At 32.0% G+C, this 57,671-nt stretch carries 57 protein-coding genes and 3 pseudogenes (2 of these 60 only partly in view); 3 read left to right on the top strand and 57 right to left on the bottom strand.

Annotation, left to right across the window (positions count from 1 at the left end; genetic code table 11):
- The 4 genes from rpoD to EL082_RS05955 all read right to left on the bottom strand — a co-directional run.
- A protein-coding gene (rpoD, locus tag EL082_RS05970) for an RNA polymerase sigma factor RpoD (protein WP_002451872.1) crosses the window boundary here: on the bottom strand, positions 1–869 show its 5' portion. 235 nt of this gene lie to the left of the window's left edge; the window shows 869 of its 1,104 coding nt (coding positions 1–869); its start codon is at positions 867–869; its stop codon lies off the left edge, out of view.
- A 328-nt stretch (positions 870–1,197) separates the two neighbouring features.
- The gene (gene dnaG, locus EL082_RS05965; RefSeq protein WP_103286294.1) at positions 1,198–3,006 is read right to left on the bottom strand and encodes a DNA primase; all 1,809 of its coding nucleotides are present in this window, start codon (positions 3,004–3,006) and stop codon (positions 1,198–1,200) included.
- Between the two features lie 60 nt (positions 3,007–3,066).
- Entirely contained in the window at positions 3,067–3,885 is an 819-nt protein-coding gene (locus EL082_RS05960; protein WP_002465670.1) for a pyruvate, water dikinase regulatory protein, read from the bottom strand.
- An 11-nt stretch (positions 3,886–3,896) separates the two neighbouring features.
- Complete coding sequence (locus EL082_RS05955; RefSeq protein ID WP_071561241.1) at positions 3,897–4,520, bottom strand: transcriptional regulator CcpN; 624 nt, start codon at positions 4,518–4,520, stop codon at positions 3,897–3,899.
- Positions 4,521–4,858: 338 nt separating this feature from the next.
- Between EL082_RS05955 and EL082_RS05950 the strand changes: the two genes are divergently transcribed.
- Positions 4,859–6,250, top strand: a complete 1,392-nt coding sequence (locus EL082_RS05950; protein WP_002465672.1) for a glycine--tRNA ligase — start codon at positions 4,859–4,861, stop codon at positions 6,248–6,250.
- Between the two features lie 78 nt (positions 6,251–6,328).
- On the opposite strand, the gene recO is transcribed toward EL082_RS05950, so the two are convergent.
- From recO to lepA, 19 genes and pseudogenes are all read right to left on the bottom strand, one after another.
- Positions 6,329–7,081: a DNA repair protein RecO gene (gene recO, locus EL082_RS05945; RefSeq protein ID WP_171001913.1), complete on the bottom strand. Its 753-nt coding sequence runs from the start codon at positions 7,079–7,081 to the stop codon at positions 6,329–6,331.
- Positions 7,082–7,109: 28 nt separating this feature from the next.
- Positions 7,110–8,009, bottom strand: a complete 900-nt coding sequence (gene era, locus EL082_RS05940) for a GTPase Era (RefSeq protein ID WP_015364958.1) — start codon at positions 8,007–8,009, stop codon at positions 7,110–7,112.
- Positions 8,006–8,413: a cytidine deaminase gene (gene cdd, locus EL082_RS05935; protein WP_002465666.1), complete on the bottom strand. Its 408-nt coding sequence runs from the start codon at positions 8,411–8,413 to the stop codon at positions 8,006–8,008. Before cdd ends, era begins: the two co-directional genes overlap by 4 nt.
- A gap of 12 nt (positions 8,414–8,425) precedes the next feature.
- On the bottom strand, positions 8,426–8,770 hold the full coding sequence (locus EL082_RS05930) for a diacylglycerol kinase family protein (protein WP_002465669.1): 345 nt from the start codon (positions 8,768–8,770) through the stop codon (positions 8,426–8,428).
- Positions 8,771–8,772: 2 nt separating this feature from the next.
- Positions 8,773–9,240 carry an rRNA maturation RNase YbeY gene (ybeY, locus tag EL082_RS05925; protein ID WP_002465659.1) on the bottom strand — a complete coding sequence of 156 codons (468 nt, stop codon included), beginning with the start codon at positions 9,238–9,240 and terminating at the stop codon, positions 8,773–8,775.
- The gene (locus EL082_RS05920) at positions 9,241–10,188 is read right to left on the bottom strand and encodes a PhoH family protein (protein WP_103286293.1); all 948 of its coding nucleotides are present in this window, start codon (positions 10,186–10,188) and stop codon (positions 9,241–9,243) included.
- A gap of 279 nt (positions 10,189–10,467) precedes the next feature.
- Positions 10,468–11,163 carry a hypothetical protein gene (locus EL082_RS05915; protein ID WP_002465664.1) on the bottom strand — a complete coding sequence of 232 codons (696 nt, stop codon included), beginning with the start codon at positions 11,161–11,163 and terminating at the stop codon, positions 10,468–10,470.
- A 15-nt stretch (positions 11,164–11,178) separates the two neighbouring features.
- On the bottom strand, positions 11,179–12,168 hold the full coding sequence (gene floA, locus EL082_RS05910; RefSeq protein WP_002465685.1) for a flotillin-like protein FloA: 990 nt from the start codon (positions 12,166–12,168) through the stop codon (positions 11,179–11,181).
- 18 nt (positions 12,169–12,186) lie between these two features.
- The gene (locus EL082_RS05905; protein ID WP_002465671.1) at positions 12,187–12,894 is read right to left on the bottom strand and encodes an NfeD family protein; all 708 of its coding nucleotides are present in this window, start codon (positions 12,892–12,894) and stop codon (positions 12,187–12,189) included.
- A gap of 233 nt (positions 12,895–13,127) precedes the next feature.
- Complete coding sequence (gene rpsU / locus EL082_RS05900; protein WP_000048060.1) at positions 13,128–13,304, bottom strand: 30S ribosomal protein S21; 177 nt, start codon at positions 13,302–13,304, stop codon at positions 13,128–13,130.
- Between the two features lie 129 nt (positions 13,305–13,433).
- Positions 13,434–14,780, bottom strand: coding sequence for a tRNA (N(6)-L-threonylcarbamoyladenosine(37)-C(2))-methylthiotransferase MtaB (gene mtaB, locus EL082_RS05895; RefSeq protein WP_002465658.1), 1,347 nt, complete (start codon positions 14,778–14,780; stop codon positions 13,434–13,436).
- Positions 14,781–14,785: 5 nt separating this feature from the next.
- A complete protein-coding gene (locus tag EL082_RS05890) occupies positions 14,786–15,538 on the bottom strand; it encodes a 16S rRNA (uracil(1498)-N(3))-methyltransferase (RefSeq protein ID WP_002465678.1) in 753 nt (250 codons plus the stop codon).
- A gap of 1 nt (position 15,539) precedes the next feature.
- Positions 15,540–16,478, bottom strand: coding sequence for a 50S ribosomal protein L11 methyltransferase (gene prmA / locus EL082_RS05885; protein ID WP_049415812.1), 939 nt, complete (start codon positions 16,476–16,478; stop codon positions 15,540–15,542).
- A gap of 5 nt (positions 16,479–16,483) precedes the next feature.
- Positions 16,484–17,619, bottom strand: a pseudogene (gene dnaJ / locus EL082_RS05880) (molecular chaperone DnaJ).
- Positions 17,620–17,759: 140 nt separating this feature from the next.
- Positions 17,760–19,595, bottom strand: a complete 1,836-nt coding sequence (gene dnaK, locus EL082_RS05875; protein ID WP_049415809.1) for a molecular chaperone DnaK — start codon at positions 19,593–19,595, stop codon at positions 17,760–17,762.
- Between the two features lie 55 nt (positions 19,596–19,650).
- A complete protein-coding gene (grpE, locus tag EL082_RS05870; RefSeq protein WP_015364954.1) occupies positions 19,651–20,292 on the bottom strand; it encodes a nucleotide exchange factor GrpE in 642 nt (213 codons plus the stop codon).
- Positions 20,293–20,322: 30 nt separating this feature from the next.
- The gene (gene hrcA, locus EL082_RS05865; protein ID WP_002465661.1) at positions 20,323–21,300 is read right to left on the bottom strand and encodes a heat-inducible transcriptional repressor HrcA; all 978 of its coding nucleotides are present in this window, start codon (positions 21,298–21,300) and stop codon (positions 20,323–20,325) included.
- 101 nt (positions 21,301–21,401) lie between these two features.
- On the bottom strand, positions 21,402–22,535 hold the full coding sequence (gene hemW, locus EL082_RS05860) for a radical SAM family heme chaperone HemW (RefSeq protein ID WP_002465684.1): 1,134 nt from the start codon (positions 22,533–22,535) through the stop codon (positions 21,402–21,404).
- A 151-nt stretch (positions 22,536–22,686) separates the two neighbouring features.
- Entirely contained in the window at positions 22,687–24,510 is a 1,824-nt protein-coding gene (lepA, locus tag EL082_RS05855; RefSeq protein ID WP_002465655.1) for a translation elongation factor 4, read from the bottom strand.
- A gap of 332 nt (positions 24,511–24,842) precedes the next feature.
- On the opposite strand from lepA, the gene rpsT reads away from it, so the two are divergent.
- Entirely contained in the window at positions 24,843–25,094 is a 252-nt protein-coding gene (rpsT, locus tag EL082_RS05850) for a 30S ribosomal protein S20 (RefSeq protein ID WP_002451849.1), read from the top strand.
- Positions 25,095–25,166: 72 nt separating this feature from the next.
- On the opposite strand, the gene holA is transcribed toward rpsT, so the two are convergent.
- The 32 genes and pseudogenes from holA to EL082_RS05690 form a co-directional block, all read right to left on the bottom strand.
- Complete coding sequence (gene holA / locus EL082_RS05845) at positions 25,167–26,141, bottom strand: DNA polymerase III subunit delta (protein ID WP_002465668.1); 975 nt, start codon at positions 26,139–26,141, stop codon at positions 25,167–25,169.
- Positions 26,142–26,211: 70 nt separating this feature from the next.
- Positions 26,212–28,398, bottom strand: a complete 2,187-nt coding sequence (locus tag EL082_RS05840) for a DNA internalization-related competence protein ComEC/Rec2 (RefSeq protein WP_103286292.1) — start codon at positions 28,396–28,398, stop codon at positions 26,212–26,214.
- A gap of 4 nt (positions 28,399–28,402) precedes the next feature.
- Positions 28,403–28,864 carry a ComE operon protein 2 gene (locus tag EL082_RS05835; protein ID WP_002465657.1) on the bottom strand — a complete coding sequence of 154 codons (462 nt, stop codon included), beginning with the start codon at positions 28,862–28,864 and terminating at the stop codon, positions 28,403–28,405.
- 84 nt (positions 28,865–28,948) lie between these two features.
- Positions 28,949–29,620, bottom strand: coding sequence for a helix-hairpin-helix domain-containing protein (locus tag EL082_RS05830; protein ID WP_002465682.1), 672 nt, complete (start codon positions 29,618–29,620; stop codon positions 28,949–28,951).
- A gap of 57 nt (positions 29,621–29,677) precedes the next feature.
- Positions 29,678–30,394 (bottom strand): class I SAM-dependent DNA methyltransferase, encoded by a 717-nt coding sequence (locus tag EL082_RS05825; protein WP_002465681.1) that lies wholly within the window; start codon positions 30,392–30,394, stop codon positions 29,678–29,680.
- Positions 30,395–30,396: 2 nt separating this feature from the next.
- A complete protein-coding gene (rsfS, locus tag EL082_RS05820) occupies positions 30,397–30,750 on the bottom strand; it encodes a ribosome silencing factor (protein ID WP_002465663.1) in 354 nt (117 codons plus the stop codon).
- On the bottom strand, positions 30,751–31,335 hold the full coding sequence (yqeK, locus tag EL082_RS05815; protein WP_049415802.1) for a bis(5'-nucleosyl)-tetraphosphatase (symmetrical) YqeK: 585 nt from the start codon (positions 31,333–31,335) through the stop codon (positions 30,751–30,753).
- Entirely contained in the window at positions 31,325–31,900 is a 576-nt protein-coding gene (locus EL082_RS05810) for a nicotinate-nucleotide adenylyltransferase (RefSeq protein WP_171001914.1), read from the bottom strand. The genes yqeK and EL082_RS05810 overlap by 11 nt, the downstream gene beginning before the upstream one ends.
- Positions 31,897–32,187 carry a ribosome assembly RNA-binding protein YhbY gene (gene yhbY / locus EL082_RS05805; RefSeq protein WP_015364951.1) on the bottom strand — a complete coding sequence of 97 codons (291 nt, stop codon included), beginning with the start codon at positions 32,185–32,187 and terminating at the stop codon, positions 31,897–31,899. Before yhbY ends, EL082_RS05810 begins: the two co-directional genes overlap by 4 nt.
- Complete coding sequence (aroE, locus tag EL082_RS05800) at positions 32,187–32,996, bottom strand: shikimate dehydrogenase (protein ID WP_015364950.1); 810 nt, start codon at positions 32,994–32,996, stop codon at positions 32,187–32,189. The genes yhbY and aroE overlap by 1 nt, the downstream gene beginning before the upstream one ends.
- 11 nt (positions 32,997–33,007) lie before the next feature.
- Positions 33,008–34,108: a ribosome biogenesis GTPase YqeH gene (yqeH, locus tag EL082_RS05795; protein ID WP_002466210.1), complete on the bottom strand. Its 1,101-nt coding sequence runs from the start codon at positions 34,106–34,108 to the stop codon at positions 33,008–33,010.
- Positions 34,109–34,636: a YqeG family HAD IIIA-type phosphatase gene (locus tag EL082_RS05790; RefSeq protein ID WP_002466212.1), complete on the bottom strand. Its 528-nt coding sequence runs from the start codon at positions 34,634–34,636 to the stop codon at positions 34,109–34,111. It lies immediately after the preceding gene.
- A 24-nt stretch (positions 34,637–34,660) separates the two neighbouring features.
- Positions 34,661–35,347 carry a 5'-methylthioadenosine/S-adenosylhomocysteine nucleosidase gene (gene mtnN / locus EL082_RS05785; protein WP_002466220.1) on the bottom strand — a complete coding sequence of 229 codons (687 nt, stop codon included), beginning with the start codon at positions 35,345–35,347 and terminating at the stop codon, positions 34,661–34,663.
- Positions 35,348–35,671: 324 nt separating this feature from the next.
- Complete coding sequence (locus EL082_RS05780; protein WP_002466218.1) at positions 35,672–36,907, bottom strand: NRAMP family divalent metal transporter; 1,236 nt, start codon at positions 36,905–36,907, stop codon at positions 35,672–35,674.
- Positions 36,908–36,918: 11 nt separating this feature from the next.
- A complete protein-coding gene (gene pxpA / locus EL082_RS05775) occupies positions 36,919–37,671 on the bottom strand; it encodes a 5-oxoprolinase subunit PxpA (protein ID WP_049415796.1) in 753 nt (250 codons plus the stop codon).
- Positions 37,671–39,032, bottom strand: a complete 1,362-nt coding sequence (locus EL082_RS05770; RefSeq protein ID WP_026088916.1) for an acetyl-CoA carboxylase biotin carboxylase subunit — start codon at positions 39,030–39,032, stop codon at positions 37,671–37,673. Before EL082_RS05770 ends, pxpA begins: the two co-directional genes overlap by 1 nt.
- A gap of 13 nt (positions 39,033–39,045) precedes the next feature.
- Positions 39,046–39,492, bottom strand: a complete 447-nt coding sequence (locus EL082_RS05765; protein ID WP_015364948.1) for an acetyl-CoA carboxylase biotin carboxyl carrier protein — start codon at positions 39,490–39,492, stop codon at positions 39,046–39,048.
- A gap of 4 nt (positions 39,493–39,496) precedes the next feature.
- Entirely contained in the window at positions 39,497–40,501 is a 1,005-nt protein-coding gene (locus tag EL082_RS05760) for a 5-oxoprolinase subunit C family protein (RefSeq protein WP_015364947.1), read from the bottom strand.
- Positions 40,491–41,222: a 5-oxoprolinase subunit PxpB gene (gene pxpB / locus EL082_RS05755; RefSeq protein WP_002466221.1), complete on the bottom strand. Its 732-nt coding sequence runs from the start codon at positions 41,220–41,222 to the stop codon at positions 40,491–40,493. Before pxpB ends, EL082_RS05760 begins: the two co-directional genes overlap by 11 nt.
- Before the next feature lie 327 nt (positions 41,223–41,549).
- Positions 41,550–42,026 (bottom strand): transcription elongation factor GreA, encoded by a 477-nt coding sequence (greA, locus tag EL082_RS05750; protein WP_002451829.1) that lies wholly within the window; start codon positions 42,024–42,026, stop codon positions 41,550–41,552.
- Between the two features lie 26 nt (positions 42,027–42,052).
- Positions 42,053–42,676 carry a uridine kinase gene (gene udk / locus EL082_RS05745; protein ID WP_002466211.1) on the bottom strand — a complete coding sequence of 208 codons (624 nt, stop codon included), beginning with the start codon at positions 42,674–42,676 and terminating at the stop codon, positions 42,053–42,055.
- Positions 42,676–43,944, bottom strand: coding sequence for a peptidase U32 family protein (locus EL082_RS05740; RefSeq protein ID WP_015364946.1), 1,269 nt, complete (start codon positions 43,942–43,944; stop codon positions 42,676–42,678). The genes udk and EL082_RS05740 overlap by 1 nt, the downstream gene beginning before the upstream one ends.
- An 11-nt stretch (positions 43,945–43,955) precedes the next feature.
- Positions 43,956–44,879 (bottom strand): peptidase U32 family protein, encoded by a 924-nt coding sequence (locus EL082_RS05735; RefSeq protein ID WP_019235934.1) that lies wholly within the window; start codon positions 44,877–44,879, stop codon positions 43,956–43,958.
- Between the two features lie 2 nt (positions 44,880–44,881).
- The gene (locus EL082_RS05730) at positions 44,882–45,520 is read right to left on the bottom strand and encodes an O-methyltransferase (RefSeq protein WP_373364741.1); all 639 of its coding nucleotides are present in this window, start codon (positions 45,518–45,520) and stop codon (positions 44,882–44,884) included.
- 324 nt (positions 45,521–45,844) lie between these two features.
- Entirely contained in the window at positions 45,845–46,153 is a 309-nt protein-coding gene (locus EL082_RS05725; protein ID WP_002466733.1) for a DUF1292 domain-containing protein, read from the bottom strand.
- Positions 46,154–46,165: 12 nt separating this feature from the next.
- Positions 46,166–46,594 (bottom strand): Holliday junction resolvase RuvX, encoded by a 429-nt coding sequence (gene ruvX / locus EL082_RS05720; protein ID WP_002466731.1) that lies wholly within the window; start codon positions 46,592–46,594, stop codon positions 46,166–46,168.
- A gap of 6 nt (positions 46,595–46,600) precedes the next feature.
- Complete coding sequence (locus EL082_RS05715; RefSeq protein WP_002451822.1) at positions 46,601–46,861, bottom strand: IreB family regulatory phosphoprotein; 261 nt, start codon at positions 46,859–46,861, stop codon at positions 46,601–46,603.
- Positions 46,862–46,922: 61 nt separating this feature from the next.
- Positions 46,923–49,554: pseudogene (alaS, locus tag EL082_RS05710) on the bottom strand (alanine--tRNA ligase).
- Between the two features lie 374 nt (positions 49,555–49,928).
- A pseudogene (gene recD2 / locus EL082_RS05705) lies at positions 49,929–52,399 on the bottom strand (SF1B family DNA helicase RecD2).
- A gap of 4 nt (positions 52,400–52,403) precedes the next feature.
- A complete protein-coding gene (locus EL082_RS05700; RefSeq protein ID WP_019235936.1) occupies positions 52,404–53,072 on the bottom strand; it encodes a tetratricopeptide repeat protein in 669 nt (222 codons plus the stop codon).
- Between the two features lie 216 nt (positions 53,073–53,288).
- Positions 53,289–54,407, bottom strand: coding sequence for a tRNA 2-thiouridine(34) synthase MnmA (mnmA, locus tag EL082_RS05695; RefSeq protein ID WP_015364942.1), 1,119 nt, complete (start codon positions 54,405–54,407; stop codon positions 53,289–53,291).
- A 2-nt stretch (positions 54,408–54,409) separates the two neighbouring features.
- Positions 54,410–55,549: a cysteine desulfurase family protein gene (locus EL082_RS05690; RefSeq protein ID WP_015364941.1), complete on the bottom strand. Its 1,140-nt coding sequence runs from the start codon at positions 55,547–55,549 to the stop codon at positions 54,410–54,412.
- 278 nt (positions 55,550–55,827) lie between these two features.
- Between EL082_RS05690 and EL082_RS05685 the strand changes: the two genes are divergently transcribed.
- Positions 55,828–56,826: an LLM class flavin-dependent oxidoreductase gene (locus EL082_RS05685; protein ID WP_015364940.1), complete on the top strand. Its 999-nt coding sequence runs from the start codon at positions 55,828–55,830 to the stop codon at positions 56,824–56,826.
- A gap of 109 nt (positions 56,827–56,935) precedes the next feature.
- On the opposite strand, the gene EL082_RS05680 is transcribed toward EL082_RS05685, so the two are convergent.
- On the bottom strand, positions 56,936–57,085 hold the full coding sequence (locus EL082_RS05680; RefSeq protein WP_002451815.1) for an SAS049 family protein: 150 nt from the start codon (positions 57,083–57,085) through the stop codon (positions 56,936–56,938).
- 457 nt (positions 57,086–57,542) lie between these two features.
- A protein-coding gene (gene cymR / locus EL082_RS05670) for a cysteine metabolism transcriptional regulator CymR (RefSeq protein WP_002467514.1) crosses the window boundary here: on the bottom strand, positions 57,543–57,671 show its 3' end. The gene runs 294 nt beyond the window's last position; only the last 129 of its 423 coding nucleotides appear in the window; its start codon lies beyond the right edge, outside the window — the gene reads right to left on this strand; it ends in the stop codon at positions 57,543–57,545.

The raw sequence follows: 57,671 nt of genomic DNA, 5'->3' as shown, positions 1-57,671 counted from the left end.
GCATGATCTGAAGGACTTTGTGCTTCTTGGTCTTCAATGAAGTCTCCTAAGTGACTGTCATCTTCTTCACCTATTGGAGTTTCTAATGACACAGGTTCTTGTGCAATTTTAAGAATTTCTCTTACCTTTTCAGGTGGTAAGTCCATTTCTTCCCCAATTTCTTCAGGTGCTGGATCACGACCCAAATCCTGTAATAACTGACGTTGAACACGAATTAATTTGTTAATAGTTTCAACCATGTGTACAGGTATACGAATTGTACGTGCTTGGTCAGCAATTGCACGTGTGATTGCTTGTCGTATCCACCACGTTGCATAAGTAGAAAACTTAAATCCTTTATTGAAATCGAATTTTTCAACGGCTTTAATAAGGCCCATATTACCTTCTTGAATTAAATCAAGGAATAACATACCTCTTCCGACATATCTTTTAGCGATACTTACTACTAAACGTAAATTGGCCTCTGCTAGTCTTGATTTAGCGATTTCATCACCTTGCTCAATTCTTTTAGCAAGTTCAATTTCTTCTTGGGCACTTAATAAGTCAACTCGACCTATTTCTTTTAAATACATACGCACAGGGTCATTAATTTTAACTCCTGGAGGTGCACTTAAATCATTAGGATTTAATTTAGCATCTGTATCTGAATGGTCTTTTTCATTTACTAATGTGATATCATTATCATTTAATTGATCAAAGAAATCATCCATCATATCAGAATCCATTTCGAAATTCTGTAATTTTTCTGCAATTTCTTCGTGACTTAAGTGACCTTCCTTTTTCCCTTTTTCAATTAATTGTTTTTTAACATCTTCCAATGTTAAAGTCGGATCAATTGTTTGTTTTTTAATTTTAACTTTATCAGACATGAAAAGGCCTCCTGGTATTAATATAAACTTTCAATTTATTCATATAATTATTTGTAATTACTTCATTTTATTTGATGATGCGTCTAATTATCGAAACTCAATATATTACTTTTTTAATAACGCATTCATCATAACTTATTGTATGAGATGTGGCCTAATTAATTTTTAATTCAACACCAATCAAATAAGTTTCTATTCTAAACTCCCTAATAATTTAATGGTTAGGTCATATTGTGCAATATTCGATATTACATATTTACCCAATGTATGAGTGTAATAACCATTATTCAATGCCTAAAGTATAACAATACCATAAATTTTTATAATATTACATTCTACTTTTGTTTTTATTTACTATTAATTGCAAGTAATACTTTTGAAGTTCAATATCCCCTATTCTCGTTGCTTCACGCAGTTTATGGTTCAAGACTTCTAATGAATCTTCATTTTTATTCTCATTTAATATGTTGATGTAATCTTCTAATTCATGTTCAAATGGTTCTTCATTTAAAACATGTGAGTCTAAAGAAATTAGCGCTTCTCTTAAATCATCAGAATCTATATATTGAATCATAGAACTGAGTTGATACGTATCATTATTTGAATAATAATCATGCAAAATATTAAATATACGCTTGAAATAAGCATTTGTAAAGTCATCTACTTCTATCTGTTGATGATAGTTTAGGAACGTATCTTTATCTTGCAAGAAATGTTTTAAGAGTGCTCGTTCAGCTTTTTCATGACGAGTGAGTTGGTTAAATTGAATAACTTGCTGAGTTTGTCCTTCGTATGCGTATGCATAGTCTGGATACGAAGGTACGTTTCCTTGAGATTGCTGACGTAATCCCACTTCATAGTCTAGAGTCTCAAAACTTACTTTAAACAATTCTGCAACGTCTTGCAATACTTTTTTCTGAAGTATAGGTGAAGTCATAGCCGCAATATCTTGAGTTACTTCTTTTAAATATTTTTCATATGCTAAATCATTATTTTGAATTTCATCTTTGTGTGTATTGACTTTAAACATTACAAATGATTTTTTATCTTTTTGAACAAATTCTATAAATGCATCATTTCCATATTTTCTAATATATTCATCTGGATCCATATCTGACGGTAATTGTACAACGAACACATTTAATCCTTGTTCTAATAATGCTTGACCAGTTTTTAAGGTTGCCTCTCTACCTGCAAAGTCACCATCAAACATTAATGTAATATTAGAAGTTAACTTTTTTATAAAGGTAACATGTTCGTTTGAAAGTTGGGTACCCATACTCGCAACGACTGTTTTTAAACCTGCATGATCTGATTTTATAACATCCATAAAACCTTCAAGTAATATGATTTCATCATTTTTTCTAATGCTTTTACGTGCTTTATCGAGGTTATATAACAATTTTCTTTTTTGGAATATTGGTGTTTCCGGGCTATTTAAATACTTAGGTTCTTGATTAGTATACGTCCTTGCAGAATATCCAACAATTCGGCCTTGAGCATTTTTTAATGGGAACATAATTCTATCTCTAAAGCGATCGTAATAACTAAAATTCTCTTCATTTCTTGATAAAAGTCCAGCTTCATAAGCTAATTCAATATCATACCCTTTTTTTTCTAAGAAATCATGACAGAAATGTGATGAATTAGGTGCATAACCTATACCTCTTTCTTTGATCAACTGTTCTGGAAAATCTCTTTCTTTTAAATAGGTAAGAGCTTTTTCACCTTCCACTGTTTTCATAAGTGCATAGTGATAATATTCTTGCATTAGCTCATGCATTTCTATCATTTGTAAATCATCTGAAGCAATTTGAGTATTAGTATTCTGATATTCGTTATTTCCAACATCAACCGTAATATTAACACGTTCACCAAGTTCTTTTACTGCTTCTGTAAACGAAATATCTTTTATTTCTTGAGTAAATTGAAATACATTACCACCTTTTTTACATCCGAAGCAATGACAAATTTGTTTGTCTTCAGAAACTGTGAACGAAGGTGTTTTTTCATCATGAAAAGGACACAAACCTATATAATTGCGCCCTCTCTTTTCTAACTTTACATATTCACTTACCAAGTCGAGTATATCTGTCTTATCTTTAATTTCATTTATAACTGATTGTTCTATACGCAAATTAAATCACCTATGACATATTAGTCTTAATATTATACCTTTTTTATGCATTAATTGAAATTATTTTGTTTTATTGTTTTCGATAAAATAAATGATATCATTTGCTGTTTCTTCTATTGCTTTATCAGTTACATCGATAACTGGACACCCTACTTTTTCTACTAATGATTCAAAGTATTCTAATTCCTCTTTAATTCTAGTTTCTGTAGCATATCTAGCAGAGTCACCTAATCCAAGTTGTTTGAGTCTTTCTTTACGAATACGATTTAATTTTTCTTCGCTAATTTTTAAAGCAATACATTTTGAAGGATCAATATCAAACAATGCATCTGGAGGTGTCACTTCTGGAACAATCGGTATATTCATCACTTTATAACTTTTATGTGCCAAGTATTGTGATAAAGGTGTTTTAGACGTTCTTGAAATACCTAATAGAACAATATCAGCTTTGGGTAAACCTTTAGGGTCTTTACCATCATCATATTTAACGGCAAACTCTATAGCATCTATTTTTTTAAAATAAGCGTCATCTAATCTATGTACAATACCTGGTTCATAGTAAGGTGTTTCTTCTATTGAACCAGATAATAAGTCCATAAGTGGTCCCATAATATCAACTGACTTTAATTGATGCTCTTTAACTTTAGCAACCATGTATTTTTTGATTTCTGGTTTGACTAAAGTATATACAATAATTGCGTCTGTATCTTCAGCAACTTGAATCACTTCATCGACATTTTCAAAGGATTCTATGTATGGGTAACGTAAAAATTCATGTTTACATTGCTTAGGATTAAATTGAGAAACACCAGCCCTCGCTACTAATTCTGCTGTTTCCCCGATTGAATCAGAAGCAACAATAATATTTATATTATCCATCTATTAACCACCTATTCTTTAAATAATGATACAAATAATTTTGTAATTGTCGTTTTAGATATTCTACCAACTACTTCAAATTTTTGGTTATCTTTAGATCTAACGATGGGGATTGCATCTATTTCCTTATCTATCATTTGATTTGCCGCATAAATAATTAGTTCACTTTCTTCAAGATATGTTAAATTTGGCATACGAGTCATATTGACGCTTATAGGCATTGTATGAATATCATTTCCAATCATTGATGCTCTTAAAAGGTCTTTACGAGAACAAACACCGATAAAGTCATTATCGTCATTTGTAATAAATAATGTTCCAGCATCTTCTAAAAATATCGTACAAATTGCGTCATACACTGACATATCTTCTTTAACCACAACAGGTTGAGACATGTAATCTTTTACAACATATTGTCGTAACTGTTCATGTATAATTTTATTTTTTGATTTACCTGAATAGTAATAACCCACTCTTGGTCGTGCTTCTAAAAAGCCAGACATAGTTAAAATAGCTAAGTCAGGTCGTAATGTAGCACGTGTTAAATTTAATTGATCAGCAATATGCTCACCAGTTATTGGTCCATGTTGCTTAACGATTTCAATAATTTGTTCTTGTCTTTGATTTAATTCTATAGGTCCTCACCCCTCTTATATACATTACATATTATAACTGTTATTTTTATTTGCCACAAACACATATAAACGCTTGCTATTAAATATTTAATCAATTAGAATAATTATAAAGCGAGCTAAGGGTGGTGTGAGCTTAGCATAAAAATTTTGGCATAAAAAATTTAATTAATTTTAAAGTGAGTGGCTACACTAATTTGGGTGGAACCGCGGGTTAAATGATATTTTAATGTATATGATTTATACTAAATAAAAAATGATTAACTCGTCCCAAGATAATAAAGTATATTTATGATGCTTTGTTGTCTTGGGGCGTTTTTATGTGTAAGGAGAGAAAAATTATGGCAAATGATATGGAACAAATTGTACAATTAGCAAAACACAGAGGTTTTGTATTCCCAGGTAGTGACATTTATGGTGGTTTATCTAATACATGGGATTATGGTCCACTTGGTGTTGAATTAAAAAATAATGTCAAAAAAGCATGGTGGCAAAAATTTATTACGCAATCACCTTATAACGTAGGTCTAGATGCTGCGATTTTAATGAACCCGAAAACTTGGGAAGCTTCTGGACACTTAGGTAACTTTAATGATCCTATGATCGATAACAAAGATAGTAAAATTCGTTATCGTGCTGACAAATTAATTGAAGATTACATGCAACATGAAAAAGGCGACGAAAACTTCATTGCTGATGGTTTAAGCTTTGATGAAATGAAAAAAATTATTGATGATGAAGGTATTGTTTGTCCTGTAAGTGGTACTGCTAATTGGACTGATATTCGTCAATTCAATTTAATGTTCAAAACATTCCAAGGTGTAACTGAAGATTCAACAAATGAACTTTTCTTACGTCCAGAAACAGCCCAAGGTATTTTTGTAAACTACAAAAATGTTCAACGATCAATGCGTAAAAAATTACCATTTGGTATTGGACAAGTTGGTAAATCATTCCGTAACGAGATTACGCCAGGCAACTTCATCTTCAGAACACGTGAATTCGAACAAATGGAACTTGAATTCTTCTGTAAACCAGGTGAAGAAATTGAATGGCAAAACTACTGGAAGACATTTGCTAGCCAATGGTTAAAAGACTTAAATATCAGTGAAGAAAACATGCGTTTAAGAGACCATGATGCTGATGAATTATCTCATTATTCAAATGCTACAACTGATATCGAATATAAATTCCCATTTGGTTGGGGCGAACTATGGGGTATCGCAAGTCGTACTGACTTTGACTTGAAAAAACATAGTGAACATTCTGGTGAAGATTTCAAATATCACGATCCTGAAACAAATGAAAAATATATCCCGTATTGTATTGAACCTTCATTAGGTGCCGATCGTGTGACATTAGCATTCTTATGTGATGCGTATTCACAAGAAGGTGTTGAAGGAAGTAAGGATGAACGTACTGTACTTAAATTCCACCCTGCTTTAGCACCATATAAAGCGGCTATCTTACCATTAAGTAAGAAATTATCAAGTGAAGCAATTAAAATCTTTGAACAATTAAGTCAAAGCTTCTCAATAGATTTTGATGAATCACAATCTATCGGTAAACGTTATCGTAGACAAGATGAAATTGGTACGCCTTATTGCATTACATTCGACTTTGATTCTTTAGAAGATAATCAAGTTACTGTACGTGACAGAGATTCAATGGAACAAGTTCGTATGCCAATATCAGAATTAGAAGCATTCTTAGCTGAAAAAGTTAAATTCTAATTCATCTATGATATATAATCTATAAAAAGACCGAATCACATGTGAATGTGGTTCGGTCTTTTTTGAGCAAGTTAAAGCTTAGTCTTTCATTTCTAACCTCTTCAACTGGTTGATTAACTTTTGACTTTTAAAGAACATACCTGCGTATTCTCTATATAGCATCATCATCAATTCTGACATTTCGTCTAAAATATCTTGATGAATATTTAATTCATTCATTTTGTCTATGGGGAGTTTATAAAGAACATCTAATAAATACAATGTTTTATTGGATAATTGTAATGCATGTGGATCTTGGTAAGCTACAGATTGAGAAATTGCACCATCAAATTTGAAACTATATCCAACTAATTTTGACTGATCAGTGTTCCCGCTTATGACACATTTATTAAATAAAGCAGAAAAACCGAATTTATTCATACATTTGAGTAATACAATAATAGACATTAATTGTGCGGACTGACCAGATGATATCTTGGTTAAAACAAAGTTTAATAAATCGTAATTATATTTCGATATTTCATTTTCTTCCATCGAACGATCAATCGTTTCAGCGCATAAAGTAGCAAAACTACTTTCATACAAATCTAGTTGTAATTCATAATGTTGGTTAATCACATCTACAGAATTAAGCGTACCCATACCTCGCCATTTATTATAAATAAATAAGCCATACACAAACATTTGTGTATGCGCTTGTAAACCTGATTTTATTTTCTTGGCTCTTCTAGCCATCAATGGCACTTTGCTACCATATTCATTTAAAATTGTAATAATTTTATCTGATTCGCCATACTCCACTGATTTAATTATGATACCTTTTTGCTTCATTAGCATACTAACTCACCATCTCTCTGAGTTAATCTTGGTCTTCGATATAACCGATTTGACGAATAAAGTTAACTTTATTTCTCCAATCCTTTTGCACTTTGACCCATAGTTCAAGATATACTTTTGAACCTAGGAGCATCTCTATATCATGTCTTGCCCTTTTACCCACTTCTTTAAGTTTCTTACCACCCTTACCAATGACGATTCCTTTTTGAGAATCACGTTCTACATATATCGTAGCTTCGATTCGAACTCTATCCTCATCTTCTTTAATCATACGGTCAACGTTAACTCCAATAGCATGAGGAATTTCTTCACTTGTTAAATGTAATATTTTTTCACGAATAATTTCACCAACCACAAACTGTTCAGGATGGTCCGAAATTTGATCGTCTGGATAATATTTAGGTCCCTCAGGTAAGTATGACTTTAATACATCGATAAAGTGGTCGACATTCAAACCTTCAAGTGCAGAAATAGGTACGATTTCAGTGAAGTTCATATATTCTTGATACTTTTCTATTTTAGGCATTAATGCATCAGGATGTACTAAATCGATTTTATTTAATACTAAAAATACTGGCGTTTTTAAATCTTTTAACATATCCATAATATATTCATCGCCACGACCTATATCTTCATTAACATTTACCATAAACATAATCGCATCTATTTCAGAAAGTGTATTTGTGGCTACTTTCATCATATAGTCTCCAAGCTTATGTTTAGGTTTATGGATACCAGGAGTATCAATAAATATAATTTGAGCATCATCTCTAGTCATAACGCCTTGTATTTTATTACGCGTTGTTTGTGCTTTATCAGACATAATCGCAATTTTATGCCCAATAACTCTATTCACAAATGTAGATTTACCTACATTTGGTCTTCCTATAATTGAAACAAATCCTGATTTATGTTCTGTCATTTATTTAAATCCTTTCCAGAAAATCCGTATGGTAGTAATTCTTTCACTGTTGATTCGATCATATCCCCTTTATGATTAGTCATATAAACAGGCATATCATCGTCACATAATTCTTTTAATACTTGTCGACATTCACCACATGGTGATGATGGTACTTCTGAATCTACTGTAACTGTAATAGACTCAAAATCTCCAGGTTGATATCCAGCTGATATCGCAGCTACTAAACTTGCGCGTTCAGCACATATACACATTGAATAAGCAGCATTTTCTACATTGGTTCCATAAAATGTTCGTCCATCTTTAGCTTTCAAATAGGCGCCAACTTTAAAGTTACTATATGGTGAATATGATCGTCGTTGTGCTTCTCTAACTTCTTTAAAATAATGAGATTGATAACTCATTTATTCGCCCTCCTATATTAAATTAATTAAATGTGGTATGAAGACGATTAAGCCAATGATTAATGCTAAGATGGAAACAATCATCACACTAAAAGCAGCAATATCTTTCGCATATTTAGCGTAATCATGATACTCAGTAGTAACTAAGTCAACCACATATTCAACTGCTGTATTTATTGCTTCAAATGCTAAAACTAAACTAATTGCTAATAAAATAAATATCCACTCAGAACGATTAATATGAAGTAAAAACCCAAAAACAATTGCTATAATACTAGCATAAATATGAAGTGAGAATTTTTGGTCTTTTATTAAAAGTGTTTTCAAACCATCTAGTGCATATTTAAAACGACTCATCACTAGTCTCTCGTCAATCCATATGCATTTAAAATAGCATCCTGACGACCAAACATTTCTTTCTCATCTTCCTCATTCATATGATCATAGCCTAGTAAGTGAAGAAAGCCATGTAATGCTAAAAATCCAAGCTCTCTTTCAAAAGAATGACCATATGATTCTGATTGTTCTTGAGCGACATCAGTACAAATAATGATGTCTCCTAATACTCTAGGTATATTAAATTCACTCATATCAATGTCTGGCTCATCTTCTTCAAGTGCAAAAGATATGACATCCGTAACTTTGTCTTTGTCTCTATACATCTTATTAATCTCTTGAATTTCAGATTTATCTACGAAGGTAATAGATAATTCAGCATCTTCGTTTATTTGTTCTTCCTGCTTAGCAAAATTAAGTAGCTTTTCAATTTGTTCATACCATTCGTCTTTAACTAACTCAGTATGATCACTAAAATCTATAGTAAACATTTAGTCCTCTCCCTCGTATCTATCTATAATTTTACTTACAAGTGGATGTCTCACTACATCATCTTGATCAAGTTTCATAATATTAATCCCTTTAACACCATGTAACTTTTTAACTGCTTCTTTCAATCCACTTTTAACACCTTTTGGTAAGTCGATTTGTGTTTGATCACCTGTAACTACCATCTTAGAACCAAATCCTAAACGAGTTAAAAACATTTTCATTTGAGCATGAGTTGTATTTTGTGCTTCATCTAAAATAACAAAAGCATCGTCTAACGTACGTCCACGCATGTATGCTAATGGTGCAATTTCTATAATACCACGTTCTATAAATCGTGCGGTTTGTTCTCTACCTAGCACGGTATTTAATCCATCATATAATGGTCTTAAATATGGATCGACTTTCTCTTTTAAATCACCAGGTAAAAATCCCAATGATTCACCCGCTTCAACTGCTGGACGTGTTAATACGATACGTTTAACATTTCCTTTACGTAATTGTTTAGCAGCATAGACCACTGCTAAAAATGTTTTACCTGTTCCTGCAAGACCTATACCAAAGACTAAATCATTTCGATACATAGCATTTACGTACATTCGCTGACCCATAGTTTTAGCGCGGATGGTTTTGCCAAAAGCATCTTTAGTAATTTCTTCATCATATAAGTCTAAAAGTTGTTGAATTGTTCCATTTTCCGCCATTTTAATAGCAGCTTCTACATCTTTTAGCGTTATATTATTTCCCAATTCAATCACTTTCAATAAATTGGTAAGCACTAATTCGGCTTTTTCTACATGCTCAATTTTTTCACCTTTAACCGCAATTTCTTGACCACGAGCATGTATTACGACATCAAAACTATCTTCTATAGCTTTTAAATGTTCATCATTGTTACCTATTAAAGCTTGGGATTGATTAATGTCGTCGATTTGAATTATACCAGGCATAAACGCGCTCCTTTTCAAAAAACATATTTATAATTCACTATACCCATATATGGGTTAATATACTTATATTATACCATTGTTAGACTTACATTGATTCTATTTCGTTTTATTTTAAATAATTCAATCAAGTCGGTTAATTCGGTAGATTTAATTGATTCAATCATTCTTAATTAAATATTACTAAATTCTTTAAAGTGACTCAAATTATATTTTAATCAGTATTACATTCGAAATTAAAAAATAAAAAAACCTATTGGATAGAATCCAATAGGTAGATCATTAAAGTTGTTTAGGTTTGGCCAAAATTTCCGACCAGATGATACCATTAACGACTTCATCATTGTCGAATTGAAATGCTGATTTAGACATATTACGTTCTATATTTTGAGAATTAAGTAATTGTTTTAATCTTATTCGTTTAGTGCGTTCAGATAAATATTTATCATTGATAATATCCTGCGCTTTTTGTTCGATAAGAGCAAGTTGTTTTTCTTTCTCTCTATCAATTTCACTTCTAACATTTTTAAGATCTTGATGAAGATTTTTCTCTAATGCTTTACGTAAGTTCTCAGAATTTTCATCTCTTGTTGATGATTGTTTAACTGGCTCACGTATATCTTTTTCATTATGATATGGTGTCGGATCTGGTTTAGGAATTGAATCATCATAATCTGTTGGCCTTCTATGCTTCTCTTCTGTTGTCTGTTCGGTTTTATCTAATTCTTGATTAATGGGTGGCAATGTATCTTCGTATTTCTTTTTCTTTTCAGTAGTTGTATCTCCATTAATCTCATCATTTATTTCTTTGAATGTTTTTTCAATTTCTTCAAAGAAACCACCTGTCTTGGGTTGTTGATTATCTTTAGGTGATTGTGGTGGCTTTTGATTCTGTCTTTCTTTATGACTATTATCACGTATGGTACTAATGATTGTCGCTATCACAGATATGACAAAAATAATTACCCCAATACTCATTTAATCACCCCACAGTTATTGTTCTGGTGATTCATCATCATTTTGATCAGTACGCTTATTAATAGCATTTCTCATACCAGTATCGGCTTCTATATTTTTAAGATTATAGTAATCTTTAACGCCAATATTTCCTGATCTTAGAGCTTCTGCCATTGCTAGAGGTACTTCTGATTCAGCTTCTACAACTTTAGCACGCATTTCTTGTACTCGTGCTTTCATTTCTTGTTCAGAAGCTACAGCCATAGCACGACGTTCTTCAGCTTTAGCTTGCGCAATATTTTTATCGGCAAGTGCTTGTTCAGTTTGTAAATCTGCACCAATATTTTTACTAATATCTACATCGGCAATATCAATTGAAAGTATTTCAAAAGCAGTCCCTGAGTCTAATCCTTTACTTAAAACTGTTTTAGAAATATTGTCAGGATTTTCAAGTACTTCTGTATGATGTTTACTAGAACCAATTGTTGAAACAATACCTTCACCTACACGAGCGATGATAGTTTCTTCACCAGCACCACCTACTAAACGAGCAATATTAGCGCGAACAGTAATGCGGGCTTTCGCTTTAACTTCGATACCGTTCATAGCTACACCGGCAATAAATGGTGTTTCAATAACTTTAGGGTTAACTGACATTTGAACTGCTTCTAATACATCTCTACCTGCTAAATCTATTGCTGCACCTCGTTCAAATGGCAAATCTATATCAGCACGTTGCGCGGCGATATTAGCGTCTACAACTCTATCTACATTACCTCCAGCAAGATAATGTGATTCAAGTTGATTTGTTTTTAAATTCAATCCAGCTTTGTGCGCTTTAATTAATGGTCCAATTACTTTTCTAGGTGATACTCTTCTTAAACGCATACCTACTAATGTACCAATACCAACATGTACACCAGCAGCTAAAGCAGAAATCCAAAGACCTACCGGTACAAATGAGAAAAGTATTAATAAGGCTACAATAATTACAACTGCAATTATAATAAATCCTATACTAAACATTGTATCTCTCCTTTTATATTATTCTATTTCTCTTACAACAACTCGTGTACCTTCAACCTCTAGTATTTTGACTTGTCTATTTCTTAATATAAACGTACCATCAGAAACTGCATCGATACGATCATCATCGCAAGTTATGATACCAGCTGGTCTTAAATCAGTAATAGTTCGAGCTGTTTTACCAACTAAATGAGAGCGATCATCATGAGACGTATATCCAGATTCAGTATTTGTTGAATCTTTTAAAATGACCTTTTCCAAAAATGGAATCTTTCTTTTGAATAATTTAACTAAAATCACCCATTCAATGATTGATAATATTAAGGCTACGATGACATTACCTAGCATGAGTAATAAGTTATTACCTAACATGACTATGCTTATTGTTATTAAAATCATGCCAATCATACCAATGACTGCTCCCACGACAAATAATTCAATAATGACGAAAATAACACCCACTGCAAATAATATGACTGATAAAATATTGACATCACCTTGCATTAGAAAGCCTAAAAACATGATTAATAAGGCTAACGAAGCGATAATACCAATAAAATTAATCCTTTTAGAATACAATTGATATAAAAAGCCTAAAAATATAATACATGTAAGAATAAGTGATACCAATGGATGAACAATAATATTAGCAATGTCATTAACCCAATTATTCTCTGATGAAAAATGAGTTAAGAGTAACGTATGTATTTCATTTAGATATCCCATTCTTTCACCTCGCTCTCAAAATAATTATACATGAAAACGCAGTCATATTATAGTGATTCACTAATATATAAAAAAATAATTTGTATAAATTAATAGTAATTACAGAGGGATTTGTTATAAACAATGAATTTAATTTACTGTAAAAAGCAAACAAAAAACACCTCAGATTACAAACTGAGGTGTTTCATATTTATAATTAACATTCTTGTTGAGGGAGTCAACAGAGTTATTAATTATTTGAATTTACGTTTACGTGCAGCTTCTGATTTCTTTTTACGTTTAACACTAGGTTTTTCGTAAAATTCACGTTTACGTACTTCTTGGATAGTACCACTTTTTGAAACTGAACGCTTAAATCGACGTAAAGCATCTTCAAGTGATTCATTTTTACGTACTACTGTTTTAGACATCTGTATTTCCCTCCCTCCAAATATCAACGGAAATTTATATATTCAAGTGCATAGGTAAAACTATGCTTTAATTAGTATAATATATCTCCAATATCCGGTCAATTACTAAAATTTATATTTTTAAAATAATTAAACTAGTACTTCATGTTCTGATTTATTTGTTGCATGTTCTACGATACGGATAGCTTTCCCGTAGTTTAAAGGATAATCAGCTTTTTGAATTTTTACTTTAATAATTTGACCAATTAAATCTTCAGAACCTTCAAATTCTACTTTCATGTAATTATCAGCATATCCTACTAATGTATTTGGTTTTTCGCCTTTTTCTTCAGGAATAACTTCTAGTACTTCGTCTTCAAATTTTGAAGCATACTCTTTTGCAAGTTGATCACTTAATGCAATTAATTTGTGAACACGTTCATTTTTGATTTCTTCATCAATTTGATCGTCCATTCTTGCTGCTGGTGTTCCAATTCTAGATGAATATGGGAAAACGTGTAATTCAGAAAATTTATGTTTAACAATAAAGTCATACGTTTCTTGAAATTCTTCTTCAGTTTCACCAGGGAAACCTACGATAACATCACTCGTTATTGCAACATCTGGTAATGCTTCATGTAGTTTAGTAATTCTTTCAGAGAAATGTTCCATAGTGTATTTACGTCTCATACGTTTAAGAACCGTATCAGAACCAGATTGCAACGGTACATGTAAATGTCTTACGATTTTGTTTGAACGTTCTAAGACATCAATGACTTCATCAGTCAGTTGACTTGCTTCAATAGAAGAAATACGAATACGTTCTAAACCATCCACTTGATCTAAATCTCTTAATAATTGTGCTAAGTTGTAATTCTTAAGATCTTGACCATATCCACCTGTATGGATACCAGTTAAAACAATTTCTTTATAACCCGCGTTAACTAATGTTGTAGCTTGTTCTACAACTTTTTCAGGATCTCTTGATCTCATTAAACCACGTGCCCATGGAATAATACAGAATGTACAGAAATTATTACAACCTTCTTGTATTTTTAAGGATGCTCTTGTTCTATCTGTGAAGTATGGTACATCTAATTCTTCATATTTACGGTTTTTCATGATGTTACCTACACCATTAATTGGTTGACGTTCTTTTTGGAACTCATCTATATAATCTAGTAATTTATGTCTATCTTGTGTTCCTACTACGACATCTACGCCAGGAATCTCCATAATTTCTGCTGAAGATGTTTGCGCATAGCAACCAGTAACACAAACGACAGCGTCTGGATTTTTTCTGATTGCTCTTCTAATGATTTGTCTACTTTTTTTATCACCAGTATTAGTTACAGTACAAGTATTGATAACAAATACATCTGCATTTGTTTCAAAATCAACTCGCTCGTAATCTGCTTCCTTAAATAATTGCCAAATTGCTTCTGTTTCATAGTGGTTAACTTTACAACCTAAAGTGTGAAACGCAACTGTGGACATATTGTTCACCCCATTAATTCTTTTTCATAACTTAATGCGCCTAATGTATATAATGGCGCTGTTTCTGCCCGTAAAATTCTTGGTCCTAAACCAACTAACTGTGAATGAGATTTTAACATTGACACTTCTTCATCAGATAGTCCGCCTTCAGGACCAAATATAAGTAATACACGATCTTGTGGCTTAAATTGCTTTAACATATGCTTAAAATGACTGATTTCACCATGTTTAGCTTCTTCTTCATAAGCAACAAGGACATAATCATACTGATTTATAATATCACAAATTGACTTTGAATTCGATAGATAACTGATATGTGGAATAGTTAATCGATAACTTTGTTCAGCCGCTTCTTTTATAATTTTTTGCCATCTTTCAAGCTTTTTTGACACCTTTGTATGATTTAATTTAACTATAGAACGTTGCATTTCAACAGCTATAAATCCACTAGCACCTAGTTCAGTTGCCTTTTGAATCATCCATTCGTATTTATCTGCTTTAATTAACCCACTGCATATCGTAATATGCTGCGGTAACTCAGTATCAATATCTTGCTTTTCTATTAATTCAACTTCTACTTCTTGATCTGCTAAATGGATGATTTTACATGTATAGACATTTTGATCATTAAATGTGATGACTATCAGTTGGCCTTCACTATGTCTCATCACATTCTTAATATGATGTATATCTTCTTTATTTGTAATAAAAAAACGCTGACTTTCATCAGCGTTTTGATTGATAAAATATCTTTGCAAATTAGTCACTCACTTTCTGACCAACGATACAAACCCAACCGTTGTCATGTTGAACTGAAATAATTTTAAAACCTACACGCTTCATATGTGATTCAATATCTTCGTATTTTTCTTCAATAATACCGGAAGTTATAAAATAACCATCTTCATTGACTGTATTATAAGCGTCTTCTATCATTTCATCAATAATATGAGCTAAAATATTTGCAATAACTATATCAAAATGTTCTTTTTCATCTTTTAACAAATTGCCAGGAACTGCTTCGATCGCGTTTAAACAATGATTCTTTTCGAAATTCTCTTTGGCTACATTGACTGCCATCTCATCGATATCTAAAGCTTTAATTCTTTTAACACCAATCAAGTGACTTGCAATACTTAAAATACCTGACCCAGTACCTACATCGATTACAGAATGTTGAGGCTCTACAAAGTGCTCAATTGCTTTTAAACACATACTTGTTGTGGGATGATCTCCAGTACCAAAAGCCATTCCAGGGTCTAATTCTATACAAAGTTCATTTGCTGATTCTTTAGTATAGGTTTCCCAACTAGGAACAATCGTAAATGTTTCAGATGCTCTGAAAGGATGAAAATAATTTTTCCATTCATTTTCCCAATCTGCTTCTGCAATTGTTTGATGTGAAATATTTAAAATGTTCTGATCGATATCTTGTAGCGATAAAATGTCCTTCTCTATATTAGATAGCATTGTATCATCAAAGGTCATTTCATTAAAGTAAGCTTTTAATCTAACACCTTCTGATGGATAATCTTCGCTATTTAATTCGTAAATCTCGCCAAATTTATCTTCTGGTGGATTGGTTAAGTCATTGGAATCTTCTATAACTACTCCATTTGATCCATAATTTTCTAGTATATCTGTAACCAAATATTCAACATCATGGTTTACTACGATTGATAGTTCCGTCCAATTCATTATTTTTATTCTCCTTTAAAGAATCTTTTTGCTTTATCTTTAAAATTAGATGGTTGCTCAGTTAATTCTTCACCATTTATATCTGCAAATTCTTTCATTAATTCTTTTTGACGTTCCGTCATTTTAGTTGGTGTTAGCACCTTAATATTAACAAATAAGTCACCATGTCCATATCCGTGTACATTTTTAATACCTTTATCTTTTAGGCGGAATTGTTTTCCAGTTTGTGTACCTGCAGGAATTGTTAATACGACATTACTATTTAAAGTAGGGATTTTAACTTCATCACCTAATGCGGCTTGAGGGAAACTAATATTTAAATCATAATAAATATCATCGCCATCACGTTTGAATACTTCAGAAGGTTTAACTCTGAAAACAACATATAAGTCGCCACTAGGACCACCGTTAACACCTGGAGAACCTTCGCCAGCAAGACGTATTTGTTGTTCATTATCAACACCTTCAGGGATAGTGACTTCTAATTTGACTGTTTTATTTTCAGTTCCTTTACCATGACATGTTGGACATGGTTCTTCAAACTCTTGACCGCTACCTTCACATTTAGGACAAACTTGTTCTGTTCTAACTCTACCTAGAATCGTATTTTGTTCTACTGAAACTGATCCTGCTCCGTTACAATAACTACATGTTTTCTTATTAGTTCCAGGTTTTGCACCTTCACCATCACATGTATGACAAGTGACATCTTTGCGAATTGAAATTTCTTTTTACCACCGAATACTGCTTCGTCAAATGTGATAGTCATCGTATATTGTAGGTCATCACCTTTACGTGGTGCATTAGGATCACGTTGTCTTGAGGCACCGCCGAAGAATGAACTGAAAATATCTTCGAAGCCACCTCCACTAAATCCGCCAAAGTCGCCTCCGCCAAAGCCTTGACTACCGAAACCACCTTGAGCGCCAGCATGTCCGAATTGATCATAATTTGCTCTTTTATTATCATCACTTAACACTTCATATGCTTCAGATATTTCTTTAAATTTTTCATCTGCGCCTTCTTCTTTATTGATGTCGGGATGATATTTTTTCGATAATTTTCTGTAAGCTTTTTTAATTTCGTCTTTAGAAGCACCTTTACTTACTCCTAAGACCTCATAATAATCTCTTTTGGCCACAGTAACCTCTCCTTTTTATACTAACAAGATTAGTTTAACTAATTCATATTAACTATCCAAATAAAAAGCCAAAGCCAATGTGCAATTGACTTTGACTTTTTTAATAGCTTTGCAAGAAGTTAATTCAATTGAATTAGATATTATTTTTTATCTTCGTCATCTTTAACTTCTTTAAATTCTGCATCTTCAACAGTGCTATCTTGGTTTTGTTCACCAGCTGCACCTTGAGCTTGTTGTTGTGCTTGTTGAGCCTGTTGATATACTTTAGCTGATAAATCTTGAACAACTTTTTCAAGCTCTTCTTTTTTAGCTTTAATATCGTCGATATCTTCACCTTCAAGTGCTGATTTTAATGCATCTTTTTTATCTTCAGCATTTTTCTTATCATCTTCACCGATATTTTCACCTAAATCATTGATTGTTTTTTCTACTTGGAATACTAAGCTATCTGCTTCGTTTCTTAAGTCTACTTCTTCACGACGTTTTTTATCTGCTTCAGCATTTTCTTCTGCGTCTTTAACCATACGATCGATTTCATCATCTGATAATGAAGAACTTGATTGGATTGTAATATTTTGTTCTTTATTAGTACCTAAGTCTTTAGCAGTTACGTTAACAATACCGTTTTTATCGATATCGAAAGTCACTTCGATTTGAGGTACACCACGTGGTGCTGGTGGAATATCAGTTAATTGGAATCTACCAAGTGTTTTATTGTCTGACGCCATTGGACGTTCACCTTGTAATACGTGGATATCTACTGCTGGTTGATTATCAGCCGCTGTAGAATATACTTGTGATTTTGAAGTTGGGATTGTTGTATTACGTTCAATTAACGTATTCATACGACCACCCATAATTTCAATACCTAATGATAATGGCGTTACGTCTAATAATACTACGTCTTTAACATCGCCAGTGATTACGCCACCTTGAATTGCTGCACCCATTGCAACAACTTCGTCTGGGTTAACACCTTTATGTGGATCTTTACCAATTTCTTTTTTAACTGCATCTTGAACTGCTGGAATACGTGTTGAACCACCAACTAAGATTACTTCATCGATATCAGAATTTGATAATCCAGCATCTTTCATAGCTTGACGAGTTGGTTCCATTGTACGTTTAATTAATGAATCTGCTAATTCTTCAAATTTTGAACGAGTTAAGTTGATTTCTAAGTGTAATGGACCACTTTCTCCTGCAGAGATGAATGGTAATGAAATTTGTGTTTGAGATACGCCTGATAAGTCTTTTTTAGCTTTTTCTGCTGCATCTTTAAGACGTTGTAATGCCATTTTATCTTGTGATAAATCTACACCGTTTTCTTTTTTGAATTCAGAAACTAAGTAGTCGATAATAACTTGGTCAAAGTCATCCCCACCTAGTTTATTATCACCTGCTGTAGAAAGTACTTCGAATACACCGTCACCTAATTCTAGGATTGAAACGTCGAAAGTACCGCCACCTAAGTCAAATACTAATACTTTTTGATCTTGTTCAGTTTTATCTAAACCATATGCTAATGCTGCTGCAGTAGGTTCGTTAATGATACGTTCTACTTCTAATCCAGCAATTTTACCAGCATCTTTAGTTGCTTGACGTTCAGCATCATTGAAGTAAGCTGGAACTGTAATTACAGCTTTTTCAACTTTATCGCCTAAATAACTTTCAGCAGTATTTTTTAAGTTTTGTAAAATCATTGCTGAAATTTCTTGAGGTGTATATGATTTACCTTCAATATCTACTTTATAATCTGTACCCATATGACGTTTGATTGACTGTACAGTATTTGGGTTAGTGATTGCTTGTCTTTTAGCTACTTGACCAACTTGAGTTTCGCCATTTTTAAATGCAACTACTGATGGAGTAGTACGTGCACCCTCAGGGTTTTGAATTACTTTTGGTTCGTCTCCTTCTAATACTGATACACAAGAGTTTGTTGTTCCTAAGTCTATACCGATTACTTTACTCATAATAAAATTCCTCCATTTTGATTAATCATTTTGTTCAATGTTTTTTCGCCAATTTTTATTGGTTTACTTTAACCATTGATGGTCTTAATACTCTATCTTTTAATTTGTACCCTTTTTGTAATTCTTGTGTGATAACACCTGATTCATATTCAGGATTATCATCTTGAACTACAGCTTGATGTACATTTGGATCAAAAGATTGACCTTCAGATTCAATTTCTTCAAGACCATTATCTTTCAGAGCTCTTAATAGGCTTTCATGTACCATTTGAACACCTTTTTGAAGTGATTTAAATGAATCATTATCTCCTTCAATTTGAAGTGCGCGTTCAATATTATCAATTGTTGGTAATATGTCAGTTAAGACGCCTTGAGCTTGATAGGTTTTATTGATTTTGTTTTCATTTTGAATTCGACGTTTATAATTTTCGAATTCTGCATATAATCTTAAATATTTTTCTTCATTATCATTTGCTAATTGTTGCAAACGTTCAATTTCTTGATCTTTTGGATCTACATTTTCATCATCTTCATTTGAAGCATCCTTATTTGTCGCTTCTTCATTTGTTTCAACATCTTGCGAATTATTAGATTCAGTGTTTTCTACTGAATTAGATGCTTCTTCAGAGTTGTTTTCTGTTGTTTCTTCTGTTTGTGATTCAGCATTTTGTTTCACTGATTCGTCTTTTTCTGTCATTTTGTGCCCTCCAATACAATTCTAATTACATTACCAAATTTGGTTGAGTAATTGAATCACATTTTGATAATGCATCGCAGTTGGTCCAATAACCGCAATTTGACCTTTGAGTTTCTCATCAAAGTGATACTGAGTTGTTACGATGGATATATCGCTTAAATTTTCATCTATCTCTTTACCAATTTTTACATTGATATGAGATGTAGATATATCATCTAATAGCTCTACAATTCGATTTGATTCGATATATTGCAGGATGGGTTGAATTGAAGATACATTTGATTCATTCAATGCATCAATCAGTTTAACCTTTCCACCCATGTAAATGCTATTACTTTGATTGGAAATGTGTAAATTCATCATTTTAATTAGTTGTTTAATAAAATGAGCTTCATTTTGATCTTGTGCAAATCTATCTATCTCTTCAATCTGACCTTTAACTAACTCATCATATTGTTGTGACAAGAAGTTTGATATTTTATTTAATTCATCATTGGTTAAAGGTAGTTCGGATGTTAGATGCACATTTTCAACATGACCTGATGAAAATACGATAACCATAATCACTAAATGTGTATTAGCACGAATCAAATGAATATTATTTATAATATCTTGATTATGATTAGGACGAACAACCAACGTTGCATATTGAGACATCATTGATAATTCATTTGCGAAGTAAGACAAAGCAGATGATGTATCATAATGATTCTCAACCATTAATTGATTTAAACGTTGAATTTTGTTTGAATTTTGATGAGATGTTTGTTCTAATAATTGATTAACATAATATCTAAAACCTAATTCAGATGGTGAACGTCCCGAGGAAGTATGGACTTTCTCAATGAAATTCATATCCTCAAGTTGTTTCATTTCGTTACGTATCGTCGCAGGACTTACATTTAAATTGTGACGATCGATCAGTGTTTTAGAACCAATGGGTTGTCCATAATCAACATAATCTTCAACAATTGCATTTAAAATGCTTAATTGTCTATCTGTTATCATGTTTTCACCTCATTAGCACTCTTTTCTCTCAAGTGCTAATTATAATTTATCAAATTGGTCAAAGTAAGTCAATGTTAAAGCTCTAGAATTTTAAATTTATTTTAACTATTTAATAAAAATGCTTCAAAAACCTCATTACCAATGACTTTTCCTCTTTCGGTTAGATAAATATAATCTTGAGTTTCTTCAATTAACTTTCTATTTTTTAACTCAATAATAGTTTGACCAAATATTCGGTCGATCGTTGTATTAAATTTTTCATTGAATTTATTTTTGTTAACACCGCAATTTAACCTTAATCCTAGAAACATTTCTTCTTCCATTTGTTCGTTTGTAGTTGGACGTGTCTCTGTTAATATGGGTTCTTCTTGATTAGCAATAGCTTTTATATAGTGATTGACAGGATTTACATTTGTATAACGTACGCCATTTGTATAACCACTCGCTCCTGCTCCGAAACCATAGTATTCTTCATTTAACCAATATACCTTATTATGCTCTGACTCATGACCTTCTATAGCAAAATTTGAAATTTCGTATTGATGGAATTTTGAGTCTTCAATTTTATGCATTAAAGTCTGATACATTTCTGCGCCTAAATCTTCATTAGGCAATTTTAAATGACCTTTTCTATACATGTTATAAAATTGAGTTTTGGGCTCTAGAATTAATCCATAACTTGAGATATGATCAATATCCATTTTCATAGCTAAATTCAAACTTTTTTCAAAATCCTCTAAGGTTTGTTGAGGTAAATGATACATTAAGTCCAAACTAATAGATTCGATCCCGGCATCTCTAGCATTTCTTACAGCATCATAGATATCTTCTGTTTTGTGTGTTCTTCCAAGAATTTCTAACAATTCAGGTTTAAATGTTTGTACTCCCATAGATACTCGATTCACACCAAATGCTTTAAGTAATTTTACTTTTTCGAATGTTAATTCATCAGGGTTCGCTTCAAAACTAAATTCACCTTCAATAGTGAAAATTCTATTAATTGCTGATAAGAATTTATTTAATTGGTCTATATTGAGAGCTGTTGGAGTACCTCCACCTACATACATTGTTTTTAATTTCGTATTAGCATTTTGGGTACGTCGTTCCATCTCTAAAATTAATGCATCTAAATATTCATCAACTGGTTGCTTATCGATAAAATACTTGTTGAAGTCACAGTAAGTACATATGCGAACGCAAAAAGGTATATGAATATATGCGCTTTGTATTGTCACTTTAACTCCTCCAAAATTATGGTTTAAAATTATAAAAAATTAGAGGCGGGATAGAATTAGTTTCAGAAACATCATTCTTTTCCCACCTCAGTTCAAATACTTAGCTTTTTATATCTAACACAAATTTAAATAAGTGTTTACAATTTCAAGATTATTCTTCGTCCATTTTTAGTACTGCAAGGAATGCATCTTGCGGAATTTCCACGTTACCAACAGCTTTCATTTTAGCTTTACCGGCTTTTTGTTTTTCTAATAATTTACGTTTACGGCTAATGTCTCCGCCGTAACATTTAGAAAGTACATTTTTACCCATGGATTTAATGTTTGTTCGTGCAACAATTTTTTGACCAATCGCTGCTTGTACTGGAACTTCAAATTGCTGTCTTGGAATTAATGTTTTTAGTTTTTCAACTAATGCTTTTCCTCTATCGTAAGCAAATTCTTTATGCACGATAAAGCTTAATGCATCAACTTTTTCACCATTAAGCAATATGTCCATTTTAACTAGGTCACTTTCTTTATTTTCAATGAATTCATAGTCAAACGAAGCATATCCTTTTGTATTGGATTTAAGTTGATCAAAGAAATCAAATACTACTTCAGATAATGGAATTTCATAAACAATGTTAACTCGAATGTCATCTAAATAATCCATATTAACGAATTGTCCACGCTTACGTTGACATAGTTCCATAACTGCACCAACATAATCATTCGGCACCATCATAGTTGCACGAACGTATGGTTCGTATATCTTTTCAATTCTATCACGTTCAGGCATTTGCGCAGGGTTATCAACTGTAACTTCTGAACCATCTTTTAAGATACATTGGTAAATTACAGATGGTGCTGTCGCAATCAATTCAATTCCAAATTCTCGTTCGATTCTTTCTTGAATGATTTCCATGTGTAACATACCTAAAAATCCAGTTCTATAGCCAAATCCAAGTGCTTGAGATGACTCAGGTTCGAATTCTAATGAAGCATCGTTTAATTGTAGTTTTTCAAGTGCTTCACGCAAATCATTATAATTTTTATTATCAATTGGGAAGAGTCCACAATAAACCATTGGATTCATTTTCTTATACCCTTGTAATGGTTGTTCAGCAGGTCGGTTTGCAAGTGTAATCGTATCACCAACACGCGAATCATCAACATTTTTAATACTAGCAATAATATAGCCAACATCACCAACAGTTAATTCGTCGACTGGTAATTGCTTAGGTGTATTAATTCCAACCTCAGTAACTTCGAATTCTTTACCGGTAGCCATCATTTTAATCTTGTCCCCTGCTTTGACTACCCCATCTATAACACGAATAGATGAAATTACACCTCTATAAGGATCATATTCAGAGTCAAAAATTAAAGCTTTCAATGGTGCATCTGGATCACCATCGGGTGCTGGTACAACCTCAACAATCTTTTCTAGAATTTCTTCTATACCGATATTAGATTTGGCACTAGCTAGAACGACATCGTCTTGATCTAAACCAATCACATCTTCTAACTCTTGTTTAACTCTATCAGGTTCAGCTGCTGGTAGGTCAATTTTATTAACTACAGGTAATAGTTCTAAATTATTATCTAAAGCTAAATAAACGTTAGCTAAAGTTTGTGCTTCTATACCTTGAGCGGCATCTACAACTAAAATAGCTCCTTCACATGCTGCTAATGAACGAGATACTTCATATGTAAAATCGACGTGCCCTGGTGTATCAATTAAGTGGAATGTGTATGTTTCTCCATCTTTAGCTTCGTATTTTAAACGTACAGCATTTAATTTAATTGTAATACCACGTTCTCTTTCTAAATCCATTGAATCTAACAATTGATCTTGCATATCTCTTGTTTCAACTGATTTTGTATTTTCAAGGATTCTATCTGCTAGAGTAGATTTACCGTGGTCTATATGAGCAATAATGGAGAAATTTCTAATTTTCTCTCTTCTATTAAAACGTTCTTGCTTATCCATTGTATCCTTCTCACTTTCATATTAGTAACCCGTATTTGTATATCTTTGATATGATAACGTTTTTAAATTGCAATTGCAAACTTCTAATTAAACGTTTAAATAAATCAATTACTTTGATAAACTAATACTTATATTGGTTTAAGTATTATTAATGCATACTTTATTATAAAGTGTTACGAACTTAATTCCAATACTATAATGTGATATTCATTCATTAAGATACGCATTAAATAAATGATTGCACAAAGGTAGTACATTTGATAAAATATTTCTTGTTGTAATCAAATATAATTAAATTTGATAAGTTAGTTCACTTTTAGGAGGTGACAGTAATGCCAAACATTAAATCTGCAGTTAAACGTGTTAAAACAACTCAAACAGCTGAAGAGCGTAATATTTCTAAGAAAAATACTATGCGTACAGCAGTTAAACGTGCGAAATCAGCTATTGAGACAAATGCCGATAACAAAAATGAATTAGTAAGCTTTGCAATTAAGCAATTAGATAAAGCTGCTCAAAGCAACTTAATCCACTCAAACAAAGCTGACCGCGTAAAATCACAATTGATGAGCGCTAACAAATAATAATCAATAAAAGCTAGTTCACCTATTTGGTTGAACTAGCTTTTATTTGTGTATAGGTATTTAAACTCATAGTTATAATGATAAAATAAACAATTCTAATATAAGGTGTTTATCCATATATGAAGATTTCAATTTATAATCGGTTTCAGCACAAGAATTAATGATATTCAATAAGTCTTCCAATTGATAATGACGGACCTGACCTAATGCCAATTTAACCCTATAAGGATGAACATTGACTGTTTTAGCAATTTGTTGCCCGCTATAGCCTTTTTGATTTAAAATCTTGCATTGATAATACAACCTATAATTACTTGTAATAAGAGCAAGTAATTTAATTGGTTCTTCCTTCATATTTATTAAATCTTTAACTAATTGAATCGCTTTGTTTTTTTGACGCTTTTGAATATATTCAGTTAATAAAAACACATTTTGTTCCAAACTTCGATTAATAATTTGATGAACATCATCTTTATTGATTGTAGGTCTATCACCTAAAAATAGCATGAGTTTATCTAGTTCTTGAGAAACAATATTAAAATTAACTCCTGTTAATTCTATAAACAAATTAAGTGCATCTTGTTTAATATCTTTATAATTCTCATTCAGTTTAGACTGTATCCATTTTTTTATTTCTTCTTCAGACATTTGCTCTACTTTTTTAAGTTGACCATTTTTTTTAAGTGCTTTAGTTAGTTTCTTTCGCTCATCTAATTTATTTTGGTAAACTTCAAATATTATAAGGTTATCACCATCATATTTCTCTAGGAATTCTATTAATTGGTCAGTATTTTGATTTAATTCCTTAGTTACTTTTTCTCCAGTAAATACGTATGCATTCTTAACTAAAATAGCCTTTTTGTCTGAAAAAAACGGCATAGTCAAAGTTTCTTCAATGATTGGTGTAATTTCTGTTTCGTATAAATTAAACTTTATAAAATTAAAGTCGTCTTTCTCTGTCTGTAAGTATTTATTGATCATTTCAGAACTTTTTTTCTCTACTAGGTCTGGCACTTCTCCATATACCGTAATGATATTATCAGACATATATTACACCCTTTCAAATTAGTTCACATTATAAAATTATATCATGATACAAGCATCAATCACTAGTCATTTAATTAGTTTGATTCGTAGTAATATTTAAATCTGAATTTAGCTTAACGGTTATCTCTCCATTTATTTGAGTATCATATACTTTACTACCATTTTCGTATAGTCTTTGAATCACTTCTTGATTAGGTAATTGATATTTATTACCTCTACCGCTCGATATGAGACTGATTTCTGGCTTGATCAACTCAATTAAATTCGAAGAACTACTCGTTTTACTACCATGGTGTGCTACTTTTAAAATATCAATTTTAGGTAATTGATAACGTTGTAGAAGTAACGTTTCGTTTTGAATAGTCATATCACCTGTTAACAATATATTTTTATGTTTATATGATAAAAGGATAACAATGGACTGCTCATTTTTATCATCACTATCTTTTATATATGTATCCAAAAATCGAAGTGTTGTATCTTTTAAATTTAGTGTATGTAATCGATTAGCGTCTAATACATTTATATGATTGGTATTACTGATTTTCTCTATATTATATAATTCTGATCTAGAAAAACTATCTTTAAATAAAATGATGTTCTTAATATTAATATGAGATGCTAAATAGGGTAATTCCCCCATATGGTCGAGATGAGGATGAGAAATAATAAGATAATCTATTTTAGAAATACCTTTTGATTTTAAACTCGGAATTGTTTTGTACTTCGAAATATTAAAGTTAGGTTGCTTATGATTTTCCGATCGTTTCCCTCCAGTATCAATCATAATATTTTGTTTACTATCAGTTTGAAATAATATACTGTCTCCTTGTCCGACATCTAACATAGTTAATTGCCCTTCAGTACTACTAGAGTAATATATGATAAGAAAAATACCCATACATATAATAAGCGTAGCTTTAATAAAATGCTTTTTAACAAATAAAAACAAAGATAGAAATGTGAATATCATAATAAAAATTAAGCTAATTATACTAAGGTCTGGTACAAAAATTCTTAGATACTTTAACTTTAAAAATATAGATACTAAACAATCATGTAATTTAAAAATAACGCTAATAATAGCATTTAAAATACTTAAATGAATAGTAAAATGAGAAAGAATATAAAACAGAATAGCTAATGGAAATATAAAGAAACTATAAAAAGGTACAAAAACTAAATTAGAAATTAAACCAATCCATTGTATTTGATTAAAATGATAGATGCTAATGAGTAAGGCACCAAGTTGTGCAATAAATGTAACTTCAATTATTAGTTTTAATCCGGATAATTGTTTTAATAAAGGTGAGGATATCACTAGAAATAGTGAAATGAGGAATGAAAATTGAAAACCAATATCATAGACTATTTGTGGATTAATAAAAAACATTAAAATAAAAACGATAGACAACAATTCAAGTGGATTTATTTTTAAAGATTTAGGAAGTAAAAGTAAAATGATAGCAGCTAAAATAGCTCTAACCGCACTAGGGGCAAAATCGGTATATAAAGCATAAAGAGGTAAAAGTATAAGAAGTACTGACTTAATGATAATAATGGGCGTATTGAATCTAACAAATATCTGATATATCAAATATATTATTGCAGCTACATGTGAACCACTTACTGCAAGTAAATGATAAATACCTATTTCTTTTACATCTTCTATAAACATTGGATTTAATACACTAGTATCTCCGGATATTAAGGCTAATATTCGATCATAATAAATATTATGAGACTTTTGCATTTGATTATGAATATAACTTTGATAATTAGTTATAAAAGAAAGAGTCTTGTTGGATTGACAACTGCTTAAATCGACTTGGCTAATAAATATAAATGGTTGAGAAGTATTGTTTAAAGAGAATTCACCTTTTATCAAACAGGTTTGATTTTCGATATTTATGGGTTTATTTATATCTTTGGTTTTATATATATACTTATATTTGTTTCCCTTCCAGCTAAGAATCCCCCTATATGACACCAATTTTTTATTCCACTTAATAATAGACACATTATCGATTATGATTCTATTTTTATATAGATATTGTTCTTCTTGATACTTTTTATCATTAGAAGTGTTTAATGTGACCAAACTTATTAAAATGAAGATAAATACGGCTAAAACATATCTTTTCAATAATTTCTTACGCATTAGTATAAATAAAAGACAACATAATATAAAAGTAGAGAATACACGGTTAGATAACCATAGAATCCCTACTAAAAAAGATAATGCAATATAAAACAATGACTTAGCCTTGTGTTAAATATTGAGCTACATATTCAGGTGAGAAAGGTATTTTTTTGTACTCTATACCAGACTGATCTAATAACTGCATAGCATATTCATGATTATGATAATCTTCAGCATAGTATATAGTTTTAATACCAGCTTGAATAATAGATTTAGTGCAATTCAAACAAGGGAAATGTGTAACATAAATTGTTGCACCTTCTGTAGAAACACCTTGTTTTGCACATTGTAACAATGCATTCATTTCAGCATGAATAGTGCGAATACAATGTCCATCCTCAATTAAACACCCTTCATCTATACAATGAACTTCACCAGCAACTGAACCATTGTAACCACCAGCGATAATACGATTATCTTTCACAATCGTGGCACCTACTGATAATCTTTGACAAGTTGATCTTAATGCTAACAAGTGGCTTTGTGCCATAAAGTATTCTTCCCATTTGATTCTCTCCATGATGTTCTGTGCCTCCATCGTACATAATTAAAATAATAATTATAGCTTAATCATTTTAAAACGATATTGCAAATGCAATTATGATTAAACAGTAAAATATTCTTTGAGTTTTTCGAATGTTTTTGGACCAAAACCTTTGATGTTTTTCAAGTCATCTATACTATTAAATGATCCTTTTTGATTTTTAAATTCAATGATTTCTTTTGCTTTAGATGGGCCAATACCTGGTACTTTCATTAATTGTTCTTCTGTGGCTGAATTTAAATTAATAGGTGTCTTAGCTCCATCTCCACTTGTCTGTTGAGTTTGACTTTGCACTTGTTTAGCAATTGTTTCCCCTTTTTCAGGTACGTATATTAACTTTTGATCTATAAGTTTTTCTGAAAAATTGAGTTGCTTAGTATCGGCATTTTTTAATAATTGAGCTTTATTCAAAATATCAATCATTCTATCCGAACTATTCATTTTATATACATTAGGATGCCTCACTGCACCTTTAATATCTACATATATAACTTGATTATCTTTCTTTCCTTCCTCTTTATTAGTCGATTTTGCCATATTTGATTTTTTTAAATTTTGCTTGTCTTTATCGACATAACTGTGAGTTGTAGATTCTATATAAGCTGATTTATCGTCCGATTGATTTGAATTCATAATATAAAGTAACAACAAAAATATTATCAGTGCACCAATAATAATATACATTTTGTTGTTGCCTATGTAAGTTTTAAATTGATTTAATTTAGATAACAAAAAATCACCCTTTCATACTAACTAACGCATGCCAGAGTGATTTTACTTTATTTAAATTTATTTTTGGGCTATAAAAAATAAGCGATCTGCTTGTTCATTATCAGAATTCATATCAAAATCGGTAAATGTTTTAATAATTTTGAAACCACATTGGTCCAATAATTTTAAATAAACCGATTTTTCAAATGTTCTTTGGTAGTGTTCTTCATCAAATCGTTGATATAAACCGTTCTCATGTTCAATAAAGAAGGACATTTGATGATATACGCTTAAAGGTTCTTCACCTCTAATTGCATCCCAACCTAAATACAAATCATCAGTTTCATCGATATAACTTTGATTATTAAATAGCGTGTTCATTTTTTCTACAGTATGAACATCAAAGATTAATAATCCTCCCTCTTTTAAATGGGAATAGACATGTATAAATGTGTTTTCTACATCTTCAAAAGTAGGCAAATAGTTTAATGAGTCGCAAAATATAGTTATGATATCAAATTGATGATCTAACTCAAAGCGTGTCATATCGCCTTCTAACCAATTTATTTGATTAGACTTTTGAGAAGCAATTGCCAACATATCAGAACTAATATCCATACCGTGAATGTTACCTAATTCATTTAGCATGCATGTAAGTGTACCCGTCCCACATCCAATATCAAGTATATCGGGATGATTGTGTGCATAATATTGAACTATATCGAACCATAAATGGTAAGGTTGATCTCGAGTAAGCTGATCATATACCAAGCTCATTTCTTCATATTGAGACATAATTAGTGAACAACCTGTCCATATGATTCAATTGGTGCATCTTGATATAATTTCTCGATATTATAATAAGGTCTTTCGTCTTTATGGAAAATATGAACAACCACATTGGCTAAGTCAATAAGTATCCATCTTGCATCTTGATAGCCTTCCATACGTTTCACATCAATATCTTGTTCATGAACTGCTTCTTTTACAGCCCTAGCAATGGATTGTACTTGACGTTCATTATTTCCGTGACAAACTACAAAGTAATCTGTCATATCACTAATTCCTTGCATATTAAGAGAAATAATATCTTCTGCTTTTTTGTTTTCTGCTGCATCTACAGCAATATTTAACAATTTGTCTGAGTTCATTTAATCATCCTTTATTCTTTCATCACTATAATTATAATAATTTAAACAAGCAATCGTAGCGCCATAAACCGTAATATCTTTTTGAATTAAAAACAACACTGTACGCTTAGAAATTTCATAAATTGTTTTATCTAAGTTACCTTGATTGTATGCCATATCTCTTATTTCTTCAACTCCTGGGGTCTTTCTACCAGGTTCTATATAGTCGGCTATAAACACTAATTTCTCAGTTTTAGTCATTTGTTGACGACCAGTTGTATGATATTTGATTGCTAAAAGAACTTCTTCATCTTTAACATCAAAATCATTTTCCATTATTGCAGAACAAACAGGTCCGTGTAGTATTTCGCCACCATAGCTTAATAAATCAGATTCTAATTCATATTGTCTAACCACTTGATACATTGTACTTAAATCATCGTATTTACAGTAGTCATGTAAGACACCAGCTAACTCAGCCTTATCTTTATCTCCATCATAAATCTCTGCTAATTTTACTGCTGTCTCTGCTACTCTTAATGAATGTTTATATCGTTTTTCAGGTAATTTTGCTTTTACTAATTCTTTAGCATTTTCAATTTTCATATAATCCTTCCTCTCGAATATAATGTTCAACACTTTGAGGAACTAATATTTGAATAGATTGTTTAGCTTTAATACGTTCTCGTATCATAGAGGAACTAATATCCATACGTGGAATTGTAATAGATATCATATTATCCTCAACCTGTTGTACTTCTTTTTCTCTATTAACAACAATAAAGGTAATCAATTGTTTTAATTCGTCGATGTTATACCACCGATCCAATTGATTATATTGGTCGGTTCCTATTATGAAATAAAAATCTGAATTGGGTTGTGAATGTATTAGAGATAAAAGCGTGTCATACGTATAACTTTGTCCTTTTCTTTCTATCTCTTCATAGCTAATTTTACCAAATCCTAGTGTATCAATGGCTAATTCAATCATTTTAATTCGTTGGGGTGCGTCCAAGAAATCTTTGTGATCTTTTAAAGGTGCCATATAACTAGGTAAAAAATAAAATTCATCCGGTTGAATTTTATGAAATACTTCACTTGCTACCATCATATGTGCAGTATGAATCGGGTTGAATTGTCCACCATACAGAATTACTTTTTTGGGCATTATGGTAAAGTGATTTCTTTATTTTCTTGGGATTCTCTATACAAGACAATCATAGACCCGATTACTTGAACAATTTCACAATTAGTAGCTTCACTTAATGTAGTTGCAAGTTCATTTTTATCATCAAAATTATTTTGTAAAACATGGATTTTAATTAGCTCACGTTTTTCTAGTGTTTCATCAATTTGATTTACCATATTTTCATTAATACCACCTTTACCAATTTGGAAAGTGGGATCAGTATTGTGTGCTAAACTACGTAAATATCTTTTTTGTTTTCCTGTTAACATTATTTAACTCCTTTTAGTTTGTTTAAAACTGATTTTTTCATTGTCTTTATATCTGCTTGTAATCCAGTCCAAATTTTAAAACTTTCAGCTCCTTGATATACAAACATATCTAAACCATTATATATTGGGTTACCTTTGTTCTCTGCTGCTATTAAAATAGGCGTTTTATATGGTATATATACAATATCACTTACTAATGTCTCTGGGTTTAAGTATTTTAAATCAATAGGTATATCTTGATTATCATCCATACCTGCAGGTGTAGTATTGATGATAATATCAAATTCATCTAAATGTGATTCCGCTTGTTCGAGTGAAATTTGATTGACCTCTAAATCCCATGTCTCAAAGCGTTTCATCGTACGGTTAGCAACGGTTAATTTGGTATTAACAAACTTAATGAGTTCATTCGCTATTCCCTTACTAGCACCGCCAGCACCTAATATTAAAATATAAGCATTTTCTAAATCATTATATACTTGTTTTAAGCCTGTAACATAACCTATCCCGTCTGTATTATAACCTATCCATTTTCCGTCACGAATTAATACAGTATTAACTGCACCAACAGAAGATGACTGCGCATCAATTTCATCTAAATAAGGTATAATTCTTTCTTTATGTGGAATAGTGATATTGAAACCATCTAAATGTTTTTCTTCAATAATCTCTCTGATATGTTTAAAATTTTCAATTGGAACATTAACAGCTTCATAAGTAAATTTTAAATCTAACGACTCAAAATTTTTGTTATGCATTAGTGGTGATAAGGAATGTGAAATTGGATCTCCAATTACTGCAAATTTCACGTTTATCCCTCCTATAAAATTGAATTTCTTAAGATGACATCTACATTTTTAGGGACTCTAACAATCACTTTTGCACCAGCATCAATCGTTATAAAGCCTAAACCAGAAATCATTACATCTCTTTTCTCTTTACCAGTTTCTAAACGAACTGCTTTCATTTCACTCATATTAAATTGGCTAGGATCATGAGGGGGTGTTAATAAATCGCCAATATGATTCTTCCATAATTCATTTGCTTTTTCAGTTTTTGTTCGGTGTATGTTTAGCTCATTAGAGAAGAAGCATATTAAAGGTCTTTTACCGCCTGAAACATAATCAATTCGCGCTAAACCACCAAAAAACAGTGTTTGGCCTTCATTTAATTGATATACACGTTGTTTTATTTCTTTTTTAGGCATAATTAATTTTAATTCTTTTTCAGTTACAAAATGAGTCATTTGGTGAGATTGTATTATTCCTGGCGTATCAAACATAAAGGACTTTTCATCTAATGGTATATCAATCATATCCAAAGTTGTACCTGGGAATCTTGATGTTGTAACAACATCTTTTTCACCTACACTTAATTCGATAAGTTTATTAATTAATGTTGATTTGCCTACATTAGTCGTACCGACAATATAAACATCCTCTTGGTCACGATACTTATTGATTGAATATAATAAGTCTTCGATGCCTTGCCCTTTTTCGGCAGAAATAAGTACAACATCTTCGGCTTCAAGTCCATATTTTTTAGCGGCACGTTTCAACCATTCTTTTACGCGACGATGATTAATTTGTTTTGGAAGTAAATCCATTTTATTAGCGACTAAGATAATTTTTTTATTACCTACAATTCGCTTAATCGCATTGATAAATGAACCTTCAAAATCAAAAACGTCTACAACATTTACTACAATACCCTTTTTATCAGATAAACCTGTTAGTAAATTAAGGAAATCATCGCTGTCCATGCCCACATCTTGAACTTCATTATAGTTTTTTAGACGAAAACATCTTTTACAAATAACATCTTCTCTAAATAAATTGTGTTCTGGAACATAACCAGGAGCATTCTTATCCTCTGATTGCAAAGGTGCTCCACAACCTATACATTTTAATTCTTCACTCAATCAATTTTCCTCCCACTTGATATAACCTTTTTTTCTAAAGTGATTTAATAATCTTCTTTCAATGAGTCGATTAAATTTAGTGATAAATCCATCTGTTCTTTTAACAGGTACTACCATAATTGTATATAAACCATTACGATTACCACCAAAAACGTCGGTTAACATTTGATCGCCAATGACAACTGTTTCATTAGGTTTTATATTCATTTGACTAATTGCTTTTTTAAATGCTTTTCCCATCGGTTTTCTGGCTTTACAAATAAAATCCACATTTAAATCTTTTGAAAATTCGCCTACACGTTGTTCATTATTATTTGAAACGATTGTAATTTGAATCCCTTTTTCTCTTGCTTCTTTGAACCATTGCTTTATTTGTTCAGTAGGTGCCACAACATCCCAACCTACTAACGTGTTATCTAAATCTGTAATAATACCTTTTACACCTGTGTCTGCTAATTTATCTATATTTATTTCGAATACTGATTTAACATATGCATTAGGCATAAAATAATTTTTAATAATACCCATTAATCTGTCACCTTTACTCATTTATTATAATTTTTTTACTAATAATTCTACCATTTCACTTGAAGAAACTGCAGCCTTACCTAAAAATTCCTCAAACGTCATATCCGCTTCACCATTTGCTAAATCAGATACTGCTCTTGTGATTATAAAAGGAACTTTAAATTGATAACATACTTGTGCAATTGCTGTTGCTTCCATTTCAACTGCCATAGCGTCTGTAAATCGTGATTTTATTAATTTACGTTGTTCTGCACTACCTATAAAACTGTCGCCACTCACTATCAAACCTGTTTTAGCATTTAAATGTTGTTGTTGAACCACTTCAACAGTTTCACTTAATAATTGTTCATTAGCTTCATATTTTTCAGGCATTTGCGGAATTTGTCCTAATGCATATCCAAATGCAGTAGCGTCAGCATCATGATACGTCACATCATTGCTGATCAATACATCACCAATTTCTAGACTTTCATCTAATGCACCGGCAGAACCAGTGTTGATAATGTATTTAGGATTAAATTTTTCGATGAGTAGTGTTGTTGAAATTGCAGCATTGACTTTACCTATACCACTTTGAGTAATGACAACTTCTTTATGATTAAGTTCACCTGTATAAAATTTAACATGTGCAACTGTAATTTCACTTAAATTCACTAATTTATCTTTTAAAATGGCAACTTCTTCTTCCATTGCACCAATAATACCAATCATTATTGTCCCACCTTACTTATATTATACTAGCATTTGTTATTCTATCACATTTTCATAATTTCAACGATACTACTCGCATTAAAAACGCTACCTATATATTACAAAAATAAAGCGCTAATACTATGAGGAGACATGACAAAGTAATTCATCGCTCGAACTGAGACAAAACAGTTCTCCGAAAATAGGATTGTTTAATAGGTTAACTATACCAAGTCAAAGTTTTAACATTTGACTTTTTAATCATCTATAATCCTATTTACTTTTATCAGGACCTCATTGTATTAACGCCCATTAATTATTTAGTTATTAAACAAAAACTATTATTTAACCTTTCCATAAACTTGCTAAATCTTGTAATGAAAAGATACCAGTTAAAATTGTAACGATAACAGCTACAATACCGAATACTAACATCCATGTAGGGTGTTTATAATCGCCAACAATCGATTTCTTTCTACTTGCAATTAAAATGACAGATAGTGTAATTGGTAAAATCCAACCGTTAATCACACCTGCGATTATAAGTAAACTTACAGGTTTACCAATGAATAAGAAAATGATTGTTGAAATAACTATAAATGTAATAACAATTAAATTATTCTTGTTGAAAAGTGATTTGTGCATTGTTTTTAAGAACGTAGCACTAGTATAAGCTGAACCGATTACTGAAGACATTGCTGCTGCAAAAATAACAACACCAAATATATTTTTCCCAATAGGTCCTATAGCATGTTCAAACACTGACGCTGGTGGGTTTTCAGAACTAAGAGTAACACCAGTTACAACAACACCTAATACTGCTAGGAATAATAATGTACGCATCACACCCGTAGTTAAAATACCTGCAATAGCTGAATGGTTAACAAATGGTAAAAATTCTTTACCTTTGATACCAGAGTCCAAAATTCTGTGTGCTCCAGCAAATGTAATATAACCACCTACTGTTCCACCCACTAATGTAATTATAGGTAAAATTAATTTGATTGGATGTTCAGGTGCGAAAGTATGTACCAAGGCATCTCCATATGGTGGATTAGATACAACCATGACATATGCTACGATTAATATCATAACGACACCTAAAATCATAGATACGACATCCATAATTTTTTGACCACTTTTACTAACAAAAATCAAAATTGAAAAGATAGCAGTAATCGCTGCACCCCATTTTACATCTATACCAAACATAGCGTTTAGTCCTAGACCTGCACCGGCGATATTACCAATATTAAAGGCTAATCCACCGAATGCAATTAAAACAGAGATAACTGTTCCAAGACCAGGAACAATTTTATTGGATACCTCTTGTCCTCTTAAGCCAGTAACAACAAGAACTCGCCAGATATTAATTTGTGCACCTATATCTATTAATATAGAAATTAAAATCGCAAACGCGAAACTAGCATAAAATTGTGCTGTAAATACTGCCGTTTGAGTTAAAAAGGCAGGTCCAATAGCTGACGTTGCCATTAAGAAAACTGATCCTAGCAATAATCTTTTATGATTTCTAGTGAATGTTGCTTTCCCATTATTGTTTGATGATAATTTTTCTCCCATATTAGAACCCCCTATAAGGACTGAATATCAATGCCTTCTTTCGTTAATTTTTCCCTAATTTTAGTTACAAATTCTAAAGCATGCGCACCATCGCCGTGAACGCATATCGTATCTGCTTGAAGTGTGATTTCTTTATTATTTTTAGATATAACTTTATTTTCTGTTACCATTTTAACGACTTGATTTAATGCTTCGTCAGAGTCAGATATCACAGCATCAGGTTCTTTACGACTAACAAGTTGGCCGTCATCTTCATAACGACGGTCTGCAAAAACCTCAGATGCAGTTTTTAAGCCTAATTTTTTAGCCTCTGATATGAGTAATGTATTAGCCAAACCAACAAATACCAACGTTTTATCAAAGTCATACACTGCTTGTGCAATCGCACTTGCAATTGACTTATCTTTAGCACCCATTTGGTACAATGCACCATGTGGTTTTACATGATTCATTTTCACATCATGAATCAGACAAAAGCCATTTAGCGCCCCTAGTTGATAAACTACAATGTTATATACTTCTTCAGGTGACATATCTAATTTACGACGACCAAAGCCTTGTAAATCAGGTAAACCTGGATGTGCTCCAATGCCAATGTTATGTCTTTTTGCTAATTGAATCGTTTCATTCATCACATTGGCATCTCCAGCATGGAATCCACACGCGATATTGGCTGAAGTGATTAGTGGAAGTATGTCTTTATCTCCACCAAAAGAATAGTTACCAAATGCTTCTCCTAAGTCACAATTTAAGTCTATTTGCATTATAAAGTCACCCCTTTAATAATTTGATGTTTTTCTAGGAATTTTATATCTACATTCCTAGCATCACCATCTGCATATGCAGGATAATTGAGTACTGCATATAAGAAATCAGCAGTCGTTGTAAAGCCGTCAATGACCATTTCATCTAACGTCACTTTTAATTTTTGGATTGCACTACTTCTATCCGCACCTTTAACAATTACTTTGGCTACTAATGAATCATAGTAAGGAGAAACCTTGTAACCTGGATAAAGCAGAGAGTCTACTCTGACGTTAAAACCTTGTGGTAAATGCAAAGCATTAACTTTACCCGGTGTAGGTTGGAATTGTTTTTCCGGATTTTCAGCATTTATTCTAGCTTCAATGACGTGACCGTTAAATCTGATATCTTCTTGTTTAAACGGTAACTCATCATGTTGTAATAAATAAAGTTGTGCGACTAATAAATCTCTATCCGCACGCATTTCAGTTACTGTATGTTCTACTTGAATTCTCGCATTCATTTCAATGAAATAATGTGCATCTTCAGTAACTAAGAATTCAATTGTTCCTGCACTTCTATATTTTGATGCTTTTGCTACTTTAACCGCATCTTCACAAATTCGTTCTCGTCTTTCTTCTGTAAGTGCAGCACATGGAGATTCTTCTATTAATTTTTGATTTTTTCTTTGTACTGAGCAGTCACGTTCACCTAAATGCACAAAGTTATCTTTACCATCACCAATAATTTGTACTTCAACATGTTTAGCAACTGGTATAAATGCTTCGACATATACACGATTATCGTTGAAATATTTTTCCCCTTCACTTTTGGCTTCTTTGAATGCCTTAGCTAATTGTTCACGTTCTTTAACAATTCGTATACCTTTACCACCACCGCCACTAGCAGCTTTTAAAACAACAGGATAACCAATATCTTTAGCAAGTTCTTCAATTTCTTCTACTGATTTTACTTCGTCAGTAGATCCAGGTATCACTGGTACGCCAGCGCCATCTACTGTTTGTCTAGCGGTTATCTTATCTCCCATCATTTCCATAGTAGTTTTATTGGGTCCTATAAAATGAATATTATTATCTTCAACTGCTTCAGCAAATGAAGTTGATTCTGATAAAAAGCCATAACCTGGGTGTATTGCATTTGCACCACTTACCTCAGCGGCTCCAATTATTCTTGGAATATTTAAATAGCTATCAAGAGGGTTTGCTTCACCAATACATATAGCTTGATCTGCTAACCCTACATGAAGACTATCTTCATCTCCTTTAGCATAAATTGCTACGGTTTCGATACCCATTTCTCTACAGGCACGAATAATCCTTACAGCAATTTCCCCTCTGTTTGCAATTAAACATCGATACATCATGTAAGCCTCCTTACTTCAAAGTCACTAATATTTGGTCATATTCAACATTTGTACCATGTTCTACAGCAATATTAGCCACTTCTCCAGCAATATCACTCGTCACTTCATTCATTACTTTCATGGCCTCTATAAAACCTATCACGTCACCTTTTTCAATTTTGTCTCCAACTTTAATTTGTGGTTCAGTTAATTCTTTACTATCTTGTAAAAAGAATGTTCCGACCATAGGTGATTTAATAGCATTTTCTTCAGTTTGAATATCTGTACTTTGTGTATCTTGTTGAGCATTTTGATTTGAATTACTGCTTGGGCCTTGTGAAACGGAAGGCGCTTGAGATATAACTTGACCTTCTGTGAAATCTAACTCTATTTCATTTTCAAAATCCTTATATTTAAATTTTTTAACATCATTTGCTTTTACTAATTTAATAATCTCTTCTATTTTTTTGGTATTCATTTTGTTAAAATTCTCCTTTCATCAGATTCGCTAATTTTCTAGATGTTCTTCTCATACTTTTCATGTCGTATAGCGGCTGACTATTTATTTTCATTAATTCTTCTTTAAACTGTTTATTAAATTGATTTGTTTCATTTATAGCCTCTTCTACTGATATCCATTTAAAGCGAATCGACTCACCTGGTTGAAATTGAACTAATAGATTTAACCCTAATTGTGTAACTGTAGCAATTTTTGTATAACCACCAACAGTCTGTTTATCATTAAGTAAAATGATAGGATTACCATCATTAGGCACTTGAATACTACCTAATGCTACAGGCTCAGAAATAATATCGGCACTTTCTTCAGGTGCAATATTTTCTCCTTTAAGACGGAAACCCATACGATCTGACATCTCTGAAATTACATATTCATTTTCAGTTAATTTTGATTTTGCTTCCTCAGAAAATGATGCAATTTGTGGTCCTTCAATGATGTGTATTACATTATCTTTATTTGCAAGATTAATTTGAGAAGCACGTCCAATATTTTTCTTATAAGAAGGGTGCTCAATTGTTTGAATAACATCGTCTTTCTTTAAAGATCGTCCTTTGTATCCACCCATCTTACTTCTTGTGTGTGTCGAATAACTGTCAGCAATTAGTGGTATATCAAGTGGTTGTCCAAACGTAATATACCCTCTAGCACCTGTGATCGCATTACCAATCTCTAATATATCACCTGGTTTCACACCATATATAATCTGAGATTCGATTGCGTCACCATTGAGCGTTGCATTGAAGCGACCACCTGCTATTGTAAATGAATTCTCTTGTAAAAACTGTATCGTTGGACCAATAATTGTAAACTCCAATGCTGGGCCATTATTGCCAATGAGATGAGATGCAATTTGATAATGATGCTGATCAAGTGCACCTGCTTCTGAAAACCCAACGTTCATATAACCTTTACGACCAATATCTTGAACAGTAGTAAATAAACCTGGTTTCAAAATTTTAATACTCATTTTCGTACGTCACCCACTTATCTATTTCAAAATGTTCATCATTAATATCTGATACAATTTGGTCGTATTCACTTTGTGTAATGGCCTTAAATTGAATATAATCGCCAGCCTCATAAATCGTCATTGGATCTCTATTTAAATCAAAAACTTTTAATGGTGTACGTCCAATAATTTGCCAACCTCCCGGTGAATCTAGTGGATATAACCCCGTTTGGTTATTTGCAATACCTACTGAACCAGCGTCAATCTTAACTCTTGGTTCAGAACGACGTGGTGTATGAATGCGCTTATCTAATCCACCTAAATATGGGAACCCTGGCATAAAGCCTAGCATATAGATCAAATAAGCTTGTTGTGTGTGTATATCTATCACTTCTTCATTTGTCAAATTATTATAAGACGCAACCTCATCTAAATCTGGACCAAATTCTCCACCATATACAACGGGTACGGTAATAATCTTGCGTTGATTCTGATTATTTAGATTTGTGTCCGAAATTTGACTAAGTTCTAAATTTTCAATCAATTTAGTGCCATCGATACTCATATTATCGAATGTAATTAAAATAGCTCTGTAAGATGGGACAATATCAATAATATCCTTGTGCTTTTGATTCTGAATATATTGTACTGTCTTATTTACTTTTTCATATGTATTTTCACTAATTTCATTTTCGAAATAAATCATTAGTGATTGTTCATTAATCAATCTTGTTTCCAACTTACCAATTCCTCCCCTTTATATAGGACTTAGTTGTTGTACCATTCTATTGTATCATTTTCATTGTATATATGTTTAATAAGTAATTCGAATTATTGTTAATAACCAATTTGTCCCTATAAACAAAAAATTGCTCATTTCAACAATAAAACTAATTATACAAAATTTTCTATATTCTATTTAATCATAATCTTTTGTTTTTGTCGCTATTAATTATGTCATTTTCTATTGCTCAAACTAAAATCGAAGTATAGATTAAGTATTTTTCCACATAAAAAAGCAAGCATTGTAAAATAACAATGCTTGCAATGTTTATAACTATTTTAATTATTTAATATCAACAATTTTAACGTTCATTTCTCCACCATTTGGTAATGGTACGCGGACTTCATCATCTAATGATTTACCGATTAATGCTGATGCCATTGGAGATTCATTTGAAATTTTACCTTTGAAAGCATCTGCTTCGGCAGAACCCACAATCTGGTAACTTTCTTCTTCATCACCTGGTAATTCAACAAAAGTCACAGTTTTACCAATTTGAACAGTATTATTGTCGCCAGTATCTTCGATGATTAAAGCATTTCTAATCATATGTTCAATACGTTGAATATCTTGTTCAATAAAACCTTGTTCATCTTTTGCTGCATCATATTCGGAGTTCTCAGATAAGTCACCAAATGAACGTGCAACTTTAATTTTTTCTACTACTTCTGGTCTTTTAACCGTTTTTAATTCTTCTAATTCTTGTTCTAGCTTTTCAAATCCTTCTTGTGTCATTGGATACTGTTTTTGATTTTCCATTATGTCATCTTCCTTTACTTTTAATACTATTGTTTACTAACTAAAGATTGAATCTTAGTAGTCATGATATCAATGGCTACCTTGTTACTGCCACCTTCTGGAATAATGATGTCAGCATGTTTCTTAGTTGGTTCAATAAATTGTTCGTGCATAGGGCGCACCACATTTAAGTATTGATTGATAACTGAATCCATAGATCGTCCACGCTCATGAGTGTCTCTTTTTAGGCGACGTAATATTCTTAAATCTGCATCCGTATCGACATATATTTTAACATCCATCATATCACGTAACGTCTTGTTTTCTAAAGCGAAGATACCTTCTACGATGATAACATCTTTAGGTTCAAATGCAATTGTTTGTTCGCTTCTAGTATGACTTGCATAATCATAAGTTGGTACTTCAACAGCTTTACCATTTCTTAAATCTTTAAGATTTTGAATTAACAAATCGTTATCAAATGCAAATGGATGATCATAGTTTGTCTCCAAACGCTCTTCAAAAGTTAAATGTGATTGGTCTTTATAATAATAGTCTTGCGCTAATAATGCAATACTATGACCTTCTAGATTTTTCATAATTTCATTTGTGACAGTTGTTTTACCAGAACCAGAGCCTCCAGCAATCCCTATAATCGTCGTTTGTGTCATTACCCGATTTCCTTTCTCATCATGTTGTTCGCAAAGATTGGACGATCGACTTTAATTTGTACAATTTGCAATGGATGACGTGCAGCATCAAGTTGATTGCCTTCTTCATCATAAATTGTATCTACAATTTGTTTAAAGCTTTCTATTTCAGGCCCAAAGAATTCAATTTCTTGTCCTGGTTTAAAGTTATTTCTTTGTTGGATAGTAGCGATTTGCGTTGCTTCATCGTAGTCTAATACTAAGCCACAAAAATCATATGGTGATTTTTTAGATTGTTGTTCTCCAAACATTTGCTCTTCATAACCTGGTGTACCTTCAAAAAAGGCAGGTGCTGTATCTCTATTAGCACATTTATCTAATTCGATTAACCATTCTGGATTAATTGTGAAATGTTCTGGGTCTTCAGCATAAGCATCAATGACTTTACGATAAACAGAGACAACAGTTGCTATATAATGAATTGATTTCATTCGTCCTTCTATTTTTAATGAATCGACACCTAAATCCATCATTTGTGGAATAGATTCGATTAATTTTAAATCTTTAGGACTCATTGCAAATGGAACTACTTCACCATCTTCATAAAATAGATCTAATTCTCCATCATCGTCTACTTGTAATAAATCATAGTCCCAACGGCAACTTTGACAACAACCACCTCTGTTAGAATCACGTGCAGTCATATGATTACTTAATGTACATCTTCCTGAATACGCAATACACATCGCTCCATGAATAAAGGCTTCAATTTCAATATCAACTTTCTCTTTCATCTCTTTCATTTCCATCGCACCAGTCTCACGTGCTAAAACAACTCGGTCAAGACCTTCTTCTTTCCAAAATTCAACTGCTTTGTAATTAGATAATGATTGTTGAGTAGATAAGTGTATTTCTAACTTTGGCGCTACTTTTTTGCATGTTTCAATAATTAGTGGATCAGCAACAATTATCCCTGTAGCTCCTGTAGCTTCAAGGTTCATTAAATAGTCATCTAAGCCTTCCATATTATCATCATGTGCAATAATATTCGTTGTAACATATATTTTTGCGCCATATCGATTTGCAAATTCTACGCCTTCAGCGATTTCATCCATAGTAAAATTATCAGCATTTGATCTTAAGCCATATTCTTGTCCGCCTAAAAATACTGCATCTGCACCGTAATGTACTGCAATTTTTAATTTTTCTAAGTTACCAGCTGGAGCAAGTAATTCTGGCATCTTCATTTTAGTTTTTGAAGCACCTTTAATGTCTTCTAATGTTTTCATGATTCAGCCTCCTAATATACTGTATGCTTAAATAAGAAACCTTCATCAAATGGACGATGTTCTGGTTGAATCTCTTCGATTGGGTCTACAAGCATAAATTTTTCATCTTCATATGTCTCAGGGTCTTCATTATAAAGATCAATTGCTTCACGATATTGTTGTGTGACAACGTTTATATATTCTTCAGTTTGTAAAATACCATCTATTTTAAATGCATCAATGCCTGCTTCAAAAAATGGTTCTAATTCCTCTATAAGGCATATATCATTTGGAGACATAATATGCGTGCCATTGTAATCTTCAAATACCGGGTATTTATTTTCACGTTCTTCATCATATAGTAATAAATCATTTTGATTATCACTACGTTGAATTTTCATTTGTCTGTCTTGGAATGTGTAATAATTACCTAATAACATTCTTTTTGATTGGAACATGCAAGTCATACCGTGCACTTGGACTTCGATTTCAACGTCGGCATGCGCTTTTATATTGAGAATTTCTTCAAGACTTAATTCTCTTGCTAAGACGGCTCTAGTTGCTCCCTTTTTCCCCCAATAATTACATTGGAAATAATTAGTGACTAATGTCTCAGCATCCCAATGTAATGGAATTGGATTGGACTGTTGTTTTACATACATCACAACTGCTGGATCACCAAAAATAATTCTATCCACCCGTATTTCATGTAAAAATTGAATATAATCTTCTAATGCAGCTAAATGATAATTATGGAATAAACCATTAACTGCGGCGTACACTTTTTTATTATTGTTGTGTGCTATTGTTACAGCTTTTGTCATATCTTCACGATTAAATTCTCCTGGAAGTCGTAAACCAAATTTTTGTTCACCAATAACAAATGCATCCGCACCTATGTCTATTAGTGTTTCCATATGTGTTAGTGACTTAGGAGTAACTAGTAATTCTGGCATAGTCATTCTCCTTTTATTGAAATTGCTAATCCATCATCCATATTTAAAAAGTTTGTTGTATAGTCATCTTGTTGCATTAACCACTCATTAAATTGTTGAACTTTTTTTACCATTTGTCGTACGTTTCTTGATCTTACAATATCTATGTCTGAAACAAAGCCATGGTAAAGTACATTATCAGTAATGACAATGCCACCTTCTCTAAGTAAGGGAGTGTATAACTCAAAAAATTTCTTTGATTGTGCTTTTGCTGCATCGATAAATAACATATCGAATGTTTGATCTTTAATTTTATCGAATTGCTCTAAAGCATCTCCCTCAATAAGACGTATTCGATGAGAATAATGATTATTTGAAATATTTGATTTAGCTTGATGTATCATTTCTGAATTTCTTTCGATTGTAGTTACTTGAATATCGTCCGATACTGAAGCGAATTGCATGGCGCTATATCCAATTGCTGTACCAATTTCAAGAATACGAGTTGTATGATTTATACGAATGATTTGTTTAATCATTTCTAATGTATTTCGATCGACGATAGGTACTTGATGATTAACTGCATATTCTCTTAAGGCTTCTATATGATTGTCATTAATTTTATGCAGATTAAGAATATATGAATGATTTGTATTCATTATAAAACGACTTCCTTTGTGTAAAATAACTACAAATTTATAAGGCAATAAAATAAATCAGCCTATGTATTGATTTAAAGTATAAATCAATGAATTTGACTGATTACAACAACGCACAAATATATAACCGTTGTATATTAAAACGATGCATATAATATTTAACTCTAAATATTTTACCATAATTTCAGCGTGATTATAAGTATAAATCTTAATGGTACGACTCAAAGTTAAAATTTTAGAATAAGTTTATTAATGATAAAAACGCCTTATGCTTTGACATGTTGATGTCTTCACATAAGGCGTATTTTAACTTTATTATTCTAGTACTTATTCATCAATTTCAGTATTAACTACTTCTTCAATCATGTCCCATTCTTCGTCTGTTTCGATTGGAACTAATTTACCACCATCACCTGATTCATCAGGTTCATTAATCATTGGTACTAGTTCAATCATATCATCTTCATCTGTTTGTGCACCTTCTTCGGCTAACACAACATATTCTTTTTTAAATTCAGGGTGATAGAATTCTAACATTTTACGATAAAGTACTTCATTTCCTTCTTCATCATATAATGTTAAAAGTTCCTCTTCATTATTAATATTTAATTCTGTATCGTGATTATGTTCAGTCATTTTATTTCTCCTTTATGAAATAGAATCTAAATAGCCTTGTAATATAAATACTGCGGCCATTTTATCTATTACTTTTTTTCTTTTTTGCCTTGAAACATCTGCTTCAAGTAATGACTTTTCAGCAGCCATTGTACTTAATCGCTCGTCCCACATAATAATTTCTATAGATGGTAACGCTTCTTGTAGTTTCTCTTTGTATTGTAACGAAGCTTCTCCACGAAATCCAATAGAATTGTTCATGTTTTTAGGTAATCCGATAACTACTGTACCAACGCCATGTTTCTTAATGATGTCTACGAGTTGATCGATACCTAATTCATTATTATTTTCATCGATACGGAGTGTGTCTAAACCTTGAGCAGTCCAACCCATTAAATCACTAATCGCTATACCTACAGTTTTGCTACCTACGTCTAATCCGAGTATTTTATGTTTTAACATATATAGTTATTCTTTAGACTCAGATAAATAATTTGAAACAAGTTCTTCCATAATCACATCTCTGTCAATGTGACGTATTTGATTTCTAGCTTCATTTTGACGTGGAATATAGGCCGGATCGCCTGATAGTAGATATCCTACGATTTGATTGACGGCATTATAGCCTCTTTCTTCTAAAGTTCGGTGGACATTTTCTAATACTGATTTGACATCTTCTTCTGGAATATCTTCATATTTGAATTTCATTGTTTTATCAAAGTTTTCCATATCGTCACTCCTTCAATTCATAAATTGATTCTATTTTATTCTACACGAAGTTATGATTAAATTATATATTTTTAATGTAATCTTTAATAAAGCGTAATGATTCTGTGATGTTCTCTGGTTGTGTTCCGCCACCTTGTGCCATATCTGGACGGCCACCACCTTTACCACCTACAATTGGTGCCATATTTTTAATAATGTCACCAGCTTTAATTTTGTCAGTTTGGTCTTTCGGCACAGTAGCAATGATAGATACTTTACCATCTACGTTACTTGCAAGAATAATCACAGTATCTTGTAATTTAGACTTAAAGTCATCCATTGTTGAGCGAATTGCCTTAGCATTTGGCACATCTACTTCTGTTGCTAATACTTTTAACCCATTAATTGTTTCAACTTGTTCTTCAATATTGCCCATTTTAAGTGATGTAATTTCTTTATCTCTTTGCTCTAATTGTTTAATTAATGATTTTTCTTCATCTTGAATTTGTGTGATCTTATCTACAACTTGATCATCAGTTTTGACTTTAACTAAATCTTTAACTAAGTTAAATTGTTCTTGAATATGTTCTAGGTATAAGAATGCTGCTTTACCAGTTAAGGCTTCTATACGTCTTACTCCAGCACCAGTACCAGATTCACTTACTATTTTGAATAATCCTATTTCCGCTGTATTCTCTACGTGAATACCACCACATAATTCAATAGAAAATGGAGCCATATTTACTACTCTTACAACATCGCCGTATTTTTCACCGAATAAAGCCATCGCACCCATTGCTTTTGCTTCATCAATATTCATTTCTTGAATTCGAACGTCAATACCTCTCCAAATCTCTTCATTAACACATCTTTCAACTTGGTTGATTTCATCTTGAGTCATTTGACCAAAATGTGAGAAGTCAAATCTCAAACGATTAGGTTCGACTAATGAGCCTGCTTGATTAACATGATCGCCTAAAACTTCTTTTAATGCTGCATGTAATAAATGTGTCGCGCTATGATTTTTTTGAATAGAACGACGCTCGTCTTTATTGACACTAGCATCTACTTCAGCTCCTTTAGTAACTTGTCCAAATTGTATTGTACCTTTGTGCAAGTTTTGACCATTTGGTGCTTTAGTTACCTCAGTTACAGCAATTTCAAAATGATCATTGCTTACGGTACCTTTATCAGCAACTTGTCCACCACTTACTGCATAAAATGGTGTATCTTTTAGCATAAAGTAAATCGTTTCTCCAGTATCCGCTTTATCAACTTCTTCACCATTTTGAATTAAATGAATCAATTCTGTTTGATAATCTGTTGTATTATAACCAACAAAATGACTTTCAGTAGTAATGTTCTTTAATACTTCACTTTGAACTTGCATTGATTGTGAATTTTGACGTGCTTGACGTGCTCTATCTCGTTGTTGTTGCATCTCCGCTTCAAAAGTTGTCATATCAACTGTTAAACCTTCTTGAGTTGCTAATTCTTCAGTAAGTTCGATTGGGGAAACCATAAGTATCATAAAGTTTAAACGCATCTTTACCATTGATTTCTTGATTTCCTTCTTTAGCTTGACTAATGAAGCCATTTAAAATTGCTAAACCTTCTTCAAGTGTTTCATGGAATCTTTCCTCTTCAGATTTGATTACACGTTTAATGAATTCACTTTTCTCTTTCACATTTGGATAATATGGTTCCATAATTTCAGCAACAATATCAACTAATTTATACATAAATGGTTCATTAATTCCCAATGTTTGACTGAAACGAACAGCTCTTCTTAATAATCGACGTAATACATATCCGCGTCCTTCATTTGCAGGTAATGCGCCATCCGCTATCGCAAATGAAATTGTTCTAATGTGATCAGCAATAACTTTAAACGCTACATCTTGATCAATATTTTGCAGATATGTTTTACCAGAAACTTGTTCAACCTCATTAATAATTGGCATAAATAAATCTGTTTCATAGTTAGTACGTACATTTTGTGAGATAGACGTCATACGTTCTAATCCCATGCCAGTATCAATATTTTTATTAGGTAATGGTGTATATGAGTGGTCTTTATTATGATTAAATTCACTGAATACTAAATTCCAAACTTCTAAGTAACGTTCATTCTCACCGCCAGGATACATTTCTTCCTCTGGATCATCTTTACCGAAGTCTGCACCACGATCATAGAATATTTCAGTATTGGGTCCTGAAGGTCCTTCACCGATATCCCAGAAGTTACCTTCTATTCTTATAATACGACTTTCTTCTAAGCCAATTTTCTCATTCCAAATTTTATATGCTTCTACATCTTCTGGATGAATCGTTACATATAACTTTTCTGGTTCCATACCCATCCATTTTTCACTAGTTAAGAATTCCCATGCAAATTCTATCGCTTCGTTTTTAAAATAGTCACCAATTGAGAAATTACCTAACATTTCAAAGAAAGTATGGTGTCTTGCTGTAAAACCAACATTTTCGATATCATTTGTACGAATCGCTTTTTGTGAGTTAACAATTCTTGGTTTTTTTGGTGTTTCTCTACCATCAAAATATTTTTTTAACGTAGCAACACCTGAGTTTATCCATAGTAAACTATCATCATCGATAGGTACTAATGGTGCTGATGGTTCAACCATATGCCCTTTTTCAACGAAGAAATCTAAATACTTTTGTCTAATTTCACTTGCTTTTAAATTTTTCATCCACTTACACTCCCTGAATTTAATTTATGAGCTAATAGCAAATAATGTATAACTGTTTCTATTGTTTAAATGTAAACAAAAAACGCTCATCCTCAAAAAGGGACGAACGTTGTCGCGGTACCACCCTAGTTATAAGATGTTGGGTTAGTATCAATACTGCATTTATAGAAAATAGCAATTTGATAATCCAGAATAAAGGATTATATTATGCTAACCGTTTCTTATCACTTTAGTCTCATGATTAAATTGACACAAAGTAGCGTTCAACAATTTTAATTGTACTTTTCACCAACCAGTACATCTCTTAATATTAAAAATTGTCTACTCATCTTTATGCGAACTTAAGTTTATTTTAATTTTATTGGTTTCAATTGTCAACGTTTAGCAAAGTCATATGGGGACATTTCTCCCATATTTATCATAGGATCAATTTGATAAATTGTGTCTTCAGATAATTCAATACTCATTGATGTATCGGATGTAGTTTGATCTTTTACATTACTTTGCTTATCCTCAAAGTTTACAACTTGAATATCTTGATGTTGGTCTTGAAGATTTGCATTCTCATGGTCTTCTATTTTACTTTCTTTAAAGTATTGGCTCAGTATATCGTATAATTGTGTTAATCTTTTCTGTCCATTTGTATTTAAACCAATATCAAATGCCTGTGGATCACCTAATAGAACTAAAGATTGTTTCGCACGTGTTAATCCTGTATATAATATTGGACGCTGCAACATTCTAAAATATTGTTTAACTATAGGCATAATCACAATCGGAAACTCTGAACCTTGTGATTTATGAATAGAAGTACAATATGCATGTGTTAATTCGAGTAAATCTTGGCGCGTAAATGTTATTTCATTTCCTTCAAAATCAACGACTAAGACATCTTTATTTAAAGCATTTTCCTTAGCCCAAAATATACCGACAATCACACCAATATCGCCGTTAAATATATTATCATTCGGACGGTTAACTAATTGTAATACTTTATCGCCTTTTCTAAATACGACATCACCAAACTCAATTTCTCTAGTATCTTTTTCTTTGGATTTAAGATGGTTTGTAATATTTGGTTTAATCGTTTAATACCTGCATTCCCTTTATACATTGGGGCAAGCACTTGGATATCGCTCATATCATAGCCTTTATTAACAGCACTATTAACTACTTTCTCGACAACTGTTAGAATTTGATCTGTACCACAATTGATAAAACTTCGATCATGAAATCGTTGTGTAATATCAATAGGTTGTCCCAGTTTCATTCGATGAGCTAGTTCAATAATACTAGATCCATCTTGTTGGCGATAAACTTCTGTTAAATTGACTCTTGGTATGGTTTTAGAATCAATTAAATCTTTAAACACCTGACCAGGGCCTACAGAAGGTAATTGATCTTCATCACCCACTAGAATAATTTGAGCATCTAAAGGTACGGCACTCAGAAATTGGTGAAATAGCCAAGTATCTACCATAGACATCTCATCAATAATGATGAGACGTGCATTAATTTCATTATCCAGTATATCTTCTGGTTGTGTGTCTTGATTCCAACCAATCAATCGATGTATCGTCATAGCCTCTAATCCAGTTGACTCTTGTAATCTTTTCGATGCACGACCGGTTGGTGCTGCTAAAACTACAGGATAATCGTCTTCCTGATAATCATCATAATCTAAAGAAATTCCATGAACTTCTGCATACAATTCAACAATCCCTTTGATCACAGTAGTTTTACCTGTACCAGGACCACCTGTCAATAACATTACTTTAGAATTGATAGCTGTCTGTAAAGCTTCCTTTTGTGATTCTGCATAGCTTACTTCATTGCTCGTTTCTATTTCACCAATATGAATTTGTAAATCAGATTGTTCTATCTCTTTCAACTTGCTAGTATGCGTTTTGATTCGGTATAAATTTTGAACACTTTTCAATTCTGAATAATATAAACTTGGTATAGATACTTTTTCATTATCAACTATGATTCTTTTCTCTTCATTTAGCTCTAATAACATTCGATGAATGTGTTCTTGTTTTATTTGATTATCATCATGATTACTATTTTGCGTTAAGACGTTGTATGTTGCTTCAATGATTTGATCATGAGGCATATATGTATGACCTTGTTTAATACATTCTTCTTCTAATGTAAATAACAAACCTGCCTTTATTCGTTCAGGTGCATCAAATTGAATACCTATTTTTTGTGCTAGTTGGTCTGCTTTACTAAAGCCAATTCCCTTGATGTCATACACAAGTTGGTAAGGGTTTTTATCTAGAACATTTAATGTTTCTGCACCATAATATTGATAAATTGAACTTGCTAATTTAGGGCCGAAACCTAAATCATGTAATCGAATCATTACTTTCTCTGATTCTTGATTAGAAGCGATTTGTTCAGCAATTTGTTTTTGTTTCTTCTTAGGTAAACTTGGAACTTTTTCAAGCACACTTGCATCATTCAAAATATCGTTTATTGCATTTTCTCCTAAAGTATTCACTATATTTTGCGCAGTTTTTTTACCGATACCTTTGAATAAATCACTGGATAAATAACTGATGATCGCATCTTTAGTCTGTGGTAATTCTTTTTCAAATGTTTCTGCTTTTAGTTGTTTCCCATAACGAGGATGTTCTACTGTTTGACCCTTAAACGTATAAACGTCCCCTTCGACAACATTGGGAAGAAACCCTACTACTGTTGGCATCGTATCAAATGATTCATTAGTCTCAATTGTATCCACTTTTAAAACAGTATAAAAATTATCACTATTTTGAAATAAAATAGTTTCGACAGTACCTTTAATCATTGAATAATCAAATAGTGTAGGGTCAGTCATTGTATTACTCCTCTTCTTTAATTGCTGTAAACGTTTTTAATGCGTGTTGACTCAATAAGTGACCAGAATCAATCTTAATCGCTTGGTTGAAATATTCGATTGCTTCATCTACGTCCTCATTTTTCATATATGTAGCAAGTCCTAAGTTATATATTGCGTCAACATGATTTGAATCGATTGATAGTACTTTTTTTAATTGTTTAATAGCTTGATCAAACATTTCTAATTGACATAATACCAACCCATATTGAAACTGTACTTCTGTATCTTGTTGGTGATCTTTTTCTGCTGCAGTCATTAAAAATGGTAATGCTTCTTTATGCGCATTTAATTGGTTAAAAGACATTCCTATCATGTAATTGCAATCAACTGGTTCTATATTGTACTTCATGGCTTGTTGATATAATTTAATCGCTTCTTTAAATCGATCTTGATTATAATAGACATTTCCTAAATTATAATAAATGGCGCCATTTTCAGGGTCAATTGTTATCGCTTTTTGGAAAAAGCGTTCAGATTTTTCAATTTCGCCTGCATCTGCTAATACTATTCCAGCATTAATATAATTTTCTGTGACTGTTGGGTCTTCTTCAATATTATCAAATAAAGCCTTTAACGCTTCTTCTAACTGACCCTCTTTGATAAATTGATATATCGTTTTTTGATCAATCATATTTAATGAGACAACTCCTTATATCATCGTTAAATAACTATTGGTTCTTTCTTAGTTAAAACTGATAATTACCGTTCAAAATTAGTTTAAATATATTTTATCATGATATGTATGAATTTTTAAAAGTATACTAAGTAACGTACATACTATTTGTATATATAATTAAAAAAATTGCCGTTAATCCTAAAACCACGTCCATGAATTAACGGCAAAACTTTATACTACATAGCTTAATTGACCAGAATTTTTATAAACGTCATCAATAGTTGCGCCTCCAAGACATACCTCATCATTATAAAACACAACTGCTTGACCAGGTGTAATCGCTCTAACTGGTTCATCAAATGTGACTCTGATTGCTTCATTATTCTCTCTTTGAACAAAAACTTTAGTATCTTTTTGGCGATATCTAAATTTAGCAGTACAATAAAAGCCTTTCTCTAAATCAACATCTTGTTCATTTACAAATGATACATCTGAGGCAATTAAATAGTCACTATATAATGCGTCATGATGGAATCCTTGTTCAACATATAACACATTATCTTCTAAATTTTTACCTACTACAAACCATGGATCTCCATCTCCACCAATACCTAAACCATGTCTTTGGCCGATTGTGTAATACATTAAGCCACTATGCACACCCATTTTTTTACCATCAAGTGTGACCATATCACCTGATTGTGCTGGGAGATATTGTGATAAAAACGTCTTAAAGTTTCTTTCTCCAATAAAGCAAATACCTGTTGAATCTTTTTTCTTAGCTGTAGCTAGATCCTGTTCTTCAGCAATTTGACGAACACGTTTTTTGTCAATATCACCAATTGGGAACATGACTTTAGAAAGTTGCTGTTGTGAAAGTTGATTTAAAAAATACGTTTGGTCTTTATTGTTATCAATGCCTCTCAACATTTCAACATGACCGTCTTCATGTCTTCTGATACGTGCATAATGTCCTGTTGCTACGTAATCAGCACCTAATTTTAAAGCATGTTCTAAAAATGCTTTAAATTTAATTTCTTTATTACACATGACGTCTGGATTTGGTGTACGACCTTTTTTATATTCGTCTAGAAAGTAAGTAAATACCTTATCCCAATATTCTTGTTCGAAGTTAACTGCGTAATATGGAATACCAATTTGGTTACAAACAGCTATAACATCATTATAATCTTCTGTAGCTGTACAAACGCCGTTTTCATCAGTATCATCCCAATTTTTCATAAAAATGCCAATCACATCATAGCCTTGCTCTTTTAATAGATGGGCTGTTACTGAACTATCGACACCACCTGACATACCTACGACTACACGCGTATCTTGATTTGTCACGACTATTCCTCCTTAAATTTATGATATATTTTATGAATTTCTGCAACTATATATTTAACTTCTTGTTCTGTAGTCATTTCATTAAAACTAAATCTCACTGAATGTTTAGCTCTTTCTTCATCTTCATACATAGCTGCTAACACATGTGAAGGTGTCGTTGATCCCGCTGTACAAGCAGAACCAGAAGATACATAGATTTGACTTAAATCGAGCAGTGTTAACATTGTTTCCACATCAATAAATGGAAAATATAAATTAATGATATGACCTGTTGTATCGACCATTGAACCATTAAGCTCAAATGGAATAGCACGTTCTTGCAAACTCACTAAAAATAATTCTTTTAAATTCATTAAATGTATATTATTTTCATCCCTATGTTGTTGAGCTAATTCAATCGCCTTAGCAAAGCCAACAATCTGGGCTAAGTTTTCTGTTCCTGCACGACGTTTTGTTTCTTGTTCACCACCAAGTTGAGTAAATTGGATTGGTGTATTTTCTCTTACCAGTAAGGCACCAACGCCCTTAGGACCGCCAAATTTATGACCAGTGACGCTCATTGTGTCAAATTTAAAATCATCAAAATCTATATCTAAATGACCAATGGCTTGCACTGCATCAACATGGAATAATGCATTCGTTGAGGTAACAATATCTTCAATATCATACATTTGTTGAACCGTTCCGACCTCATTGTTCACAAACATGATAGAAACAAGAATCGTTTTATCTGTAATAACTTCTTCTAATTGATCTAAATCAATAGCACCCGTATCATCTACATCTAGGTATGTTACATCATAACCTTCACGTTCTAATTGCTCAAACACATGCAATACAGAATGATGTTCTATTTTAGTAGTGATTAAATGATTTCCAATATGTTCATTAGCTTTAACTAAACCTTTTATCGCTGTATTGTTAGATTCAGTAGCACCACTAGTAAAGATGACTTCTGATGGTTTAGCTCCTAAACATTTAGCCACAGTTCTACGAGATTCATCTAAATATTTACGTGCGTCTCTTCCAATTGAATGTATTGAAGATGGGTTACCATAATGTGATTGGTATATATCCATCATCACCTCTACAACTTCAGATTTAACTGGTGTTGTTGCAGCATAATCTGCATAAACTTCCATGTTTGACACTCCTCACAAAATTATCAATGTTCCTATAATAGCACCTAGAAACGTATTTTTCTACCTATCTGTTTGACAAATATAGTTAGTATAATTTTAACATTTTATTGCTATAGTTGATAATATGTATTAGTCTAAATCTTGAATTATATACTTAACTAGCATTTTGTCATAAATTGAATAGTAGTTTTGTTATGTGTAATGAGCAATTTAATATTTTATTGTAGTAATCATTGTTATACTTCATATACTATTTTTACTATGGAGGAAATTTTGCTATGAATAAACTTAAAGTATCAGCATTAAATTTAGTACCTATTAGAGAAGGACAAGATGATAGCGACGCTTTAAATGACATGATTGATTTAGCACAACATTTAGAACAAGTAGGTTATGAAAGATATTGGATTGCCGAGCACCATAATGCACCTAATTTAGTAAGTTCTGCGACTGCATTATTAGTTCAACATACTCTAGAACATACAAAAACGATTAAAGTTGGTTCTGGTGGAATAATGTTGCCAAATCACGCACCTCTTATAGTAGCAGAACAATTTGGTACAATGGCTACTTTATTTCCTAATCGAGTAGATTTAGGTTTAGGAAGAGCACCAGGTACAGATATGATGACTGCAAGTGCATTGCGTAGAGACCAACATAATGGTGTTTATCAATTTCCAGATGAAGTAGATCAATTACAACAATATTTTGGACCTGCAAATCAACAAAGTTATGTACGTGCCTATCCAGCTGTGAATAAACAAGTTCCGTTATATATATTAGGTTCTTCAACTGATTCGGCACATGTGGCTGCTAGAAGAGGTTTACCATATGTTTTTGCTGGACATTTTGCACCACAACAAATGAAAGAAGCCATACAAATATATAAAGAGTTATTTGAACCTTCAGAGGTATTAAGTGAACCTTATGTTATTATAGGCTTAAATGTTATCGTTGCAGACACTGATGAAGAAGCAGAATATTTAGCTAGTTCAATGGCTCAAGTAATGGTAAGTATTACAAGAGGCAAAATGCAACCAGTACAACCACCAACAGATAAATTAGATCAAGTGTTAACGCCTAGGGAATTGGAGATGGCGAAGCAACGAATCAACTCATCAATGATTGGTTCTGAAAGTACAGTTAAACAAAAAATTAAAGATTTTATTGATTATTATGGAGATATCGATGAAATCATGGGTGTAAGCTATATTTTTGATCAACAAAAGCAACATGAGTCATATCAAAAATTCAAACATATTATCGATACACTATAATTTATTTAATTCAATTATACTGAAACGTGATATTGGCGTTTCAGTATTTTTAATATATAAAAAAAAGAGGTAGCGCTATTGCACTACCCCTTTACTTATAAGAAAACGATTATTTATCGTCTTTATCTTCTTTTTTATCTTTGTCGCCTTTACCAGTATCAGTATACTCGTTAATTGTATCTTTAGCTTTGTTTACTTGCTCATTATCACTGTTTTTGAATTTTTCTGCTGCGTCTTTTGCTTTATCCATGAATCCCATAAATATAAGCTCCTTTCAGATTTAAAACTAATTTGTATTTGTTAAAACTTTAATTTTAACTTTATTACATCAATCACTTTATGAATAAGATTAATTCAACAATTGTTATGATGTATATTCTATTCATACCACTTGGTCAAGGAACTAAACATATGTATCAAATAAAATTTAGAAACTTTGTACTAAAAGCAATTTAGAATTTACGTATCGCACGTATCAAACGCTTGATTGTAGGATTTGAGTAGGTAAACTAATCAATCTATTAAATTAAAAAAATATGGAAATTAATCCATACTTTTTCATAAATTTATAATCCTTTTGTATAAAACCTCTATAAAGGGGCCGCCCAACTTGCATGGTCCGTAAAAGTTGGGGAACCAATTTTTCAATGTTGGGGCCCTTGCCCAACTTGCATTGCTTGTTGAAATTGGATTCCCAATTTCTCTTTGCTGGGTCCCTATATATAAAACATGTATCCGTCTAGGTTTTGGTCTGTTTCTTTGTATTCTGCTAGGTATTGTAGTGTTGTGTTGTCGAGTACGTCTCTGACTGCATCTCTCATTCTTAACCATAATTGTTTTTGAGC

This window comes from Staphylococcus warneri (assembly GCF_900636385.1).
GTDB classification, from domain to species: domain Bacteria; phylum Bacillota; class Bacilli; order Staphylococcales; family Staphylococcaceae; genus Staphylococcus; species Staphylococcus warneri.
This window is presented reverse-complemented; position numbering and strand designations above follow the sequence as displayed.

Bases quoted from the DNA above. Each gene is read 5' to 3' on its own strand.
- rpsU (WP_000048060.1), bottom strand. From the start codon at position 13,304: ATGTCTAAAACAGTAGTACGTAAAAATGAATCACTTGAAGATGCTTTA.
- recO (WP_171001913.1), bottom strand. From the start codon at position 7,081: ATGAAGCAAAAAGGTATCATAATTAAATCAGTGGAGTATGGCGAATCA.
- ybeY (WP_002465659.1), bottom strand. From the start codon at position 9,240: ATGTTTACTATAGATTTTAGTGATCATACTGAGTTAGTTAAAGACGAA.
- EL082_RS05950 (WP_002465672.1), top strand. From the start codon at position 4,859: ATGGCAAATGATATGGAACAAATTGTACAATTAGCAAAACACAGAGGT.
- ruvX (WP_002466731.1), bottom strand. From the start codon at position 46,594: ATGTTAAAACATAAAATACTCGGATTAGACGTAGGTAGCAAAACTGTA.
- EL082_RS05685 (WP_015364940.1), top strand. From the start codon at position 55,828: ATGAATAAACTTAAAGTATCAGCATTAAATTTAGTACCTATTAGAGAA.
- EL082_RS05690 (WP_015364941.1), bottom strand. From the start codon at position 55,549: ATGGAAGTTTATGCAGATTATGCTGCAACAACACCAGTTAAATCTGAA.
- EL082_RS05835 (WP_002465657.1), bottom strand. From the start codon at position 28,864: ATGGAGAGAATCAAATGGGAAGAATACTTTATGGCACAAAGCCACTTG.
- EL082_RS05920 (WP_103286293.1), bottom strand. From the start codon at position 10,188: ATGCCTGGTATAATTCAAATCGACGACATTAATCAATCCCAAGCTTTA.
- yqeK (WP_049415802.1), bottom strand. From the start codon at position 31,335: ATGAAAATTGAAAATGCTAAAGAATTAGTAAAAGCAAAATTACCTGAA.
- rsfS (WP_002465663.1), bottom strand. From the start codon at position 30,750: ATGAACTCAGACAAATTGTTAAATATTGCTGTAGATGCAGCAGAAAAC.
- mtnN (WP_002466220.1), bottom strand. From the start codon at position 35,347: ATGATTGGTATTATTGGTGCAATGGAAGAAGAAGTTGCCATTTTAAAA.
- greA (WP_002451829.1), bottom strand. From the start codon at position 42,026: ATGGAAAATCAAAAACAGTATCCAATGACACAAGAAGGATTTGAAAAG.
- EL082_RS05825 (WP_002465681.1), bottom strand. From the start codon at position 30,394: ATGTCTCAATATGAAGAAATGAGCTTGGTATATGATCAGCTTACTCGA.
- pxpA (WP_049415796.1), bottom strand. From the start codon at position 37,671: ATGCAAATAGACTTAAATTGTGACTTAGGAGAAGCATTTGGTAACTAT.
- EL082_RS05780 (WP_002466218.1), bottom strand. From the start codon at position 36,907: ATGGGAGAAAAATTATCATCAAACAATAATGGGAAAGCAACATTCACT.
- yhbY (WP_015364951.1), bottom strand. From the start codon at position 32,187: ATGTTAACAGGAAAACAAAAAAGATATTTACGTAGTTTAGCACACAAT.
- holA (WP_002465668.1), bottom strand. From the start codon at position 26,141: ATGTCTGATAATATCATTACGGTATATGGAGAAGTGCCAGACCTAGTA.
- mtaB (WP_002465658.1), bottom strand. From the start codon at position 14,780: ATGTCCACAGTTGCGTTTCACACTTTAGGTTGTAAAGTTAACCACTAT.
- EL082_RS05930 (WP_002465669.1), bottom strand. From the start codon at position 8,770: ATGAGTCGTTTTAAATATGCACTAGATGGTTTGAAAACACTTTTAATA.
- EL082_RS05790 (WP_002466212.1), bottom strand. From the start codon at position 34,636: ATGGGTATTATTAAAAATTATTTTATGCCTAATGCATATGTTAAATCA.
- lepA (WP_002465655.1), bottom strand. From the start codon at position 24,510: ATGGATAAGCAAGAACGTTTTAATAGAAGAGAGAAAATTAGAAATTTC.
- EL082_RS05725 (WP_002466733.1), bottom strand. From the start codon at position 46,153: ATGACTGAACATAATCACGATACAGAATTAAATATTAATAATGAAGAG.
- EL082_RS05760 (WP_015364947.1), bottom strand. From the start codon at position 40,501: ATGAGTATTAAAATTTTGAAACCAGGTTTATTTACTACTGTTCAAGAT.
- EL082_RS05735 (WP_019235934.1), bottom strand. From the start codon at position 44,879: ATGCCAGAATTACTAGTTACTCCTAAGTCACTAACACATATGGAAACA.
- hrcA (WP_002465661.1), bottom strand. From the start codon at position 21,300: ATGATAACAGATAGACAATTAAGCATTTTAAATGCAATTGTTGAAGAT.
- prmA (WP_049415812.1), bottom strand. From the start codon at position 16,478: ATGAATTGGACGGAACTATCAATCGTAGTAAACCATGATGTTGAATAT.
- EL082_RS05770 (WP_026088916.1), bottom strand. From the start codon at position 39,032: ATGTATCGATGTTTAATTGCAAACAGAGGGGAAATTGCTGTAAGGATT.
- cdd (WP_002465666.1), bottom strand. From the start codon at position 8,413: ATGAGTTATCAATCTCATTATTTTAAAGAAGTTAGAGAAGCACAACGA.
- dnaK (WP_049415809.1), bottom strand. From the start codon at position 19,595: ATGAGTAAAGTAATCGGTATAGACTTAGGAACAACAAACTCTTGTGTA.
- EL082_RS05915 (WP_002465664.1), bottom strand. From the start codon at position 11,163: ATGAGTATTGGGGTAATTATTTTTGTCATATCTGTGATAGCGACAATC.
- era (WP_015364958.1), bottom strand. From the start codon at position 8,009: ATGACAGAACATAAATCAGGATTTGTTTCAATTATAGGAAGACCAAAT.
- EL082_RS05700 (WP_019235936.1), bottom strand. From the start codon at position 53,072: ATGATTGATCAAAAAACGATATATCAATTTATCAAAGAGGGTCAGTTA.
- udk (WP_002466211.1), bottom strand. From the start codon at position 42,676: ATGACACAAACGACGATTATAGGGATTGCTGGAGGCTCTGGTTCTGGT.
- EL082_RS05715 (WP_002451822.1), bottom strand. From the start codon at position 46,861: ATGGAAAACTTTGATAAAACAATGAAATTCAAATATGAAGATATTCCA.
- grpE (WP_015364954.1), bottom strand. From the start codon at position 20,292: ATGACAGAAAAAGACGAATCAGTGAAACAAAATGCTGAATCACAAACA.
- rpsT (WP_002451849.1), top strand. From the start codon at position 24,843: ATGCCAAACATTAAATCTGCAGTTAAACGTGTTAAAACAACTCAAACA.
- EL082_RS05905 (WP_002465671.1), bottom strand. From the start codon at position 12,894: ATGGGATATCTAAATGAAATACATACGTTACTCTTAACTCATTTTTCA.
- EL082_RS05960 (WP_002465670.1), bottom strand. From the start codon at position 3,885: ATGGATAATATAAATATTATTGTTGCTTCTGATTCAATCGGGGAAACA.
- EL082_RS05765 (WP_015364948.1), bottom strand. From the start codon at position 39,492: ATGAATACCAAAAAAATAGAAGAGATTATTAAATTAGTAAAAGCAAAT.
- EL082_RS05680 (WP_002451815.1), bottom strand. From the start codon at position 57,085: ATGGGATTCATGGATAAAGCAAAAGACGCAGCAGAAAAATTCAAAAAC.
- floA (WP_002465685.1), bottom strand. From the start codon at position 12,168: ATGTTTAGTATAGGATTTATTATAATTGCAGTTGTAATTATTGTAGCC.
- EL082_RS05740 (WP_015364946.1), bottom strand. From the start codon at position 43,944: ATGAAAACATTAGAAGACATTAAAGGTGCTTCAAAAACTAAAATGAAG.